The 56908-nt window shown below is 67.0% G+C and carries 54 protein-coding genes (2 of these 54 only partly in view); 29 read left to right on the top strand and 25 right to left on the bottom strand.

What is annotated here, in order from left to right; translation table 11 throughout:
• Together ABZ942_RS09910 and ABZ942_RS09905 are read right to left on the bottom strand one after the other, a co-directional pair.
• A protein-coding gene (locus tag ABZ942_RS09910) for an ABC transporter substrate-binding protein/permease (RefSeq protein WP_357380311.1) crosses the window boundary here: on the bottom strand, positions 1-349 show its 5' portion. It extends 1448 nt beyond the left edge of the window; the window shows 349 of its 1797 coding nt (coding positions 1-349); the start codon lies at positions 347-349; its stop codon lies off the left edge, out of view.
• Positions 350-573: 224 nt separating this feature from the next.
• The gene (locus tag ABZ942_RS09905) at positions 574-1368 is read right to left on the bottom strand and encodes an LLM class F420-dependent oxidoreductase (protein WP_357380310.1); all 795 of its coding nucleotides are present in this window, start codon (positions 1366-1368) and stop codon (positions 574-576) included.
• 301 nt (positions 1369-1669) lie between these two features.
• Here ABZ942_RS09905 and ugpC point away from each other — a divergent pair, with 301 nt between their 5' ends.
• Positions 1670-2755 (top strand): sn-glycerol-3-phosphate ABC transporter ATP-binding protein UgpC, encoded by a 1086-nt coding sequence (gene ugpC / locus ABZ942_RS09900; protein WP_357380309.1) that lies wholly within the window; start codon positions 1670-1672, stop codon positions 2753-2755.
• 66 nt (positions 2756-2821) lie between these two features.
• On the opposite strand, the gene ABZ942_RS09895 is transcribed toward ugpC, so the two are convergent.
• A complete protein-coding gene (locus tag ABZ942_RS09895) occupies positions 2822-3091 on the bottom strand; it encodes a hypothetical protein (protein WP_357380308.1) in 270 nt (89 codons plus the stop codon).
• Between the two features lie 324 nt (positions 3092-3415).
• Between ABZ942_RS09895 and ABZ942_RS09890 the strand changes: the two genes are divergently transcribed.
• A complete protein-coding gene (locus ABZ942_RS09890; RefSeq protein ID WP_357380307.1) occupies positions 3416-3691 on the top strand; it encodes a hypothetical protein in 276 nt (91 codons plus the stop codon).
• Positions 3692-3769: 78 nt separating this feature from the next.
• Here ABZ942_RS09890 and ABZ942_RS09885 read toward each other — a convergent pair whose 3' ends face one another.
• The gene (locus ABZ942_RS09885; protein ID WP_357380306.1) at positions 3770-4279 is read right to left on the bottom strand and encodes a helix-turn-helix domain-containing protein; all 510 of its coding nucleotides are present in this window, start codon (positions 4277-4279) and stop codon (positions 3770-3772) included.
• Positions 4280-4390: 111 nt separating this feature from the next.
• Between ABZ942_RS09885 and ABZ942_RS09880 the strand changes: the two genes are divergently transcribed.
• On the top strand, positions 4391-5560 hold the full coding sequence (locus ABZ942_RS09880) for a thiolase family protein (RefSeq protein WP_357380305.1): 1170 nt from the start codon (positions 4391-4393) through the stop codon (positions 5558-5560).
• 40 nt (positions 5561-5600) lie between these two features.
• Here ABZ942_RS09880 and ABZ942_RS09875 read toward each other — a convergent pair whose 3' ends face one another.
• Both ABZ942_RS09875 and ABZ942_RS09870 read right to left on the bottom strand, forming a co-directional pair.
• Complete coding sequence (locus ABZ942_RS09875) at positions 5601-5939, bottom strand: hypothetical protein (RefSeq protein WP_357380304.1); 339 nt, start codon at positions 5937-5939, stop codon at positions 5601-5603.
• Positions 5940-6369: 430 nt separating this feature from the next.
• Entirely contained in the window at positions 6370-6756 is a 387-nt protein-coding gene (locus ABZ942_RS09870) for a hypothetical protein (protein ID WP_357380303.1), read from the bottom strand.
• Positions 6757-6898: 142 nt separating this feature from the next.
• Here ABZ942_RS09870 and ABZ942_RS09865 point away from each other — a divergent pair, with 142 nt between their 5' ends.
• Entirely contained in the window at positions 6899-7885 is a 987-nt protein-coding gene (locus ABZ942_RS09865) for an o-succinylbenzoate synthase (RefSeq protein ID WP_357380302.1), read from the top strand.
• A gap of 77 nt (positions 7886-7962) precedes the next feature.
• On the opposite strand, the gene ABZ942_RS09860 is transcribed toward ABZ942_RS09865, so the two are convergent.
• Positions 7963-8475, bottom strand: a complete 513-nt coding sequence (locus tag ABZ942_RS09860; RefSeq protein ID WP_357380301.1) for a TIGR04338 family metallohydrolase — start codon at positions 8473-8475, stop codon at positions 7963-7965.
• A gap of 269 nt (positions 8476-8744) precedes the next feature.
• Positions 8745-9611, bottom strand: coding sequence for a DUF2786 domain-containing protein (locus ABZ942_RS09855; protein WP_357380300.1), 867 nt, complete (start codon positions 9609-9611; stop codon positions 8745-8747).
• A 121-nt stretch (positions 9612-9732) separates the two neighbouring features.
• Here ABZ942_RS09855 and ABZ942_RS09850 point away from each other — a divergent pair, with 121 nt between their 5' ends.
• The 6 genes from ABZ942_RS09850 (at position 9733) to ABZ942_RS09825 (ending at position 16572) form a co-directional block, all read left to right on the top strand.
• Positions 9733-11034 carry an ABC transporter substrate-binding protein gene (locus ABZ942_RS09850; RefSeq protein ID WP_357380299.1) on the top strand — a complete coding sequence of 434 codons (1302 nt, stop codon included), beginning with the start codon at positions 9733-9735 and terminating at the stop codon, positions 11032-11034.
• A gap of 136 nt (positions 11035-11170) precedes the next feature.
• A complete protein-coding gene (locus ABZ942_RS09845; protein ID WP_357380390.1) occupies positions 11171-12103 on the top strand; it encodes a sugar ABC transporter permease in 933 nt (310 codons plus the stop codon).
• On the top strand, positions 12103-12981 hold the full coding sequence (locus ABZ942_RS09840; RefSeq protein ID WP_357380298.1) for a carbohydrate ABC transporter permease: 879 nt from the start codon (positions 12103-12105) through the stop codon (positions 12979-12981). The genes ABZ942_RS09845 and ABZ942_RS09840 overlap by 1 nt, the downstream gene beginning before the upstream one ends.
• Positions 12982-13236: 255 nt before the next feature.
• The gene (locus tag ABZ942_RS09835; protein WP_357380297.1) at positions 13237-15489 is read left to right on the top strand and encodes a transglycosylase domain-containing protein; all 2253 of its coding nucleotides are present in this window, start codon (positions 13237-13239) and stop codon (positions 15487-15489) included.
• Positions 15490-15677: 188 nt separating this feature from the next.
• Positions 15678-16136, top strand: coding sequence for a GyrI-like domain-containing protein (locus ABZ942_RS09830; RefSeq protein WP_357380296.1), 459 nt, complete (start codon positions 15678-15680; stop codon positions 16134-16136).
• A gap of 10 nt (positions 16137-16146) precedes the next feature.
• A complete protein-coding gene (locus ABZ942_RS09825; RefSeq protein ID WP_357380295.1) occupies positions 16147-16572 on the top strand; it encodes a GyrI-like domain-containing protein in 426 nt (141 codons plus the stop codon).
• Positions 16573-16681: 109 nt separating this feature from the next.
• Here ABZ942_RS09825 and ABZ942_RS09820 read toward each other — a convergent pair whose 3' ends face one another.
• Both ABZ942_RS09820 and ABZ942_RS09815 read right to left on the bottom strand, forming a co-directional pair.
• Positions 16682-17779, bottom strand: a complete 1098-nt coding sequence (locus ABZ942_RS09820; protein ID WP_357380294.1) for an inositol-3-phosphate synthase — start codon at positions 17777-17779, stop codon at positions 16682-16684.
• Complete coding sequence (locus ABZ942_RS09815) at positions 17772-18329, bottom strand: PadR family transcriptional regulator (RefSeq protein ID WP_107653374.1); 558 nt, start codon at positions 18327-18329, stop codon at positions 17772-17774. Before ABZ942_RS09815 ends, ABZ942_RS09820 begins: the two co-directional genes overlap by 8 nt.
• Before the next feature lie 170 nt (positions 18330-18499).
• Between ABZ942_RS09815 and ABZ942_RS09810 the strand changes: the two genes are divergently transcribed.
• The 3 genes from ABZ942_RS09810 (at position 18500) to ABZ942_RS09800 (ending at position 23711) form a co-directional block, all read left to right on the top strand.
• Positions 18500-18910 carry a DUF5318 domain-containing protein gene (locus ABZ942_RS09810; protein ID WP_191093751.1) on the top strand — a complete coding sequence of 137 codons (411 nt, stop codon included), beginning with the start codon at positions 18500-18502 and terminating at the stop codon, positions 18908-18910.
• A 673-nt stretch (positions 18911-19583) separates the two neighbouring features.
• Complete coding sequence (locus ABZ942_RS09805) at positions 19584-21758, top strand: transglycosylase domain-containing protein (protein ID WP_357380389.1); 2175 nt, start codon at positions 19584-19586, stop codon at positions 21756-21758.
• Between the two features lie 159 nt (positions 21759-21917).
• The gene (locus ABZ942_RS09800; protein WP_357380388.1) at positions 21918-23711 is read left to right on the top strand and encodes a glycosyltransferase 87 family protein; all 1794 of its coding nucleotides are present in this window, start codon (positions 21918-21920) and stop codon (positions 23709-23711) included.
• On the opposite strand, the gene ABZ942_RS09795 is transcribed toward ABZ942_RS09800, so the two are convergent.
• Both ABZ942_RS09795 and ABZ942_RS09790 read right to left on the bottom strand, forming a co-directional pair.
• Positions 23693-25321, bottom strand: coding sequence for a TerD family protein (locus ABZ942_RS09795; protein ID WP_357380293.1), 1629 nt, complete (start codon positions 25319-25321; stop codon positions 23693-23695). The genes ABZ942_RS09800 and ABZ942_RS09795 overlap by 19 nt on opposite strands.
• A 30-nt stretch (positions 25322-25351) precedes the next feature.
• Positions 25352-26779: a TerD family protein gene (locus tag ABZ942_RS09790; RefSeq protein WP_357380292.1), complete on the bottom strand. Its 1428-nt coding sequence runs from the start codon at positions 26777-26779 to the stop codon at positions 25352-25354.
• 184 nt (positions 26780-26963) lie between these two features.
• Here ABZ942_RS09790 and ABZ942_RS09785 point away from each other — a divergent pair, with 184 nt between their 5' ends.
• From ABZ942_RS09785 to ABZ942_RS09770, 4 genes are all read left to right on the top strand, one after another.
• Entirely contained in the window at positions 26964-27587 is a 624-nt protein-coding gene (locus tag ABZ942_RS09785) for an AIM24 family protein (protein ID WP_357380291.1), read from the top strand.
• Between the two features lie 10 nt (positions 27588-27597).
• Positions 27598-28293: an AIM24 family protein gene (locus ABZ942_RS09780; RefSeq protein ID WP_357380290.1), complete on the top strand. Its 696-nt coding sequence runs from the start codon at positions 27598-27600 to the stop codon at positions 28291-28293.
• Positions 28294-28295: 2 nt separating this feature from the next.
• Positions 28296-29060, top strand: coding sequence for an AIM24 family protein (locus ABZ942_RS09775; RefSeq protein WP_357380289.1), 765 nt, complete (start codon positions 28296-28298; stop codon positions 29058-29060).
• 108 nt (positions 29061-29168) lie between these two features.
• Positions 29169-29951, top strand: coding sequence for a hypothetical protein (locus tag ABZ942_RS09770; RefSeq protein WP_357380288.1), 783 nt, complete (start codon positions 29169-29171; stop codon positions 29949-29951).
• Here the strand turns inward: ABZ942_RS09770 and ABZ942_RS09765 are convergent, their stop codons facing one another.
• Both ABZ942_RS09765 and ABZ942_RS09760 read right to left on the bottom strand, forming a co-directional pair.
• The gene (locus tag ABZ942_RS09765) at positions 29952-30878 is read right to left on the bottom strand and encodes an NAD-dependent epimerase/dehydratase family protein (RefSeq protein ID WP_357380287.1); all 927 of its coding nucleotides are present in this window, start codon (positions 30876-30878) and stop codon (positions 29952-29954) included.
• Positions 30875-31672, bottom strand: a complete 798-nt coding sequence (locus tag ABZ942_RS09760) for an MBL fold metallo-hydrolase (protein ID WP_357380286.1) — start codon at positions 31670-31672, stop codon at positions 30875-30877. The genes ABZ942_RS09765 and ABZ942_RS09760 overlap by 4 nt, the downstream gene beginning before the upstream one ends.
• A 46-nt stretch (positions 31673-31718) precedes the next feature.
• Here ABZ942_RS09760 and ABZ942_RS09755 point away from each other — a divergent pair, with 46 nt between their 5' ends.
• Positions 31719-32141: a MerR family transcriptional regulator gene (locus ABZ942_RS09755; RefSeq protein WP_357380285.1), complete on the top strand. Its 423-nt coding sequence runs from the start codon at positions 31719-31721 to the stop codon at positions 32139-32141.
• Here the strand turns inward: ABZ942_RS09755 and ABZ942_RS09750 are convergent.
• From ABZ942_RS09750 to ABZ942_RS09735, 4 genes are read right to left on the bottom strand one after another with little or no spacing between them, the layout of a single operon-like run.
• Positions 32138-32986 carry an HAD family hydrolase gene (locus tag ABZ942_RS09750; RefSeq protein WP_357380284.1) on the bottom strand — a complete coding sequence of 283 codons (849 nt, stop codon included), beginning with the start codon at positions 32984-32986 and terminating at the stop codon, positions 32138-32140. The two genes, ABZ942_RS09755 and ABZ942_RS09750, sit on opposite strands and share 4 nt — an antisense overlap.
• Entirely contained in the window at positions 32983-35481 is a 2499-nt protein-coding gene (locus tag ABZ942_RS09745) for a phosphoribosyltransferase (RefSeq protein ID WP_357380283.1), read from the bottom strand. Before ABZ942_RS09745 ends, ABZ942_RS09750 begins: the two co-directional genes overlap by 4 nt.
• Positions 35478-36692 carry an HpcH/HpaI aldolase/citrate lyase family protein gene (locus ABZ942_RS09740; protein ID WP_357380282.1) on the bottom strand — a complete coding sequence of 405 codons (1215 nt, stop codon included), beginning with the start codon at positions 36690-36692 and terminating at the stop codon, positions 35478-35480. The genes ABZ942_RS09745 and ABZ942_RS09740 overlap by 4 nt, the downstream gene beginning before the upstream one ends.
• A 13-nt stretch (positions 36693-36705) precedes the next feature.
• Positions 36706-37923 carry a hypothetical protein gene (locus tag ABZ942_RS09735; protein ID WP_357380281.1) on the bottom strand — a complete coding sequence of 406 codons (1218 nt, stop codon included), beginning with the start codon at positions 37921-37923 and terminating at the stop codon, positions 36706-36708.
• A 145-nt stretch (positions 37924-38068) separates the two neighbouring features.
• Between ABZ942_RS09735 and ABZ942_RS09730 the strand changes: the two genes are divergently transcribed.
• The 3 genes from ABZ942_RS09730 (at position 38069) to ABZ942_RS09720 (ending at position 40692) form a co-directional block, all read left to right on the top strand.
• Positions 38069-38644, top strand: coding sequence for a TerD family protein (locus tag ABZ942_RS09730; RefSeq protein WP_357380280.1), 576 nt, complete (start codon positions 38069-38071; stop codon positions 38642-38644).
• 218 nt (positions 38645-38862) lie between these two features.
• Positions 38863-39963 carry a DUF475 domain-containing protein gene (locus ABZ942_RS09725; RefSeq protein WP_357380279.1) on the top strand — a complete coding sequence of 367 codons (1101 nt, stop codon included), beginning with the start codon at positions 38863-38865 and terminating at the stop codon, positions 39961-39963.
• Between the two features lie 105 nt (positions 39964-40068).
• A complete protein-coding gene (locus ABZ942_RS09720) occupies positions 40069-40692 on the top strand; it encodes a Tellurium resistance (RefSeq protein ID WP_357380278.1) in 624 nt (207 codons plus the stop codon).
• A gap of 1 nt (position 40693) precedes the next feature.
• Here ABZ942_RS09720 and ABZ942_RS09715 read toward each other — a convergent pair whose 3' ends face one another.
• Positions 40694-41593, bottom strand: coding sequence for an EamA family transporter (locus tag ABZ942_RS09715; protein WP_357380277.1), 900 nt, complete (start codon positions 41591-41593; stop codon positions 40694-40696).
• An 83-nt stretch (positions 41594-41676) separates the two neighbouring features.
• On the opposite strand from ABZ942_RS09715, the gene ABZ942_RS09710 reads away from it, so the two are divergent.
• A complete protein-coding gene (locus tag ABZ942_RS09710; protein WP_357380276.1) occupies positions 41677-42207 on the top strand; it encodes a CGNR zinc finger domain-containing protein in 531 nt (176 codons plus the stop codon).
• A 114-nt stretch (positions 42208-42321) separates the two neighbouring features.
• Positions 42322-43038 (top strand): alpha/beta hydrolase, encoded by a 717-nt coding sequence (locus tag ABZ942_RS09705; protein ID WP_357380275.1) that lies wholly within the window; start codon positions 42322-42324, stop codon positions 43036-43038.
• Between the two features lie 8 nt (positions 43039-43046).
• Here the strand turns inward: ABZ942_RS09705 and ABZ942_RS09700 are convergent, their stop codons facing one another.
• The 5 genes from ABZ942_RS09700 to ABZ942_RS09680 form a co-directional block, all read right to left on the bottom strand.
• On the bottom strand, positions 43047-46682 hold the full coding sequence (locus ABZ942_RS09700; protein WP_357380274.1) for a BTAD domain-containing putative transcriptional regulator: 3636 nt from the start codon (positions 46680-46682) through the stop codon (positions 43047-43049).
• Between the two features lie 292 nt (positions 46683-46974).
• A complete protein-coding gene (locus ABZ942_RS09695; protein WP_357380273.1) occupies positions 46975-47652 on the bottom strand; it encodes a response regulator transcription factor in 678 nt (225 codons plus the stop codon).
• Positions 47619-48749: a histidine kinase gene (locus ABZ942_RS09690; RefSeq protein ID WP_357380272.1), complete on the bottom strand. Its 1131-nt coding sequence runs from the start codon at positions 48747-48749 to the stop codon at positions 47619-47621. Before ABZ942_RS09690 ends, ABZ942_RS09695 begins: the two co-directional genes overlap by 34 nt.
• A gap of 4 nt (positions 48750-48753) precedes the next feature.
• A complete protein-coding gene (locus ABZ942_RS09685) occupies positions 48754-49251 on the bottom strand; it encodes a hypothetical protein (protein ID WP_357380271.1) in 498 nt (165 codons plus the stop codon).
• 73 nt (positions 49252-49324) lie between these two features.
• The gene (locus ABZ942_RS09680) at positions 49325-50710 is read right to left on the bottom strand and encodes a hypothetical protein (protein WP_357380270.1); all 1386 of its coding nucleotides are present in this window, start codon (positions 50708-50710) and stop codon (positions 49325-49327) included.
• Positions 50711-50880: 170 nt separating this feature from the next.
• Here ABZ942_RS09680 and rpsF point away from each other — a divergent pair, with 170 nt between their 5' ends.
• The 5 genes from rpsF to ABZ942_RS09655 all read left to right on the top strand — a co-directional run bounded on the left by rpsF (position 50881) and on the right by ABZ942_RS09655 (position 55896).
• Positions 50881-51168, top strand: a complete 288-nt coding sequence (gene rpsF, locus ABZ942_RS09675; RefSeq protein ID WP_150400327.1) for a 30S ribosomal protein S6 — start codon at positions 50881-50883, stop codon at positions 51166-51168.
• Positions 51169-51257: 89 nt separating this feature from the next.
• On the top strand, positions 51258-51800 hold the full coding sequence (locus tag ABZ942_RS09670) for a single-stranded DNA-binding protein (protein WP_107653390.1): 543 nt from the start codon (positions 51258-51260) through the stop codon (positions 51798-51800).
• A gap of 60 nt (positions 51801-51860) precedes the next feature.
• On the top strand, positions 51861-52112 hold the full coding sequence (gene rpsR, locus ABZ942_RS09665) for a 30S ribosomal protein S18 (RefSeq protein ID WP_014989074.1): 252 nt from the start codon (positions 51861-51863) through the stop codon (positions 52110-52112).
• Positions 52113-52129: 17 nt separating this feature from the next.
• Positions 52130-52582 carry a 50S ribosomal protein L9 gene (rplI, locus tag ABZ942_RS09660; RefSeq protein ID WP_357380269.1) on the top strand — a complete coding sequence of 151 codons (453 nt, stop codon included), beginning with the start codon at positions 52130-52132 and terminating at the stop codon, positions 52580-52582.
• 656 nt (positions 52583-53238) lie between these two features.
• Positions 53239-55896: a replicative DNA helicase gene (locus ABZ942_RS09655; RefSeq protein ID WP_357380268.1), complete on the top strand. Its 2658-nt coding sequence runs from the start codon at positions 53239-53241 to the stop codon at positions 55894-55896.
• 155 nt (positions 55897-56051) lie between these two features.
• Here ABZ942_RS09655 and ABZ942_RS09650 read toward each other — a convergent pair whose 3' ends face one another.
• The gene (locus ABZ942_RS09650; RefSeq protein ID WP_357380267.1) at positions 56052-56426 is read right to left on the bottom strand and encodes a MerR family transcriptional regulator; all 375 of its coding nucleotides are present in this window, start codon (positions 56424-56426) and stop codon (positions 56052-56054) included.
• A gap of 69 nt (positions 56427-56495) precedes the next feature.
• On the opposite strand from ABZ942_RS09650, the gene ABZ942_RS09645 reads away from it, so the two are divergent.
• Positions 56496-56908, top strand: the 5' portion of a protein-coding gene (locus ABZ942_RS09645) for an SDR family oxidoreductase (RefSeq protein ID WP_357380387.1). Its footprint extends 307 nt past the window's final position; only the first 413 of its 720 coding nucleotides appear in the window; it begins with the start codon at positions 56496-56498; the stop codon falls past the right edge of the window.

The raw sequence follows: 56908 nt of genomic DNA, 5'->3' as shown, positions 1-56908 counted from the left end.
CGTTGTCGAAGCCGGTGAAGGCGCCCTTGCCGTTCACGCAGATACTCGGCGGCGCGTCCGACAGCGTGCCGACGCTCAGCTTGCCCGGCGTGATCAGCCCGAGCTTCGAGGTGTCGATCGAGGACACCGGCGCGGTGCTCGCCGTCGTGTATTTGTCCGCGCCCGCGGTCTGCGCGGAGGCCAGGTTGGTCGGCGCGGCCGACGCCGCACTCACCCCCGGCGGGGAACACAGGTTGCGCTCCGAGGACGCATCATCGGAGCCGGAACCACACGCCGTGGCCGCGAGACCGACAGCAAGCAATATCACGGCGATCAACGCACGAGACCGCACAGCGGGCAGACCAGCCATGATGAGCAACCCTAGCCGCGTCCAAGTGTTAACTCGCAGCTACCCCGCCGCCGACGTTGCGTCACCTGGAATGCGACAAGTCGGACCAGCGGCGACAGAGTTCGGATCAGCGTGATCCGAATTCGGCGTCACGGGGGGCGGCCCCAGTCGGCAATCCGAGTCAGGCCGGATCCGGCATCACATTGCAGGTGCGCGCCGCCTCGCCGCGAGCCAGCAAAGCACGGCTAGGCGAGCCCGCTGACCTGCTCGGGATTCACCTCGTCGCGCCAGCGGATCGCTCGCTCGACCTCGCTCAGGTCGTAGCCCGGGCCGCTGACACCGATGGTGAACAGCGAAACACCGGCCTCGACGAGAGCCGACGCCTTCTCGATGCCCGGCCACTGCACCGAGCGCTCGATCCGCGACTCGTCGGTGCCGACGGCGGCGCAATGCTCGGCGAGCACCTTGTTCTTGCGCGCGAGCGAGTCGAGGTCGGCGAACGTGTGCCACATGTGCGCGTACTCGGCGACCAGGCGCAGCGTCTTCTTCTCGCCACCGCCGCCGATCAGAATCGGGATCTCGCGGGTCGGCTGCGGGTTCAGCTTCTTCAGGCGGGCGCTGAGCCGAGCCATGTTCTCCTTCAGCAGCGCGAGCCTGGTGCCCGGCGTGCCGAATTCGTAGCCGTATTCGTCGTAGTCCTTCTCGAACCAACCCGCGCCGAGGCCGAGGATGAGGCGGCCCTCGCTGATGTGGTCCACCGTGCGCGCCATGTCGGCGAGCAGGTCCGGGTTGCGGTAGCCGCCACCGGTGACCAGCGCGCCGATCTCCACCCGCTCGGTCTGCTCGGCGAAGGCGCCGAGCATGGTCCAGCATTCGAAGTGGGCGCCGTCGGGATCGCCGCTGAGCGGGTAGAAGTGGTCCCAGTTGAAGACGACGTCGACACCCGCGTCCTCGGCCCGCAGTACGGCGTCGCGAATCAGTCCGTACTCGGGCGCGTGCTGCGGCTGCAGTTGAACTCCGATACGAACCGCTCGGGTCATGCCTGCGCCTCGCTACCGCTCGGCTCCGGCATACCCGGAGGGGCTGTGTCCATGATTCGCTCGCTCATGCCTCGCTCCTCGTCGCTCGGATTGGTTCCCCCGATCGAGGCTACCGGCGCGGACGGTATCCGGCCGGGCCTCTCGACAAACCGATTCGCAGCCGAACGCCGTTGCGCCATCCGCACTTCGCGCGCGAACTCGAGCATTTCGAGCGTGAATCGAGCAGATCTAGTAATGTCGCCGGTCAACCCTTACTCGGATCGTCCGGCACGTTCCTGCCGGGATGGGATGTGATTTTGTCATGGCCACAGTGACCTTCGATGGCGCTACTCGCCTCTACCCTGGCTCCACCAAACCCGCTGTCGACCAGTTGAATCTGGAAATCGAAGACGGCGAATTCCTGGTTCTCGTCGGCCCGTCGGGCTGCGGTAAATCGACCTCGCTGCGCATGCTCGCCGGCCTGGAGGAGGTCAGCGACGGGCGCATCCTGATCGGCGCCAAGGATGTGACGCACGCCGAGCCCAAGGAACGCGATATCGCGATGGTGTTCCAGAACTACGCGCTCTATCCGCACATGACCGTCGCGGAGAACATGGGCTTCGCGCTGAAGCTCGCCAAGGTCGCCAAGGCGGAGACGCAGAAGCGGGTGCTCGAGGCGGCGCAGCTGCTCGACCTGGAGCCGTACCTGGATCGCAAGCCGAAGGCGTTGTCCGGCGGTCAGCGTCAGCGCGTCGCGATGGGCCGGGCGATCGTGCGCCAGCCGCACGTGTTCCTGATGGACGAGCCGCTGTCCAACCTGGACGCGAAGCTGCGCGTGCAGACCCGCACCCAGATCGCGCAGCTGCAGCGCAGGCTCGGCACCACCACCGTGTACGTCACGCACGACCAGGTCGAGGCGATGACCATGGGCGATCGCGTCGCGGTGCTCAAAGATGGTCTGCTGCAGCAGTGCGCGACGCCGCGTGACCTGTACCAGGACCCGGTCAACGTGTTCGTCGCAGGCTTCATGGGCTCGCCCGCGATGAACCTGTTCACGCTTCCGGTGTCCGACGGCTCCGTCTCGCTCGGCGGCCACGTGCTGCCGCTGCCGCGCTCGGTCATCGACGCGGCCGAGGGTTCGGTGTCGGTCGGCATCCGCCCCGAGCATTTCGAGCTCGGCAACGGTGCCGGCTCCGGCATCGAGATGGAGGTCGACGTGGTCGAGGAGCTCGGCTCCGACGCCTACATCTACGGCCGCACCACCTCCGAAGGCAACGCCATCGGCGAAACCATTGTGGCGCGGGCGGATTGGCGTAACCCGCCCGCCAAGGGCACCCGGGTCAGTCTCTCCACCGACCCGCAGCACACCTACTTCTTCTCCGCCAAGGACGGCCGCCGACTGCACTGAGCCCGCTCAGTCAGCACCAGCCACCGAGCCCGGTCCGCAACGGACCGGGCTCGGTCATTTCCGGAGTCAGCGCGCCAACCACCCGGCAAAGCACCGGGTCAGCAACGGCATGATCACCCACACCATCGCCCCCACCGCCACCGGCAGAATGCACGCCAGCCGCAACGGCGTCGGCAGCGGTTCCACCAGCGGAGCCGTCACCGTCACCAGCACGGTGAGCATCGGGTAGAGACCAATCAGCGTCAGCACCCAGAACTTCCATTTCGCCGGATGCGCATCGGCCGTCCCTACGTTCTCCGCCAACTCCCCCTGCGCAATTTCCTTCGTACCAACCACTTTCCGCTCCCAACCTCCGCGCTCGCGGTAAATCCGCCGTCACACAGAAGACGAAGCAGCCCCCACACCTGTGACATCACGAGCTGCGATGAGCTTGCCTTGCACCGCTCGACGCTAGAGCGACGCATATCCGGCGGGGCCTCAGCACCGAATACGTTGAGGACAGCAACCACGGGGAGAGCGATTTCATGGGGCGAGTAGACGTCCACTGCGCTTGAAAACGAAGAACCCCCGCGACCTAGCTGCCGCGGGGGAAACTCCATGTGTTTACGAGGGACCTTGTCCTCGTATCTGCAACCAAATGATAGCGGGGGGGATCGAGGTATGCCAAAGCACGCGACCATCGTCGCCGTCAACAAACACCTACATCCCGTTCGGCTGGCTACCTACTCCAAGCGCTGCGGAAACGATCCCTTCAAGGCACTCGAACTCTACAAATGGAATCTCCAGCTGTCCGCTGCCTTCCAGCAGGTCCTCGCCATCGCCGAAGTCGCGCTCCGCAATGCGATCGATGATCAACTGCGGACTTGGAACGCCACTCAGCCACACCACACCCAACCTGGTGTCACTGCTCGGCGCGATCAGCCCAGAGGTTCGTGACTGGTGTTCGGGGCTCAGCCGAGTTGTCGAACTTCGACGTCAATGCCCGACCAAACTCTGACCAGCAGCATGACCGTTTCAGCGCTTGGCTTTGCGGGTGCGGCGGGCGTGCAGGTAGTCGTCGTTGACGCGGATGCCTAGTTCTTCGAGGGTTAATTCGTGGCCGGAGTCGCTGCGGACTTGGACGCGGACAGGGGAGCCGGTGGCTTCTTCGACGAGGAGGAGTGGGGGTGGGCCGGGTTGGAGGTAGGTGTCGCCCCATTGCATGAGGGCCAGGACCACGGGGAGTAGGTCGCGGCCCTTGGGGGTGAGGATGTATTCGTGGCGGGTGCGTTTGCCCTGCTCCTGGTAGGGCTGCTTGGTGAGCAGGCCCGCTTCGGTGAGTTTGCGGAGTTGGGTGGCGGCCGCGGCGTCGGTGATGCCGACGCGTTGGGCGAAGCCGTCGAAGCGGGTGGTGCCGTAGTAGGCCTCGCGCAGGATGAGCACGGTCGAGCGGGTGCCGACGAGCTCGATCGCCTTGGCGATCGAGCAATCCGTGGTCTGCCACGAGCTCAGATCGGCCAACGGTCCTTCCATCACTGCTGCCATGACCAACATCATACCCCGGCTGACTTGTCTCGACTATCGTCAGGTGTAACCTGACTATGTGTTGATAGAGCCAGGCAAGGCCGCCCGGTTCTCGGTCCGAAAGGAAGCACGATGAGAGACGCGGTAATTGTCGAAGCGGTACGCACCCCGATCGGCAAGGGCAAGCCGAACGGCGCGCTGCATGACGTGAACGCGGTGGATCTGCTCGCACACAGCCTGCGCGAAGTGGTCGATCGCAGCGGCATCGATCCGGTGCTGATCGACGACGTGATCGGCGGCATCGTCACCCAGGTCGGCGAGCAGGGCGCCAATATGACCCGGCGCGCGGCGCTGGCCGCCGGGTATCCCGAATCCGTCCCCGCGACCACGGTGGATCGGCAGTGCGGCAGTAGCCAGCAGGCGATCCACTTCGCCGCCCAGGGCGTGATCTCCGGGGCCTACGACATCGTCGTGGCCGCCGGTGTCGAATCGATGGGGCGGATCCCCATGGGCGCCAACCTGATCGGGTCCGAGGATGTCTCCGGCGTCGGCTTCGCCGCCCGCTATCCGGAAGGCCTGGTGCCGCAAGGGATCAGCGCCGAACTGATCGCCGCCAAGTGGGGCCTGACCCGCACCCAGCTCGACGAGTTCGCGCTCGGCAGCCACGAAAAGGCCGCGCTGGCAACGAAGAACGGCCTGTTCGCCAACGAGCTCGCGCCGATCAACGGACTGAGCACCGACGAGGGTATCCGGGTGGGCAGCACCCTCGACTCTCTCGCCAAGCTGCGCCCCGCCTTCTACGACGAGGCGATGTCCGCCCGGTTCCCGCAGATCGGCTGGGAGGTCACCGCCGCGACCGCGAGCCAGGTCAGCGACGGTAGCGCCGCGGTGCTGATCATGACGAGCGAACGCGCGAAGGAACTCGGGCTGAAGCCACTGGCCCGGCTGCACAGCTTCGCCGTCGTCGGCGACGACCCGCTGCTGATGCTCACCGCGGTGATCCCGGCGACCCGAAAGGTGTTGCAGCGCGCGGGACTCCAGATCTCCGACATCGATCTGTTCGAGGTGAACGAGGCCTTCTCGCCGGTCGTGCTCGCCTGGGCCCAGGAGACCGGTGCGGACCTGGCCAAGGTGAACGTCAACGGCGGCGCCATCGCCATCGGCCACCCGCTCGGCGCCTCCGGCTCCCGCCTGGCCACCACCCTTGTGCACGCCATGCAGGACCGCGGCGCCCGCTACGGCCTGCAAACCATGTGTGAGGCAGGCGGTTTGTCGAACGCCATGATTCTCGAACGCCTCTGACCCGAACCGACCCGGCGCCCATCGCGAGGTGGGCGCCGCGTCAGATCGACGCCAGCACCACCGCGATCAGAAGCCCGGCCACCCACGATTCGATGATCAACGGCACCGCGATCAACGGCGTCCACCCGATCGGCCTGCGCGCCCGCACCTTCCGCACCATCACCGTGACCGCCCAGATCACCGACCCCACAATCCCTCCCCAGCCCACAACCTGCGCCACCGGCAGGTACCGCCACGCCCCACCATCCGCGTCATCGTGCGCCACCACCTCGTACAACGGCACGAACGACGCGATGAACCAAGCGAAGGCGACCGTGATCAACGAACCGAGTACCGCGCGCACAAGGTCCGGCAACCGCTGCGGTCGTTCCCACGCCATACCCCAGGATGACCCGCGCGGACCTACCCCGCAGCCCGCGCACGAAGTCTCTTGCCGCGCACAACTCTGCCGACCATCTCATTCGCAGCGCCACAATTCATGCGCAGCACCCTTGATCAGCGACACGCACGCTGTCTCGCGTCGTGCACACGTTGCTGACGGTGCCACGCGTGGCAGGTGCGAGCACGCGCACGGAATTGCTCGCCGCGCACGAAATTGCTGACGATTCCACGCGCGGCGGCACAATTCGTGCGCGGCACGGTTGATCAGCGACGCGCACGCTGCGTCGCGCTGCGCAAGTTGCTGACCGCTCCACACGCAGGGCGGCACAATTCGTGCGCGGCCGGTGCGAGCGCGCATGAGATTGCTCGCCGCGCACGAGTTTGCTGACGATTCCATGCGTGGCGGCACAATTCGTGCGCGGGACGGGTCAGGACCCTGTGTAGACCTGGGAGGCCAGGGCTACGCCGCCCGCGAAGGAGGCGACGATGAGGAGTGCGGCCAGGATCGGCCAGTACCACATGTGCCAGCGTTTCAGTCCGGCCACGATGATCATCACGAGGGAGCCGACCAGGGCGAGGGCGGTGCCGCCCCAGGAGACGATGAAGGCGGCGCCGAGGTAGCTGTCGTTGCAGTTGTTCGTGCCGCACGCGTCGGCGGCGAAGGCGAAGAAGCAGGTGGCGTAGGCGGCGAGCAGGCCGAGCAGTGCGGCGCAGGAGTACAGCACGATGGTGAGGACCAGGTCCCAGGTCCGCTGTTGGGGCTGCTGCGATTGCGGCTGTTGCCACTGCTGCTGCGTTGTCGGGTAGTAGGTCATGGACTCAGCATCGCGGCCGAGCGGCGCGCGCAGGACCGCAAAACTACTCAGACCGTATGGGGAGAATTCGGCAAACGGCTGGTCAGGTGACCGTTGCCGAGTCGAAGTCCGAACCTGGCAGCGCCCGTTAAGCTGGGCGACGATGACCGATCACGTTGTTGAGAGCATCGTCTACGCGATCCCGATGCGCACCCGATTCCGTGGCATCACCGTGCGCGAGGGGATGCTGATCCGGGGTCCGCTCGGGTGGGGCGACTTCTGTCCGTTCACCGAATACGACGATCGGGAGGCGGCCGGGTGGCTGGCCACCGCGCTCGAGCAGGTGACGGTGGGCTGGCCGGAGCCGGTGCGCGATCGGATTCCGATCAACTGCACGGTGCCTGCGGTCGATCCGGAGCGAGCGCACGCGATTGTCGCGGGGTCGGGGTGTGGCACCGCGAAGGTGAAGATCGCCGATCATCCCGATTCGCTCGCCGAGGATCTCGCCAGGGTCGAGGCGGTGCGGGACGCGCTCGGACCGAGCGGGGCTGTTCGGGTGGACGCCAACGCGGTGTGGGATGTGCAGACCGCCGTCGCGCACATCATCCGAATCGATAAGGCCGCAGGCGGTTTGGAGTACGTCGAACAGCCCTGCCGGACCATCGAGGAACTGGCCGCGGTTCGCCGTCGCGTCGACGTCCGAATCGCCGCCGACGAGTCCATCCGCCGCGCCGAGGACCCGCTGCGGGTAGCCGTCGCGGGTGCCGCCGACATCGCGGTGCTGAAATGCACTCCGCTGGGCGGAGTTCGCCGCGCACTCCGCGTGGCCGAAGCCGCCGGGCTCCCCTGCGTGGTCTCCTCGGCGCTGGAAACCAGCGTCGGCCTGGCCGCGCAACTCGCCCTCGCCGGAACGCTTCCCGAACTCGACTTCGCCTGCGGGCTGGGCACATTGTCGCTGCTCACCGGTGACCTGGTGACCGATTCCCTGCGCCCTGTCGACGGGTACCTGCCCGTGCCGAGAACCCCACCCCAACCCGATCCTGCCCTTGCCGACCAGTACCGGCAGCGTGACTCGGACCGGACCGCATGGTGGGAAGACCGGCTGGCGCGCGTCCTGCGACTGGTCGAGGCACCACCGAAGTCGGCCTGAGCGGACATTTTTCGTCACTGTCACACCGAAATGGCCGCTACAGCTCCGATATTGACCGCGTAGATCGGTCCGGTGCACTACCCGAGCCGCACACCACACCCCAATAGTGTCGCGCGCAACACCAGCGCCGCCTCCGGGCCGATGATGCCGTCGACCAATTCCAGGTAGCGGGTGCAGAATTCGGGGCCGTGCGGTGCGACCGAGCCGGGATTCGGCTCGAGATGATGCGCCATTTCGTGCAGCACCACGAGTTCGCGCAGCGCCCACGCGGTGCCGCCGGTGTGCAGTGGCACGGCGAGGACGGCATCGGCGGCTTCGTAGTGGGCGGCGGTCGCGCCGGCGCGCGAGCGGACTCGGACCGACGTGCCCGCGCGATCCCATTGGGCCCGAACCCAATTGAGCGCCAGCACCTTGTCGGCATAACTCTGCACGGAGTCCACGGAGGCAAAGCGTCGTTCGATCGGCAGCGTGATGTGCGAACCGTACAGCTCGACGGTGCGACTGCCGTGCTCGTCGGCACGATCGAACATCCCACGCACCAACTGCTCGGCGTCGTACACCTTGGCGCGCTGCGTATCTCGCACGCTCACAACTCCCCCTTGCCGGCACCCGGCTCCATCACGCGCGCAATGTGCCTCGGGTTCGCCCACTGACGCTCGCTCACGACTCCCCCTGTTCAACGCTCGACTCCGCCATACGCGAACGCGCACAGTGACTTCGGTTCGTCCGCTGACGCACGCTCACGAGCATCGTCCACGAACGGCGCGTACGCGACCGTAGTCAGCGCTCGCCCGCGCGCCCGTGGCGAGACACGCCGAAGCCCCGCCTCGACCGGTCCGGTACGGGAAGCACGGAGCGCTCACGCCGACCCGTTGTTCGAACCGCGAGCTTTCCGCGTCGTCAATTGCCCACGCGCCGCACCGAGTTCGGGCGAGGTGCCGAGCCGAGCCGCCTTACCCGCACGATCGCCCGCGCGTCGCGCCGCCGCCGAATGTCCGGCCGAAGCCTGCGGCCCGCGCCAGGTCCCGCGCGCTTCGGAGGTGCTGGTGTAGAAGTCGGTGAGCTCGATCTCCTTGTTGCGCAACGCGAGCGCGGTGCTTGCTCCGGCAGTGTCGCCGGGCACCACCTCGGCTTCGACCTCCGCCTTCACCGCGGCCAGCCGCTGGCCGATCCGCGCGGCGAACGCCATCTGGAAGTTCAACCGCGCCGTGACACCGGCGACCGGGGCCTGCACCCGTCGTTGCACCTTGCGTCCCCAGCGCTTCTCGGTGACCACCTTCTCCACCGTCGCCGAGCGGTACTGCCCGGACTTGATGTACTGATCCGACGCCCGCACCATCTGCACGAGCAGACTGGCGTACAGCGCCTCGCAGGTGTCGATATCGGAATCGAAACCGTAGGCGTACACCTGGGTCGAGGTGCGAGCGACATCGCAGCGCACATCGTTGGCATGCGCGATGGCGACGAACAGTTGGACGTAGGTGCGCAATCCGCGCTTGCCCGGCTCGCCGATCGGGATGATCCGCTGAATCGGCGTCGGCCTGCGCTCACGTCCCGCGATGTGCGCACGCGCCACCGTCAGATCGATGGACGATCTGGTCGCCAGCCGCTGGGCCGCGGCGAGAAACGCCTCGGCCTCGTGCTCGTTATCGGTCGATTCGGCCTGGCGCAGCAGCCCACCGATGCGGGTCAGCATCCGCTCGGGAACCGGGTTCGGCGATGTCATCACACGCCAGAGTAGCGAGGACTTCCCGCCACAATCCCGCGAGTCACTCTCACACCATGTATCTTGCGTTGTGCAACCGGCAGGGTGTGCTAATGCTCACGATCGACTTGGAGTGTCCGCGATGGCTGTGAATAAGGTGTCGTCCCTACGAGCGTCGCTCGTACCGAAGGCCGCGCTCGCGGCCGTCTCGGTCGCGCTGCTGACGGCGACGTTCACCAGCTCCTGCTCCAGCGACAGCGGCGGGAGTCCGACGAGCCAGAACCTCAGCGGGCGTGGGCCGATCACCTACGTCGAGGGCAAGGACACCACCGAGACCGGTGCGGTCAAGCAGCTCATCGAGCGCTGGAACGCGTCGCACCCGGACGAGCAGGTGACGTTCAAGGAACAGTCGAACGACGCCTCGCAGCAGTACGACGACCTGGTCGAGCACATGCGGTCCAAGCAGTCCACCTACGACGTCGTCGCCCTGGATGTGCCGTGGACCGCCGAGTTCGCCGCGAAGGGCTGGATCCAGCCGCTGAAGGATTCCTTCGCCATCGACACCTCCGCGCTGCTCTCCCCGCCGGTCGCCAGCGCCACCTACAACAACACGCTGTACGCCGCGCCCCGAAACACCAACGGCGGCCTGCTGTTCTACCGCAAGGACCTGGTGCCGAACCCGCCCAAGACCTGGACCGAAATGATGGCCCAGTGCCCGATCGCCAAGGCGCAGAACATCGGCTGCTACGCCGGGCAGTTCGCGCCGTACGAGGGCCTGACCGTGAACGCGGCCGAGGCGATCAACGCCTACGGCGGCAGCTTCGTCGGCGCCGACGGCAAGACCCCGACCGTGAACAGCCCGCAGGCCCGGGCCGGACTCAAGGTCCTCGTCGACGCCTACAAGGACGGCAACATCCCGCAGGAAGCGATCACCTTCAAGGAGCCGGAGAGCAGCAACGCGTTCGCGCAGGGCAAGCTCATGTTCCTGCGTTCCTGGCCGTCCACCTACGGTGACGTCGGCGGCGACGCGTCCTCGGTGAAGGACAAGTTCGGTGTCGCCCCGCTGCCCGGCGAGAACGGCGTCGGCGCGTCCACCCTCGGCGGCTACAACGCGGCGATCAGCTCGTACTCCAAGAACAAGGCCACCGCGCTGGACTTCCTGCGCTTCCTGATCAGCGAGGACGCCCAGCACATCGTCGCCTCGGGCGCGCTGCCCTCGGTGCGCGCCTCGATGTACGACGACCCGGCGCTGATCGCGAAGATGCCGTACCTGCCCGCGCTCAAGGATTCCATCGCCAGCGCGGTGCCGCGTCCGGTCACGCCGTTCTACCCCGCGGTGTCGAAAGCCATCCAGGACAACGCTTATGCTGCGCTGAAGCAGTCCAAGTCCGTCGACGACGCGATCACCGGAATGCAGAAGGGCATCGAGACCGCGGGATCGTAGGCGGATAGCGCAACGGACCCGACGAGACCCGTAGGAGAGAGAAACGGTGTCGGATCCTTCGGGAGCGGCCAGCACTGTGCCGAGTGACGAGTTCCTGCCACGCAAGCGTGGCCTCGGCGAGACCCTGGCTTTGGAAATGCGGCGCTCCGGCAAAGCCTGGCTGTTCGTCACGCCGGTGCTGCTGGCGCTGGCCGTAGTCATCGGCTACCCGGTGATCCGGGCGCTGTGGATGTCGTTCCAGCAGGATTCGGGTCTCGACCCGGCGACGGGCATGTTCGTCGAGGGCGGCAGCGCGGGCTTCTCGAACTACACGCACTGGCTGCTGCAGCAGTGTCAGGCGGGCGGTGAGACGGTCAGCTGCCCGACCGGCACCCTCGGTTCGCAGTTCTGGCTGGCGATCGGCGTCACGCTGTTCTTCACCGTGATCACGGTGACGCTGGAGGCCACCCTCGGCCTCGGCTTCGCCATGGTGATGGGCAAGACGTTCAAGGGACGCGCGCTGCTGCGCGCCGCGGTGCTGATTCCGTGGGCCATCCCGACCGCGGTGACGGCGCGGTTGTGGGAGTTCATGTTCCAGTACGACGGGGTGGTGAACCGGGTACTCGGCACGCACATCCTGTGGACGTCCGACGCGTGGCCCGCACGGTTCGCGGTGATCGCGGCCGACGTGTGGAAGACGACACCGTTCATGGCGCTGCTGCTGCTGGCCGGTCTGCAGGTGATCCCGGCCGACGTGTACGAGGCGGCCAGGGTCGACGGCGCCTCGGCCTGGCAGCGGTTCACCCAGATCACGCTGCCGCTGCTCAAGCCGGCCCTGCTGGTCGCGGTGCTGTTCCGGACGATGGACGCGCTGCGCATGTACGACCTGCCCGCGATCATGACGCTCAGCAACCCGTCCACCCGAGTGATCTCCATCCTGGTGGTCGATCAGGTCCGGCAGGGTCCGAACAGCGCGGCCGCACTGTCGACGATCACCTTCCTGATGATCTTCGCGGTGGCCTTCGTACTGGTGAAGGTGTTGGGTGCCAACGCAGTCCGCACTCAGGAAGAACAGCGGGAGGCGCACTGATGTCGGTTCGGACTGCTGAAAAGCCTGCCGCACAAGCCGTTTCGTGGACGCAGCGGCTTCGGTCGGTACGGCTGTACGTCGGTGTGGCCATCGTGCTTGTGTGGGGACTCGGGCCGTTCTACTGGATGACCGTCACCGCGTTCCGCGATCCCGACTACACCTTCGACAGCACGCCCTGGCCGACGCACCTCACCTTCGAGAACTTCCGCAACGCGTTCGACACCAGTCGCGGCAACAACTTCGGCAAGGCGCTGGCCAACAGCGTGATCATCGGCTCGGCCACCACCGTTGTCGCGCTGGTGCTCGGTGTGATGGCCGCATACGCCTTGGCGCGACTCACCTTCCGTGGCAAGTACCTGGTGTCCGGGCTGATCCTGAGCGCGTCGATGTTCCCGGTGGTCGTGCTGGTCACGCCGTTGTTCCAGCTGTTCACCAATATCGGCTGGATCGGCAAGTACCAGGCGATGATCATCCCGAACATCTCGTTCGTGCTGCCGATGACCGTCTACATCCTGGCCTCGTTCTTCGCCGAGCTCCCGTGGGAACTCGAGGAGGCCGCGCGGATCGACGGCGCCACCAAGCTGCAGGCGTTCCGGCTGGTGATGCTGCCGCTGGCGGCGCCTGCGGTCTTCACCACCGCGATCCTCGCGTTCATCGCCGCGGTCAACGAATACCTGTTGGCCCGACTGCTTTCCAGCGGCAGCACCGAACCGGTGACCGTCGCGGTCGCCCGCTTCTCCGGCAACGACCCGCTGGTCGAGCCCTACGCCGCGATCATGGCCGCGGGCGTGATGGTGTCGATCCCGCTGGTCATCATGGTGCTGCTGTTCCAGCGTCGCATCATCTCCGGCCTCACCGCGGGTGGCGTCAAGAGCTAGAAACACCGCTCAGCGCACGTTTTTCCGGCAATAGCTGGAATTGCGATGTGCCGCATCGGCCCGGTGATAGCATCGCGGGTCACCCACGGCGCGAGTAAAGTCGTGCCCGTGGGGCCCATTTCCGATCGTTGTTCGTGCAGGTGAGTTTCGGCCGACGCTCCGGGAGGAGATGATCGTGAGCGAGCGCCAGCGAGTGAACCGAGAACACAGTGCGCCCGAGCGCACGACGGTGCCGACCGCTAGCGAGGCGCTGTCGTGAGTTCGCTCGGTAAGCGGCGACGCGGTGCGAGAGCCAAACCTGAAGCGGCGCCCTATACGTCGATCGCCGGTTTCAATGAGCTCGACACCTCGCCACCGCGAAAACGACACGCTCGCTCGGCGCGAGAGCGCAAGCCCCCGCGGCCGACGCCCGATCCGCATCGTCCACTGCGCACCCGAGGGGAACGCTTCCGGCGCTTGGTGCTCGCCCTGTTCATCATCTTCGGCGCGGTGCCCGCACTGTTGTTCGTACTCGTCTACTGGAGCGCCGAGATCCCCGATCCGGATTCGGTACAGACCAATCAGATCGCCACGGTCCTCGCCTCCGACGGCAGTACCGTGATCGCCAAAGTCGTACCGCCCAACGGCAATCGGAGCCCGATCCCGCTGACCGAGGTGCCGCAGCCGGTGCGCGACGCGATGCTGTCCGCGGAGGACCGTAACTTCTACACCAACCCCGGCTACTCGACCTCCGGCTTCCTGCGCGCCGCCCGCGACAACCTGCTCGGCCGGGACAACGCGGGCGGCGGTTCCACCATCACCCAGCAGTACGTGAAGAACGCCTTCCTCGGCTCCGAGCGCACGCTCACCAGGAAAATGCGGGAGCTGGTCATCTCGGCCAAGATGGCGCGGGAGTGGAGCAAGGACGACATCCTCGCCGCTTACCTCAACACCATCTATTACGGCCGCGGCTCCTACGGCATCGCCGCGGCGAGCAAGGCCTACTTCAACAAGCCGGTGAACCAGCTGACCCTGGCCGAGGGCGCGGTGCTGGCCGCGCTCGTGCGCACGCCGTCGATCCTCGACCCGGAAACGCATCTGCCCGACCTGACCGCGCGCTGGAAGTACGTGCTCGACGGCATGGTCGAAATGGGCGTCCTCTCGCCGGGCAACCGGGACGCCACGGTGTTCCCGGCGATCATCCCGCTCAACGAGATCCCCGACGACAACGTGGCCCGCGGCCCCGAGGGCCTGATCCGCGCCCAGGTGATCCGCGAACTGCGATCCTCCGGCATCAGCGAACACGAGCTGGACACCGGCGCCCTGCAGATCACCACCACGATCGACGCGAAGGCGCAGCAGTCCGTGCTGGACACGGTGCGCGACCGGCTCGGCGGGCAGCCGCCCGAACTGCGCGCCGCGATCGTGTCGATCGACCCGCGGTCCGGCGCGGTGCGCGCCTACTTCGGCGGCACCGACGGCATCGGCTACGACTACGCTCAGGCGCCGCTACAGACCGGTTCGGCGTTCAAGCCCTTCGCGGTGGTCGCCGCGCAGCAGCAGAGCATTCCGCTGAACCGCATGCTGGACAGCTCCCCGGTCACCGACCGCGGCACCAAGATCACCAATGTGGACGGTGAGTCGTGCGGCCGGTGCACCATGGCCGAGGCGCTGAAGCGCTCGCTCAACACCAGCTTCTACCGGCTGACGATGTCGATGTTCGACGGACCCAAGGCCATCGCCGACGCGGCGCACGCGGCGGGCATTCCGGAGCAGATCCCGGGTGTCGCGGGCAAAACGCTGACCGAGGACGGCGGGCGCCCGCTGAACGGAATTGTGCTGGGCCAGTATCTTGTTCGGCCGATCGACATGGCCTCCGCGTACGGGACGATCGGCGCGTCCGGCGTCTATCACCAACCCTATTTCGTGCAGCGCGTGGTGACCGGCGACGGACGGGTGCTGCTCGACCGTGGTGCGCCCGAGCAGCGCACCGGCAAGCAGCTGCCCGACGGCCAGCAGCGCATCCCCAAGGCGATCGCCGACAACACCACCCAGGCGATGACGCCGATCGCCGCGTACTCCAACGGACACGCCCTCTCCGGTGGCCGGCCGTCCGCGGCGAAGACCGGCACCACCCAGCTCGGCGAGTCCAAGCAGAACAAGGACGCCTGGATGATCGGCTTCACCCCCTCGCTGTCCACCGCGGTCTGGATCGGCACCGAACAGTCCCAGCCGATCCGCACGGCCCGCGGCACCGACATCTACGGGTCCGGCCTGCCCGCCGACATCTGGAAGCAGGTGATGGACGGCGCCCTCGACGGCACCCCGGTCGAACAGTTCCCCGCCGCGGCCGGCGCCGCCGCAGCGAGCACGCCGCCGTCGGCGAGCAAGCCGTCCGGCGGCACCTACGACATCCTGAACCCGCCGCCCGGCCCGCCGCGGGAGCCGGTGATCATCATCCCGCCCGCGCCACCAACACCTAAGGAAGTGGAAATTTTTCCCGGACTGACCATCCCGGTGCCGGGATAGCGACGATGCTGTGACCTTCCCGCACCCAGGGGAACGGATGACATGGCAGCATCGTTTGCCAGAGTGAGAGCGAACAGCGAGTGTGTCGGACAAGGCCGACGCCGACGCCGCGGGATCGATGCGGAAGGATATGCGCTCGAGCGACGACGCCGCCAATTGGAGACAGACGAGACATAGGGGCTACGCCGGTGGATTTCAATGTCGTTGACCAACCCGAGACGCTGGTGGCGGGAACAGTACTTCGCAGCCCAGCGCTCGCGGTCGAAGGACCGCGCCGCGCGAAAGTCGAAGAGGCGTGGAAGCGTAACCTGGCCCGCCAGCTGCCCGGGCCGCCGACGACCGCGTATGTCGACCACGCGCCGGAAATCAATTCCTACCTGACCCACATCGTCGGCTACCGCTGTCGCGGCGTGGACGACTTATTGCCCGGTGATGTGCTGGCCCGGGTGCCCGCGGGCCGATTCGCCCGATTCATCGCCAGCGGCGACAACCTCGGCGACACCATCGTGCACATTTGGCGCTCGGTATGGGACGCCGAGGCCGCGGGCCGATTCGTACGTGCCTATACCGGGGATTGGGAGCATTATCCCGACGCGCGCACGGCCGAAGTCTTCGTAGCGCTGGCAGACGATCAAGTCGACGGGTAGGAACAACACTGTGGACTTCGAGATTGTCACGTTGGACGAGAGCCTGGTCGCCGGACTGACCGTTCCGCTCGCCGGACGCGAGGTGACCGCGCGCGACCTCGACCTGGTGAACTTCACCTGGGACCGCTACCTGGCGCGGGAGAAGAGCGTGCCGCGGGTGGCCGCCTACATCGGCCAGAACGACCACGCCGTCGCCGTGCTCGGCTACGAGGTGGCCTCGATGGACGAGATGGACGCGGGCGACGTGCTCACCCGCGTCCCACAGGGCCGCTACGCCAAGTTCGTCGTCTCCGACAAGCCCTACGACCTGTTGCGCACCGCGTGGGCTCAGGTTCGCAAGGCGGAGAGCGCCGGAACCATCACCCGCTCCCACACCGCGGAGATCGAGCGCTACACCGGACCGACCTCGGTCGAGGTCTACGTCTCGCTGGACTGAGTAACACCCCGAACAGCAAGGTGCCCGGAGGTTTTCACCTCCGGGCACCTTTCCAGCCCCGCACAGCGCGAGTTTTGCGAGCGCCGTTCGTGGCCACGCGGCCAATAACTCAAGCGCCGATGATGAACGCCTCGAGCTGCGTGCGGGCGACGTCGTCGGCCAGCTGCTTGGGCGGGGACTTCATCAGGTAGGCCGAGGCCGGGATGACCGGTCCGCCGATGCCGCGGTCCTTGGCGATCTTCGCCGCGCGGACCGCGTCGATGATGATGCCCGCCGAGTTCGGCGAGTCCCACACCTCGAGCTTGTACTCCAGGCTCAGCGGCACGTCGCCGAACGCGCGGCCCTCGAGCCGGACGTAGGCCCACTTGCGGTCGTCCAGCCAGCCGACGTGGTCGGACGGGCCGATGTGCACGTCCTTGGCGCCCATTTCCTTCTTCAGGTTGCTGGTGACGGCCTGGGTCTTGGAGATCTTCTTCGACTCCAGGCGCTCGCGCTCCAGCATGTTCTTGAAGTCCATGTTGCCGCCGACGTTCAGCTGCATGGTGCGGTCGAGCTGCACACCGCGGTCCTCGAACAGCTTGGCCATCACGCGGTGCGTGATGGTCGCGCCGACCTGGCTCTTGATGTCGTCACCGACGATGGGAACGCCTGCCTTGGTGAACTTCTCGGCCCACACCGGGTCGGAGGCGATGAACACCGGCAGCGCGTTGACGAAGGCGACGTTCGCGTCGATGGCGCACTGTGCGTAGAACTTGTCCGCCTCCTCCGAACCCACCGGCAGGTAGGAGACGAGGACGTCGACGTTGTTGTCCTTCAGCACCTTGACCACGTCGACCGGCTCGGCCTCGGACAGGTCGATGGTCTCGGCGTAGTACTTGCCGATGCCGTCGAGCGTCGGACCGCGTTGCACGACAACGTCGCTCGGCGGCACGTCGGAGATCTTGATGGTGTTGTTCTCGCTGGCGAAGATGGCCTCGGCGAGGTCGAAACCGACCTTCTTCGCGTCGACGTCGAACGCGGCGACGAACTTCACGTCCCGGACGTGGTACTTGCCGAACTTGACGTGCATGAGTCCGGGCACGGTCGCGGTCTCATCCGCGTCCTTGTAGTACTGCACACCCTGGACCAGCGAGGAAGCGCAGTTGCCCACGCCTACGATGGCGACGCGAACTTCTGTGGCGTTGTCAGCCTTCTTGTCATCACTCATGGCCGATATTTCCCTCTTTCTGTGGTGCCGCCTTCGTCGATTGCTCCGCCGCAATCAACTCGTTGAGCCAGCGCACTTCGCGCTCGCTTGATTCGAGTCCGAGCTGGTGGAGCTGCCGGGTGTAGCGATCGAGTGACCCGCTGGCCTTCTTGATCGCCTCCCGGAGTCCTTCTCGGCGCTCCTCGACCTGGCGTCGCCTGCCCTCCAGAATCCGCATCCGCGCGGTCGCGGGGGTGCGGCTGAAGAAGGCGAGATGAACGCCGAAGCCGTCGTCGGTGTAGTTCTGCGGTCCGGTATCGGCGAGCAGTTCGCTGAACCGCTCGCGGCCCGCCGGAGTCAGTTGGTAGACGCGGCGGGCTCGGCGCGTGACCACGCCCGCCGGAATCTCCTCGGCGATCAACCCGTCCGACTGCATGCGGCGCAGCGTGGGATAGAGCGACCCGTAGGAGAAGGCCCGAAACGCGCCGAGCAGGCCGGTGAGCCGCTTGCGCAACTCGTAGCCGTGCATGGGCGATTCGAGGAGCAGCCCGAGAATTGCCAGCTCGAGCACCGGGCTTCACCTCCCTGACTGTGTACAGACCTAACCGATGGATGCGACTCCACACTATATCGGGCCGATATAACTGTGCACAGTCCTGGTCGATATAAACACGGATCTACCGGGCATCTCATACCCCTGAGCCAGGGCGGCCCCTCGGCAACACCGCTACTCTGGTTCTCGTGCGAATCCAGCGGCAGGTGGTCGACTACGCCCTACGGCGTCGGTCGTTGCTGGCTGACGTGTATGCGGGCCGCGTCGATGTCGCCTCGGTATGTGATGCGAATCCCTACCTGCTGCGTGCGGCGAAGTTCCACGGTCGGGGGAGCGAGGTCACATGCCCGATCTGCCGGAAAGAACAACTCACGCTTGTATCTTGGGTCTACGGCGACGGTCTCGGACCGGTGGCGGGCTCGGCCCGTACACCGGAGGAGCTGACCCGCCTCGCCGAGACTCGTGAAGAGTTCTCGGTCCATGTCGTCGAGGTATGCCGCAGCTGCAGCTGGAATCATCTGGTGCAGTCCTACGTCCTCGGTACCACGCCGGCGCCAACGCGGCGTCGCACCGGGACCCGGCGCACCGCAGCCGAATGAAGTGCCTGGTCATCTGCCCGTCGGATGACTCGCGGAGCCACCATGTGTCCGCTGCGGTCGAGATGACCGCCCCGAGCCATCCGCAACGTTACGAGTTATGGAGATCTTGTCAGTGAATTCGCCCTACGAGACTTCCCCCTACGGCGATGAACCGCACGGCGGCCGTCCTCCACGGAGTTCACAGCCTGGTCCCAATCCGTATCAGAATCCGCGCCCCGGCCCGCCGCCCGGCCCTGGCCCTCGGCCCGGCCCGCCGCCCGCGCAGCGCCCCGCCCCCTACCCGGGGGAGCTTCGTGGCCCGCAGCCGCAGCGTCGTCCCGGTCCGCCCCCGCCGCAGCAACGGCCGCCGCAGGGACGACCGAACCCGGCCCCGCCGCCCGGCGCCGGGGCCACCCAGAAGATCGAGCGAAACTCACTGACCGACGCGGTCTCCGAGCGCAACCGCCGTGGCGGCCCGCCCACCGGGCCGCGGCCGACCGCCGACCGGGCCCGCCGCGTCGGTGACCCGGGCAACGGCACCGGCGAACGCAGGCAGACCGCGGGTGGACCGCCGTCCGGCCCGCCCCCGCGCCGCAACGGTGGCAGCGGCGGCGACGGCTCCGGCCCGGGTAAGCGCAAGCCGGGCGCGAAGAAGAAGTCGCCGTGGCGGATCGTGCGCCGGGTCATCTACGTGATGATGGCCATGGCCATCCTGATACCCAGTGGTGTTTTCCTCATCGCGTACACGACTGTTTCGGTACCCCAGCCCGGTGACCTCAAAACCAATCAGGTCGCGACCATCCTCGCCTCCGACGGCGAATCGGTGATCAGCAAAGTCGTTCCGCCGGAAGGCAACCGGACCGACGTCACGATCGAGCAGATCCCGGCGCACGTGCGCAACGCGGTGATCGCGGCCGAGGACCGGGACTTCTACTCCAACCCCGGCTTCTCGATCTCCGGCTTCGCCCGCGCCGCCAGGGACAACGTGCTCGGCAAGGAAAGCGCCGGTGGTGGTTCCACCATCACCCAGCAGTACGTGAAGAACGCATTGGTCGGCGACGAACGCTCGCTGACCCGAAAGCTGCACGAGCTGGTCATCTCGGCCAAGATGGCGCGCCAGTGGAGCAAGGACGACATCCTGGCCGCGTACCTGAACACCATCTACTTCGGTCGCGGCGCCTACGGCATCGACGCCGCCGCCAAGGCCTACTTCGAGAAGCCGGTGACGGAGCTGACCCCCGCCGAGGGCGCGGTGCTCGCCGCCACCATCCAGCAGCCGTCCGGCCTGGATCCGGAGAAGAACCCGGAGGGTGCGAAGACGCGCTGGAACTATGTGCTCGATGGCATGGTGTCCGGTGGCAACCTGCCCGCCGCCGAACGGCAGGGCATGCAGTATCCGCGAGTGGCCCCGGTGTCGACGACCAAGGACAAGACCCTGGACACGGGTCCGGAGGGCTTGATCAAGACGCAGGTGATCAAGGAGCTGACCGCCGAGGGCATCAGCGAGCAGCAGATGAACACCGCGGGCCTGTCGATCACCACGACGATCGATCCGAAGGCGCAGAAGGCGGCCGTCGACGCGGCGCAGAAGAAGATGCAGGGCGAGCCGGAAAAGCTGCGTGCCGCAGTCGTTTCGGTGGATCCGAAGACCGGTGGCGTGAAGGCCTACTACGGCGGTGAGGACGGCCAGGGCTGGGATTACGCCAATGCCGGTCTGCAGCCGGGCTCGTCGTTCAAGGTGTTCGGTCTGGCGGCGAATCTCGAACAGGGCGTTCCGCTTTCGCAGCTGTACGACAGCTCGCCGGTCACCGTCAACGGCATCAAGATCACCAATGTCGAGGGTGAAGGGTGCGGTAATTGCACCATCGCCGAGGCACTCAAGCGGTCGCTGAACACCAGCTTCTACCGCATGGAAGTCGACATGGGCAACGGTCCGCAGAAGATCGCCGACATGGCGCACAAGCTCGGCATCCCGGAGAACATTCCCGGTGTCGGCAAGTCGCTCACCGAACCGGACGGCAACGGCCCGAACAACGGTATCGTGCTCGGCCAGTACGACTCTCGTCCGCTCGACATGGCCTCGGCCTACGCCACTTTGGCGGCCTCCGGCATCTATCACAAACCGCATTTCGTGCAGAAGGTCGTCGCTGCCGACGGCACGGTGGTGCTCGATCGCGGTGAGGTGGCCGGCGAGAAGCGGGTCGACGCCGCGGTGGCCGACAACGTCACCGACGCGATGAAGCCCATCGCGGCCTGGTCGCGTAACCACAATCTGGCGGGCGGCCGCGAGTCGGCCACCAAGACCGGCACCGCCCAGCTCGGCGACACCCTCGACAACAAGGACGCCTGGATGGTCGGGTACACGCCGTCCCTGTCGACCGCGGTCTGGGTCGGCGCCGTCGACAGCACCGCGCTGCGTAACTACCAGGGCGGCATGATCTACGGTTCCGGTCTGCCGTCCGACATCTGGAAGGCCACCATGGACGGTGCGCTGGAAGGCACGAAGAACGAGACCTTCCCGAAGCCGGCGCCGATCAAGGGACAGGCCGGTGTGCCCGCGTGGTCGGCCCCGTTCACCCCGCCGTCCACCACCGAGGCGCCGCCGCTGATCCCGCCGATCATGCTGCCGCCGCAGATCGACACCCCGTTCGGCCCGATCCAGATCCCCGGTGCCCAGCCGCGCCCGCAGGCGCAGCAGCAACCGCAACAGCAGCAACAGCGCGAGGACGGCCCGACGCCGCTGCCCGGCCAGCCGATGGCGACCGACGGCGCGTCGCCGAGCACGACCGGTTCACCGCGGCCGGGTAACAACGGGTACAGCAATCAGGGTGACAGCACCGGAGCCGCACCGACCGCCCGCAGCAGATAGCCCGGCCCTGCGGCACCTCGGCCGAGGTGCCGCAGGGTGCGCGTACCGTCCCCACTCAGCCGGGTGGGGACGACGCGATCCGAACCCATAGCCGAACTCAAGGTAGCGTCGGGTGCCGTGACCGATCAGGAACTGGTGGACCAGCGAACGAACGGGAGCGTGCCGCAATCGGGTGGGGCGTCTTCCGGTGGCGCGCACTACATCGCCCCCGGCCCGCTCGCGCCGGATCTGCGGTCGGCCGACGCCCGAGATCGGCCCAGCCGCAACGATTCGCTGACCGCGCAGCTGTCCACCGTCATCGGGGGGCCGGTCGGTGAGCACGCGCTGATCGGGCGGGCGCGGTTCTGGACGCCGATGCGGGTGCTGCTGGCGTTCACCGTGGTATTCCTCGCGTTCGGCTGGTTCGGCAAGGCCGGCTGCATTCAGCAGACCAGCACCGCGGACGGATCGCTCACGCTCGACTGGAACAACGGCCGCCAATACGTGGCGATGTGCTACTCGGACACCGTGCCGCTGTACGGCGCGGAGCGGTTGAACGAGGGCGCCTTCCCCTACAAGAAGGACTGGACCGAGACGACCCCGGACGGTGGCCGGGAAACCCGGTACATGGAATATCCGGTGTTGTCCGGTCTGTACCAATACCTTTCGATGCGGATCGCCAAGGCCTGGGATGCCGCGCCGCTGCCCGGCGCGCTGCAGGTGGTGATCTACTTCAATGTGGTCGCGTTCGGCCTGGCGCTGGCCTGGCTGGTCACCGTGTGGGCGACCGCGCAGCTGGCCGGGCGTCGGGTGTGGGACGCGGCGCTGGTGGCCTGCTCACCGCTGGTGATCGTGCACATCTTCACCAATTTCGATGCGCTGGCAACGGCTTTGGCCGCGACCGGGCTGCTGGCCTGGGCGCGCAGACGCCCGGCGCTCGCCGGTCTGCTGCTCGGGCTCGGCGGCGCCGCCAAGCTGTATCCGCTGCTGCTGCTCGGCCCGATCGTGGTGCTGTGCCTGCGCGCCGATCCGATGCAGCGGCTGCCGAGCACCCAGCTCGGGCTGCGGCTGCGCGATATCGACAGCTGGTCGACGGCGCGGGACTGGCTCCGCGAAACCCCTTATCGCGTCCACCTACTCGGCACCCGGCCGCTGGGCGCCGCGGCCGTGACGGTCGCGGCCGCGCTGGGCACCTGGGTCGCGGTGAACCTGCCCATCGCCGCGCTGTATCCGGACGGCTGGCGGGAATTCTTCCGGCTCAACACCTCCCGGCACGCCGACCCGGACTCGCTGTACAACGTGATCACCTCGTTCACCGGCTGGACCGGATTCGACGGGACGCTCACCCACGAGCAACAGCCGGTCATTTTGAACGCGGTGTCGCTGCTGGTGTTCGTGGCCGCGTGCGCGGTGATCGGCTACCTCGCGCTCACCGCGCCGCAACGGCCGAGGCTGGCGCAGCTGTGCTTCCTGGTGGTCGCCGCGTTCCTGCTGACGAACAAGGTGTGGAGCCCGCAGTATTCGCTGTGGCTGGTGCCGATCGCCGTGCTCGCGCTGCCGCATCGGCGAATCCTGTTGGCCTGGATGACGATCGACGCGCTGGTCTGGGCGCCGCGGATGTTCTACTACCTCGGCCTGGACAAGAAGGGCCTACCCGAGCAGTGGTTCACCGGCACCGTGGTGCTGCGCGACCTCGCAGTGATCGCGTTGTGCGCCTTGATCGTTCGGCAGATCTATCGCCCCGACGAGGACCTGGTGCGCCGCGACTACGTCGACGACCCGATCGGCGGCGTCTTCGACCGGGCACCGGATCCGTTGCTGCCGTGGCTGCCCGAGTTCTTGCGTCCCCGGGTGGCGCCGACCCGCGAGTGGCGCTCGCAGGCCGGCGATGCCACCCACGTCAGCTCCGGCGACACGGGTAATCACATACGGGTAGCGAACGTCGCGAATCCGATTCAGTGGGTGCGCAGGTAACGCGCGAGCAGCGCCGGTTCCTGGGGCAGCATGTCCAGGTCCAGCTCCCACGGGCTGCCGGTCCACGGATCGAACAGCGGCGTCCCGTCGACGGTCGGCAGGTGCCTGCAGGACTGGGACAGCATCGCCACGGTGCTGTCACCCGAGTCGGATTCGTCGCTGCCGATGATCACCGTGGACAGCCCGATCAGGTCGCCGCGCATGATCAGTGAACCGATCCGCTGCGCGTCCGAACTCTGGTAGCCGTGCGGGAAGTCGGCGGCGACGAGGATCCGGTGCTCCGTCGGCGCACTGCCCATGCCGCTGGTGAAGGCCAATTCCGCCAGTTCGGCCGCCTGCACCAGGGCCTGCAACCGCTCCGAGATCTCGGTGTGGTCGGTGATCGGCGGCCCGTTCAATACCGGCGCGAGCAGGCCGGTGAAGCCGCTGAACGCCCCGGTCAGATCGATGATGTCGACCAGGGTGCGCCGACCGGGCTTCGAGGTGAGCAGCCGCGCGAGCAACGCGCCGATCACCGGCGCGACCGCGCGGGTGGACTCGGTGTCGATCCACAGCGGCCTATTCAACGGCACCGGAACGCAATACGGCACCCGCAGCGTCCCGCGTTCGCGCGCGTACAGCTCGCCGAGCCGGATGCCGTCGCTCGGCGTGATCGGCTTGTCCCAGACCGGTGAATCCCAGGATGCCAGCGCGGGTGGCAGCATCAGGTCGGCGTCGGCGAGCTCGCGGACGAGCTGCGCGCTGTCGCGCTGATGGTTGCTTTCGGCGGTGGCGATCAGGTCGTCGTTGCGCTGTTGCGCGGCCCGGCGCGCGGCATCGGCGGCCGGGGTGTTCCGGGTAGCGGGATCCGAGACGGCGACGGACAATTCGTGATCGAGCCGCTTGGCGGCGTAGTCACGGGCCGAGACCAGCGCGGCGGCCGAGCGAGCGGCGTCCTCGAAAATCATCCACAGGCGTTCCAGGCCGTGCCCGATCTCCAGCGGCGCCGCCTTGGCGTCGCGGGCTTCGCTGGCCATCGGCCCGGCCATGGTGTGCACGCCGGGGCCGGGCTGTTGGGTCGCGCTCGGCTGCGGTGAGTCACCGGTCTGCGCGGCCGAGCCGGTTTGCGCCGCCGGGTCCGCCGGATCGTCCTCGACCTCGACGCCGTGCGCGGTCAGCAGCACGCCGAGGCCACCCGAGTAGCCCTGTCCGACGGCGCGCAGCCGCCAGTCGGTGCCGCGGCGGTACACCTCCAGACAGATCAGTGCCGCCTCGCCGGACGACGGTGTGATCGCGAATTCCGCTGCCACCTGGTTGTTTTCGGACAGCGTTGCGGTCACCGCGCCGAGGCCGCCCGGCCGGGCAGGCACGGCCGGGTCGGCGCTCACCACCAGCAGCACCGCCTTGGCGTCGCCGCGCACCTCGGGCAGCGTGATGGTCACCTGGTCCGCGTCCAGCCGCACCCCCGCGGCGCTGGGCTGGTTGTAGAAGACGAAATCCTCGGCGTCGAAGACCTTGAGGTTCTCCGCCACCACCAGCGCCGAAACATCCAGTGCGGCTTCGGCTTTCGCGCCGAATCGAACGACTTTACCGGTCAGCGGGATATTCTGACCGGCCTTCAGTTGAATCACGTTGTCTGCCTTGCTGTCCGCGTCGCCCGATCAAACGTGCTGCAGAAACCGGCCGAGGTGCGGCACGGCTTCACCGGGGTGCTTGGCCGCGAAGCCTTCGCCGATCGCCTGCAGCTTCCAGTCGTTGCCGACCCGGAACACCTTCGCCATCGCCATCGCGGTGAAGGGCATGCCGCCTGCCAGGGTGTACCTGGCCAATTCGGCGTCGTTGGTGCCATCGACCAAGCGGCAGAACGCATTCTGAATCTGCTCGAAGGTGTGGCCCTTGTAGGAGGTCACGATGAACACCAGGGTGCTCACGTGCGCCGGAATGCGGGTGAGGTCGACCAGGATCACCTCGTCGTCGCCCTCGCCCTCACCGGTGAGGTTGTCGCCCTGGTGCCGGATCGAGCCGTCCTTGGAGGTCAGCTGGCCGTAGTAGGCGACATCCACCGGGTTGTTGTCGGCGAACATGACCACCGACGCGTCGAGATCCACGTCGACGGTGCGGTTGCCGAACATGCCGCGGTTCTTCACCGGATCCCAGCCGAGGCCCATCTTGACGAAGGTCAGCGCCGCGCCGCCCTCCTTGCGCAGGGTGACCCGCTGGCCCTTGGTCAGGCTGACCGGGCGGTCCTTGCTCAGGCTCACCTCGGCGGGCGCCTGCTGCGGCGGAACCGGCTGCCCAGGCGGCGGATAACCACCCTGAGCGGGCGGCGGGTAGCCACCCTGAGCGGGGGGCGGGTAACCACCCTGAGCAGGCGGCGGGTAACCGCCAGGGCCGGGCGGCGGGTAGCCGGGGCCCGGCGGGGGGTAACCGGGTCCGGGCGGCGGGTAGCCACCGGTCGGCGCGCCCTGGGCCGGGTACGCGGGCGCGGTCGGGTAGTTCGGCGCGGGCTGCGTGGGGTAGGCCGGCGGCGGCTGGTAGGCGGGCGGCGGCGCGGGCTGGGCCTGCTGGGTGGGCTGGGCCGGCGAATCATCGACCGTCACACCGTGGTCGGTGACCAGCGCGGCGAAACCACCCGCGTAACCCTGTCCTACGGCGCGCACCTTCCAGCTGCCCTGACGGCGGTACAGCTCGAGCGCGATGACGATCGACTCGGTGCTCAAACCCTCGATCTGGTACTCGAACAACCGATTACCGGTCGCATCCGACACGATCGCGGTGGGCGCGGGGAACCGGCCGAAGTTGCTGGTCGCGTCGTCCAGCGTGATCACCGCGCGGATCTGCGCGATATCGGCGGGCACCGCGTTCAGCGACACCGCAAGCGAGGCGGGCTGCCCGGCGGGTGCGGGCTGCAGGTTGACCCCAGGTCCGCTCGGCTGGTTGAAGAAGACGAAATCCGCGTCGGTACGGACCTTGCCCTGTTCGGTGACCAGTAGTGCGGACAGATCCGCGGGCGCCGTGAGCTGGATGGAGACCACCACGTCGTTCGTGGCCAGCGGACCGTTTTGGCCCTTGGCGAGTGTTGCGGACAAGTTAGACCCTTCGCTTGTCGGTGCGTTCGAATGCCACTCTACGAGAAACGCTCGGGTGACGGTTCCGCTAATCGGGTCGATGAACCCCGACAGTTCTGGGGGCCATCGGTTAATGTGACGACACGCAGTTGGAATGTGGTGGTTTTTCCATGTTCCCGATCGAGACAGCAGGCAGAACACCCTCATGGCGCAACTGTTCGAACAATCCAAGAAGGTGATCGAGGCGCATCTCGCCGGTACCAGTCTCCGCGCGATTTCCGGCTCGATGGTCGCTTACGAGGGCAATGTGCAGTTCAAAGCGGCCGGATTCGGCGGCGGCGACGGCGTGCTCGCCGGGCTCAAGCGCCGTGCGACCGGCGAGAAGCTCTCGCTGATGGAATGTTCCGGCAACGGCCGGGTCTTCTTCGCGGTGAACGGCCAGCACGTGACCGTGGTCGACCTGAACAACGAGACGTTGCAGGTGGAATCCCAGCAGCTGCTCGCGTTCGCCGGAAACCTGCGCACCGATGTGCGCTTCGCTGGGCTGCGCGGGGCCTCGACCGGCGCGGGCTTGTTCACCACCACGGTGACCGGGCAGGGCCAGGTCGCGCTGCTGTCGGCGGGCGGGCCGTTGATCCACCTGGAGGTGGCGCCGCAGTTCCCGCTGGTGGTCGACCCGGACGCGTTCGTCGCGGCGCGCGGCAACCTCAATCATTCCTTCGTCACCGACGTGTCCTGGCGCACGTTCGTCGGCCAAGACGCGGGTGAGGCGTTCTCGCTGCGCTGGGACGGCCAGGGCGTGGTGCTGATCCAGCCGGCGGAACGGTAAGGGCGGGCGGATGTTCGAGAAAGTCAACGGCAAGGTCGTCAAAGTCAATGTCGGGATGGCGGGTGGCGTGGCCGCCCGCACCGGCGCGATGCTGTTCTATACCGGCGATGTTTCCTTTGCGCCGCACCAGATTCCGGGCGGTCAGGGGATGGGTGGCGGCGGTGGGTTGATGCGGGTGGCGGGTCGCATGATGGCGGGCGAGCACGAGCGCACCATGCTCGCGCAGGGCACCGGCGAAGTGCATTACGGATTCGCGGGACTGGAGGTCCACGTGGTCCAGCTGCAGCCAGGGGCGACACTGCGGGTCGAGGCGTCGCGGCTGCTTGCCAATACCGCGGGTTTGCAGAGTTCCATTGTCTCGGTGATGAGTTCGGGTGGCGGTGGTGGTGGCGGACTGATGGGTGCGTTGCGCGGTGCCGCGACCGGTGCGCTGACCGGTCAGGGCATGTTCACCACGCAGCTGTCCGGGCAGGGTTCCGCCGTGCTGCTCGCACACGGCGGATTCCTGGAATTGCGAGTGGGCGGGCCTGATCCGATCGTGGTCGACCCGCAAGCCTTCGTCGCCGCCTACGGCAATGTGCAGACCGAACTGAAGACGGCGCTCAGCTGGCGCGACGCGGTCGGCCGAGGCTCCGGTGAGGCCATGCAATTGCATTGTGTCGGACAGGGTGTCGTGTACGTGCAGGCCTCGGAAGAGAAGTTGTGACCATGCCGGAAATTCTGAATCCGATGAAACTCGGTGCGAGCGATAATCTTCCGGGAAACAGCTACGCCTACTGCATCGATCTGAACAAACCATGGTTCATGCGCAAAGGCGCGATGATCGCCTACTACGGCGAGATGCGATTCCAGATGCTCACCCATGGCCTGCAGGGCGGGCTGTTGCACATGGTGGCGCAACAATTCTCGGCTCCGCTGTTCACCGGCGACTATGTGGTGGCCGAGGGGCACGGAAAGCTGATCATCGGCGACCGCGGCTACGACATCAATTCCTATGACCTCGAGGACAACGGCAACCTCACCATTCGCGCCGCCAACCTGCTCGCGTTCGAGCCCGGTCTGTCGCTGAACCAGTCCATCGTGCCCGGCTTCCTCACCCTGATCGGCACCGGCAAGTTCCTCGCCTCCTCCAACGGTCCGGTCATGTTCGCCGAGCCGCCGCTGCGGGTCGACCCGGAAGCCCTGGTCGGCTGGGCCGACTGCCCCTCCCCCAGCCACCATTACGACCAGCGCTGGGTCTCCAGCTTCCTCGCCGCGGGCGCCGCCCGCTTCGGCGTGAACTCCGGCGAGGAACGCCAATTCGATTTCACCGGCGCGGGCACCGTGCTGATCCAATCCAGTGAAAAGGTGCTCAGCGACGCCATGTTGGTGCGCACCATCGAGGGCCAGATCCAAAGCGGGATCACGCCGAGCGGCCTGCAACGACTTCAGGGCGTCATCGCCCAGCAGCTGGGTGGGCAGCAGGGGCACTGAGCCCTGCGGTCGGACCTGGGAATCCTCCTTCGGGTCATCCGTTCGGCGGACTCAGCGTTCCTCAGGGTGGCGTTAGTTTTCCGGCAGGACTTCTTGCTGGGAGGCGTTATGAGTGTCGGGTTGATATTCGTCATCATTGTCGGCGCGATCGTGTTGATCGTGAAACGGTTCATGGGGGAACCGGTGGATGCGCGGGATACGTTTGTGACGCCGTTGATCCTGGTGGGGATCGGTGTGTACAGCGTGACCAAGGTCGCGGACCTGAGTGGGATCGACATCGTCTGGTTGGTGATCGGCGGGGTGGTCGGCATCGCGTTCGGCGCGGTGCGCGGAACTACCACCGTCCTGTTCGAACGAGACGGGCATCTCTGGCAGCGGTACACCGTGAAAACCCTGGTCATCTGGGGCACTTCGATGGTCGCGGGTTTCGGGATCAGCCTGCTCGGCAGCACCATGGGGATGCATCACGATGCCAAGCCCGTCACCTTGTCGATCGGCATCGGCATGCTCGGCGAGATGCTGACGCTCGGCCTGCGGGCGCTGTCCAGCGGTATTCCGTTCGCGCCGGACAAGAAGGCCGCGGCTCGATCTGCCGCGGATAACCAACGCGGAGCGGACAATCCGTATCTCGACCGCTTCCTGAACAACCTCGGGCACCCCGGGACGGCGCAGCCGCGTGAGCCAGGTCTGCCGGACCGCGACTTCGGGCGCACTCCGCCAGGCGACTGGTCGGATCAGGACCAATACCTGCGCAAGTCTGCGTCCGCCGAGGCACGATACGACCAGCGGGAAGACCAACGCGGCTACCGGGAGCGGCCGCGAACCGATCGCTCGCCAACGCTGCGCGACGGCCTCGACTGGCTCAACCAGGTCCGCGACCGCAGGGCCTGATCATCGGCTGCCCTGCGCCCATCCATCGCCAACAATCGCGTCGATATCGGATGTTATTGCTTCCCAGTGTAATTCGGCGTGCGCCCGGCTGCTGTCGCTGACCAGCCGTGACGGCTCAGGTACGGCAGGGCGATGCTCGACGGAGATGGGCCGGCCGGTTACCCGGCCGGCCGCGGCCACAAGTTCGTTGACGCTGGTGCCGGAACCGCTGCCGATGTTGTATCGACGACACGAACCGGGGTCGGGCATATGCGCGACCGCTGCCGCGAAAGCTGTTGCGGCATCATCGATATGCACATAGTCACGAACGGCGGTACCGTCCCCGTTGATCGCCAGGCAAGGGCTGTCCCCCGCCGCCACCGCCAGTATGCGCGGCACGATCCTGGTCGGATCCAGATCCGCGCCGCCCGCAATGTTGAACAGCCGCAACACCACTGCAGCCAGCTGACCTGTCGCCGCCTGTGCCGCAATCACCGATTCGGCGGCCAGCTTGCTCGCCGCGTACGGATGCGGCGGTTGATCCGGCAGCTCCTCCGACATCGGCTGCCGCTCCGGCATCCCATAGATCGACGCGGTGGACGCGAACACCAGCCTGCCCACCTTCGCCTCGGCCATCGCCCGTAAAAGCGAGACCGTTCCGCCGACATTGACCTCGAAATACCGCAGCGGATCAGCGAAGGATTCGCGAACGCGAGTGAGCCCGGCCAAATGACATACCGCATCGACACCACGAAGAGCTGCGGTCAGTGCCTCGGTCTCGAGCAAGTCGGCGGCCCGAACTGCCACCCCGCGCGGCACCCGCGTCCGCGCGCGATGCACCAGCCCGACTACGTCGTACCCGTCGGCTCGCAGCGCCTCGGCCACAGCTCCGCCGAGATACCCGTTCGCTCCTGTCACCAGTACCCGCACCAAAGCATTGTCGGTCACCGGTAGCTGCTGAACTCCCAGGGATCGTGGGCACTGAACACCGAAACCTCATCACCGTGGTCACGAACCAGTTCGCGCAACCGCGCCTGGGTGCCGATGCGCAGATCATGGTGAACCTCTGAGGTGGTTTGCACGATGTCCATGATCGGGTGTGGATGATGCCGCTGTTCCAGTTCGCGGTGGTAGTAGTAGGCATCGCCGCTGTGCAGCAGCCAGCGATCGCCGTCGCGCACCGCCACTCCGGTATGGCCGGCGGTGTGGCCGCCGAGCGGGATCAACTTGAAGTCGTCGGACAGGCCTTTCAACGGGATCGAGGTGAACCCGAACCAGTCCGCACCGGCTTCGGGCGGGTAGGTGACCCAATGCGGGTCGTGCGCCCAATGCGCTCGGCGATAGCGAAAACTCGGCGCTTCGGCGACCGCGGCCTCGAGTTCGGCGGCAAGCACGTGCACCGCGGCCTGCGGGAAGTCCGGCAATCCGCCGCAGTGGTCCACGTCCAGGTGGGTGAGGATGATGTGGCGGACGTCCGCCGGCGCGTAACCGAGGCGCGCGACCTGGCGGATCGCCGTCTCGTCCTCATCGAGCAACGGCTGCGCCATGGCGACCCAGTCCGCGCCGAGGGTGCCGGCCGGGTCGCGGACATTGCCGAGGCCCATCCCGGTTTCAACGAGAACCATTCCGTCCGAATCGGTTTCGACCAGTAGGCAGTGGTTGACCGCGTGCGCGGGCGCAGGCCCGGCGTAGGTGGCTTCGATCTGCCGCACGGACCCGCAATTCAGGTGGTGAATGTTCATGCCGGGTAGTCTCCAACTTGAAGCGTGCTTCAAGTCAAGGAGAACAATGACCGACACCCTGCTGGACATCGCCGAGGTGGCCGAGGAGTCCGGGCTCGCCCCGTCCGCCCTGCGGTTCTACGAGAAGCGCGGCCTCATCACCCCGGCGGGCCGCAACGGCCTGCGCCGCACCTTCCGCCCCGACGTACTCGGCCGCCTGGCCCTGGTCTCCTGCGCCCGCGGCGCCGGTTTCACCATCGCCGAAATCGCCGGATTCCTGCGCGCCACCCCCAGCGACACCGAACTCCGCGCAGGACTGGCCCGCAAAGCCCTGGAACTCGACAAAGACATCGCCCGCCTCGCCCGCATGCGCGACAGCCTCCGGCACGCCTCGACCTGCACCCACGAGCCGCTCGTCGAATGCCCGGACTTCAAGATGACCTTCGAAGGCCCTGCACCCCAGGCGACTCGGACGCGCAAGCCGACCTAATCAGCCGACGGCGGGGAGCCCTTGATGAACCAGTTGATGATTTCCTCGCCCGCGAGGATGCCGGTGGCGCGGGTGATGGTGAGGTTGGGGTGGGTCCAGTTGAGGTGTTCGAGTTCGCCGTGACGGGGGCGGATGGCGTAGTCGGCGGCGCGCAGCATCTCGGCGTCGAGGGCGCCGTCGCCTGCGGCGAAAGTTGTTGCCTCGGTGTCGAGTTCGCCGGAATCGAGGAGTCGGCGGCGGACCTCCGCGACGGCGTGACTCTTGCAGACGACATCGGGCATCGAATAGATCTTGCGACCCTGCTGGGAGGCGGACCAGCCGCGAGCCCGGCACCAGGCATCCCACTCGGCCAGGAAGCCCGCCGGGACCTCTTTGGGGCGCACGACCAGGTAGCAGAAGAGGTCGTCGGCCTCGCGGAATTTGGTGACCCACGAATCGGCTATCCGGGCACGGAGCTCGGCGGTGACCTCGGAGAGCGTCGCGCCGCCCGCGCGGACCTTGGCGTCGATGTCGATGCGCCAGCGCAGGTCCGGCACGCCGTCGACCAGGATATTGCCGCCATTGCTGGTGATGGCGTAACGCCATGGGGCGCCGGGCAATTGGATGCGGTTGAACTGCTTGATGGTCCGCGTGGTGGTCGGAATGACCGCGGCGGGCTCGGTGAGGGTCTGCATGCGCAGGGCGGCGGCCGTCGTCATGAACGACAGCGGCGCGCCCTCGAGGTGTTCCACGCAGACGGTCGGCACGTCGGTGTGCGCACTGAAAGCGTTGCGCGAGTAGATCATTGTTCGGTCCAGGTCGGTGGCGACCAGCGTATGTCTTCGTAGCCTGGGTAGGTCCATCATGTCTGCACGTCCTTGATCAGTCCCATACACGAATAGGCCAGGTCGGGCACGACCTCGACCGGCACGCCGCGGGCCGCGGCGAGCAGGCGGATATGCGCGTGCTCGGGCGCCTCGGCGTCGCGAACCAGCACCAGCGACGGCATCCGCCGCAACAGCACCCGGGTGGTCTCGCCGACACCGGGCTTCACGAAATTCACACTGGCAATGCCATATTCGGCGCGCACCTGCTCGACCGAGGTCCAGCCGGTCCAGGTCGGCGTGCGATCGCTGCCGAGTACGGCCGCCACCGCCGCGGGCACCCGGTCGCGGACGCCATCGAACGCGGCGCCGACCGTGTCGAGCAGGCGCAGCGAGACATCGTCGGCGGCCAGCTCACGGTAGTACTTGGCCCCGTGGAACTCGCCGGGTCCGATCAACGTGTCGTTCAGCACCGTGCGGGAAACCAGGCCGGACACAGTGGAATTCAGGCAGGCCGAGGCGATCAGGAAGTCGTCGCGCGTGCCATAGGTGCGGACGCAATGCCCGGGATCGGCGAGCACGGCGAGCTCGCTGTTGAACCGGGCCCCGCCTGCCGCGTGATAGGCGTCGAGGGCGTCGGCGAGCTCATGGGTGATGGCGCCCTTGCCGGTCCAGCCGTCCACGAACACGATCGATGCCGGATCATGATGCCGCGCAAGGTAATCCAGCGCGACGGCATCGATACCGCGATCACGCACGATCGACACCGCGTAGTGCGGCACGTCGAGACTCGGCAGATCGGCACCGCGCCCGGACAGCAGCCAGCGCCGCATGAGGATGCCGATCGGCGTACCGGCCCGCGCCAGCGACACCAGCACGATGTCGTCACCGCGTTCGGCCACCACGAGTTCGGCGACGGTCGCCACGGCCAGTGCCAGCCGCTCGGCACTGTCGGCGAGCACCTCGTCGAACAGCGAACGGTAGGCCGCGTCCGGCTGATACTCGATCGGCAGCGACTCCGCGTAGTGCGCGGCACCGGACTGGATGCGGCGTTCCCGCTCGGCCACGTCGGCCTCGAGGTCGACGTCGGACAGATCCTTCAGCAGCCAGGAAACCTCCTCGGCCGCATACGAACCGAACGCGGGACCGTGCAGCGGCTCGGGCAGTTCCGCGACCGCGCTGCGCTCGGCGTGCAGTGTGCGCGGGTCGGCGCCGGGCAGCAACGCGACCAGCACATCGGCGCCGGAGGCGGTCAATACGTCGACGAGTCCGCCGTCGGCGACGAGTTCCTCGGTATCGGCCGGTGGATCGATGACGACCACCAGCACCGGATCACCCGGCACGCCAGCGGAATCCGCACCGTCCGGTTGCCCCGAGAACTCGGCGGCCCAGTGCGCGTTGTACAGGTAACGTGGCTGTTCCTGCCCGGATTCCGGTGCGGTGAAACGAAATCCACGGCGCAGCGGATACCCCGGCTCATCCAGCACATAGGCCGGCGACCGCGTGGTGGTCTGGTATCGAGTGGGCGTACCGGAATCCGCCAACGCCGCCGCCAACCGCAGCGGCAGATACATCAGCTCCTCGTGCGCGAGCACGATCACCGGCCGACCGGCGAACTCCGCCGCGAGCCGCGACCGCAGCACATCGTTCGCGGCGCCGACGGCGGCATCGAATGCCGTGAAGTCCGAACGCAAAACCCCGTGCCTGCCGCCCTCGGGCACCGAGGTCGGCCACGGCAGATCTAGTCGAGTGAACGAGCCACGCTGCGCGGCAACAGGATTCAGTTCAGGTTCCGGCAGCTCCGCGACCGCGTCCACCAGGCCGTCCGGCAACACAGTGTGCCCCGATGCCAAACACACGGTGTCGATGCCGGCGCCCAATTCCGCCGCGGCCTTATCGAAGGCGATGCGATCCGCGGCCGAACGCATGTCCACGAGCGAAGCCAGCACGTAGTGCGAGCGCGGCGAGAACGCGTGCAGCGCACGGATCGCATCGAGTGCGGTGGCACCGGTGGAGATTTCGTCATCGACCAGCACCAGCGGCAGATCGTTGACGAAGATATCGGCAGGCATCGGTTGCAGCTGATGCGAGGTGGCATGCGAGTGCCCCTCCTCGAATCCGGTCAGGGTCTGCGCCTCGGCGACATCGCGCCGCGTCGAGTGCAGGTAACCGACCGCACCGATCCGGGCAGCCACGCAATGCCCGAGTCCCGTTGCGGTTTCGGCGAATCCGAGTACGAGCGCCGCGCGATCGCCGAGCACCGCCCGCACCAGATCGCCCAGCCGATTGCCGCCGTCGAGCACGACCCGCGGATCGGTCGGCAGATGTTTACCGAGCACGGTGGACACCAGCAGATGCGCCCGCTTCGGATTGCGCCGCAGGCCAGGCTGAATCAGCTCCGCGATCGCCAACTCGGCGGGCAGCGCACTGACCGACCGCTGCTCGACCGCGCCGTACGACTCCGCATGCTGCAGCCGGAGACCGAGATTTTTTGTCGCCCAAGGGATTCCGACAATTTCTAGCGCGGCGCCGCTCATACCGTCACCAACGCCGTCAACAAATCCACGAACGAAACTCCCTTATTGGCCACACCGAACACCCGCGCCCGCAACAGCGTCTGCCGCGCCCAACTGCGGTGCGGCCGCATCTCATTCATCTTGTTCCGATATCCAGACGCCGCCACGCCGCCGACATCAACCTGCAGAATGTCCAACGCGTCCGAGTACTCCTCGTGCGTCACCACCGACAGCGCGTGCACCGCCGCCACATGCGACGGATGGATCACCGTCTTGCCCTGGATCCCGTTGGCCCGGTCCAGCGTGATCTCGCGCAGCAACCCGTCCAGGTCGCGGCTCACCAGGTACTGCCGGAACGGCACCGCATCGGATTCCTCGAACGGCGCGGTGCGCAGTAGCGGCCGGAACATCCGCTCGTGATCGGCGAAGTACTCCCAGACCGGCCCGGTGATCACGAACCCGGTCCCGTCCGCGCGCCCGAGGTAGTTCACGATATCGGCGATCACATCGGCGACCACTCGCACGTCGTAGATCGTCAGATCCCGGTCCCGCCGGATACCGAACGTCGAACACATGTCGGTCGCGCCGACCCGCACCGCGAGCACCCGATCCCGGTGCGCGGCCAGCAGCTCGGCGATCCGGGTCAGCTCCTGATCACGCGTCTGCCGGTGCACCAGCCCCGCCGATTCGAGCACCGGCATCCCGTAGATGGGTCGATCCAATCGCTCGACCGCCGCGCTCAACGCCGCCAGATACTGCGGCCCCGTGCTGCTGTCGAACTTGGGGAAGACAAACCCGGTCAACACCGAGGCCCCCGCGCCCAGCTGCTCGACGATCTCGGTGATGGTGTCCGCGTCACGCACCCGGACGAACAGCAATGGATTCGAATCCCCATTGGCGGCAAGCAGATTCAGCGTTTCCACGGTCTGCCGCTTGGCGAACTCGACCTCGTGGTCGGCGACCGCGTCCTCCAGGTCGATCACCATCGAGCACACGCCGCGTTCGGCGCGCTTGCTGATGGTCAATGCCAGGTCCGGCCTGGTGGCCGGCGCGTACAGCGTCGCGCCCAGCGCGACGGCCAGTAATTCTCGATCGGTGTAATCGTCGCCGAACGGCTCCGGTTCTCGGTAGAAAAGATTGCGTGCCTCGGGGCCGTGCAGCTGCCGGAAGTGGCGCAGCGGCATTCGCTTCCGCAGGGAAATTTCCCGCTGGACGGCGATGCCTGCGGTCATCGTTATCCCACCCTCATTCTCGTCGTGGTCCTGCTTGTTTTCTCATTCGATCCACTACCCCGGCTATGAAGTCGGTGATGGTATCCAGCTCCGCCACATAGGCCCAGTAGTCGGGGTGGCGCCCCGTCAGTGTCTCGCTGATTCGATCGATCCGGGCGGCCTGTGCGTCGAGCACAGAGCCCCATTCGGTGACGAGCCCGCGACTCACCGCGAGCATTTGGGCGTCCCGCAGCCGAAATCGTACGGCCTTGGCTTTCTCTTGCGGGTCGGACCTGACCGCCCGCAACGTGGCGAGCCGCTTGGTGACCGCGTCGACCTGGTGTTCGGCCTCCGTGAGATACCCGCGGGCGGATGTGGTCAGATCAAGTGCAATCTCCGGGTTGTTCTCCGCCGCTGCCGCACGCGCCCGGCCAAGGGCAGCATCCGCGGCGTCGATGGCTCGCTGGCTTTCCCGCTCATTGTCAGCTAAATCCGCGGAACTCGCAGCGTTGAATTCGCGCAGCAGCCCCGAGTAGGCCGGTGCCAGCCCCTCGGCCCTGGTCCGGGCGGCGGCCAACCGGGTGGTCACCGAGGAGATCGCGGTCTTCGCGGCGGCGGCCCGAGATGGGGCCTGCGCCAACGCATCCGCCAATCGCTTCGTTTCCGCCTCCAGCCGGTTCGCGGCCTCGCGCACCACCGCCGCCGACGCGCCCGAACCGGCCGCCTCCAATGTGATGAGAGCCTCATCCACGGCGGCGGCGTGTTCGCGCACCGAGGGGTAGTTCGCGTACTCGGATTCGGCCGCCTGCCCACGCACGCCGGCCGCCGCGATCTTCACCTGCTGGGCCAGTTGCGGCACGGTGCCGAGCACCGCGACCGCATGCTCGAGTTGTGCCTGATTGCCGCGGTAGAACTCGTCGACGGCGCGGGCCGCGTCGGTCAGTTGTCTGGTCACTGTCTCGGCCTGCTGCGGGCCCTGCGGTACCGCGGTTCCGTCGCGTTCGGCCTGCTCGAGCTGCTCGGTCAGCGCCACATACGCACCGGCTGCGTCGTAGCAACGACTCCGCACCGGCTCCCAGGCCACCGCCGTCCGGCGGTCCGGGAACACCTGCTCGGCCGCGTGCACCGCCGCCTCCGCCGCGCTCTGGCGCTTGTCCATGTCGAGGAACGCCGAGGCCAGCGCCTGTCGCGCCGACCCGATCCATTCGTTGTTCCCGGCGGACCGAAACCATCCGCGCCTGCGACCTACCACGCCCCGATCTTAGAGATCTCCCGTGTTCACCGGGGGTTCTGTGGGTTCCTACGCAAGTTCGCGGAAACCTACTACTGTCGTAAGGCGTACCCGGCGATTCGGACATGCTGGGAACCAATGACGGACTATTGAAAGGGAATCCCGCATGGGTGTCAGTTTGTCCAAGGGCGGCAATGTCTCGCTGACCAAGGCGGCGCCTAACCTGACCGCCGTCGCCGTCGGCCTAGGGTGGGATGTGCGGACCACCACCGGTACCGACTTCGACCTGGACGCCAGCGCGATCGCGACCGGCGCGGACAAGAAGGTGCTTTCGGACCAGCACTTCGTGTTCTTCAACAACCTGAAGTCGCCGGAAGGCGCCATCGAGCACGCGGGTGACAACACCACCGGCGAGGGCGAGGGCGACGACGAGATCATCAACGTCGACCTGGCCAACACCCCGCCGACCATCGAGAGCATCTTCTTCCCGGTCTCCATCTACGATGCCGAGACCAGGCAGCAGTCGTTCGGTCAGGTGCGCAACGCCTACATCCGCGTTGTCGACCGCAGCAACAACAACGAGCTCGCCCGCTACGACCTCACCGAGGACGCGTCGACCGAGACCGCCATGGTGTTCGGCGAGCTGTACCGCAACGGCGCCGAGTGGAAGTTCCGCGCGATCGGCCAGGGCTACGCGTCCGGCCTCGCCGGTATCGCCCGCGACTACGGCGTGAACGTCTAAGAAACACTGTGCCGTTCGGAGGGGGCCCGGCGACGGGCCCCCTCGTCATGCGCCCGGGCCAACCGGGACGACCCTGGAACGCACCGCCTCGGCGGTCGGTGAAGACCGTTGGACATCCGGCGGTTCAGCGGCCACGCTGGTAACAGCGGCGCCAGATCGGTTTCATAAACGAGCGCTCGGACGGGATGTCCGGCCGACGCAAACGAAAGGTCCCCCGCGTGGTCCTGCGCATTTTCGGCATGTCAATCATCGTGACGGTGCTGTCGCTCGCCGCCGCGCTGCTCTACGGAGGACCGACCGCGCTGGCGCTGGCCGCGATCCTCGGCATCCTCGAGGTGTCACTGTCCTTCGACAATGCCGTCATCAACGCAACGGTGCTGGAGCGGATGAGCGCGTTCTGGCAGCGCATCTTCCTCACCGTCGGCGTGCTGATCGCGGTGTTCGGCATGCGCCTGGTGTTCCCGCTGGCGATCGTCTGGGTCACCGCGGGCCTGAACCCGGTGAAGGCCTTCGACTTGGCGCTGAACCCGCCCGCCGACGGCGCCGCGCACTTCGCCAACGGCGACCCGAGCTATGAGACGCTGCTCACCGACGCGCATCCGCAGATCGCCGCGTTCGGTGGCATGTTCCTGCTGCTGCTGTTCTTGAACTTCATCTTCGAAGAGCGCGACATCACCTGGCTGTCCTGGCTGGAGCGCCCGCTCGCCAAGCTCGGCAAGCTCGACATGTTCTCGGTGGTCGTCGCGGCCGTCGTGTTGGTCCTCACCGCGGAACTGATCGCGGCCGACGATGATCGCGCCACCGTCCTCGTCTCCGGCCTGCTCGGCATGGTCGTCTATATCGTCGTCGACGGTCTCGGCTCGATGTTCCACACCGAGGAGCACTCCGAAGGCGGCCCGTCCGAGCTGGTCAAGGCGACGGGTAAGGCCGGGTTCTTCCTGTTCCTCTATCTCGAGGTGCTCGACGCGTCGTTCTCCTTCGACGGCGTGATCGGCGCGTTCGCCATCACCTCCGACCCGATCATCATCGCGCTCGGCCTCGGCCTGATCGGCGCCATGTTCGTCCGCTCGATCACCGTCTACCTGGTGCGCAAGGGCACGCTGTCGGAGTACGTGTACCTGGAGCACGGCGCGCACTGGGCGATCGGCGCGCTGGCGATCATCCTGTTCGTCTCGATCGGCGTGCACATCAACGAGATCATCACCGGCCTGGTCGGCGTCGCATTCATCGGTGCGGCGTTCATTACCAGCGTCATTCGCAACCGGCGTGAAGACGACGAAAAAGTGGACAGCGAACGAGAGCCCACCCCGGTAGGCTGATTTCGGCAAGCAAGCCGAAGACTCGTGCGGCAGCGGCCACTCCCTCGGGAGGACCGCTGCCGCTCTCATATCTGTCATGCACTCCGTCCGAGGGGGATCACGCCGATGGCGAACGACAGCAACGCCGGTGGGGTCAACCTGTCGAAGGTGACCCTGTCGAAGGCGACGCCGAGCATCAACCTCACCAAACCCGGTGAGCAGCAAGGGACCATGCGGGTCAACCTGAACTGGTCCACCGGGTCGAAGGGTTTCTTCCGCCGGGCCAAGCCGGTCGATCTCGACCTCGGCTGTCTCTACGAACTGGCCAACGGCACCAAGGGCGTCGTGCAGGCGATCGGCAACAACTTCGGCACGCTCGACGCCGAGCCGTACATCAAGCTCGACGGCGACGACCGCACCGGCACCGCGACCGGCGGCGAGAACATGCACATCAATCTCGCTCGGCCCGAACTGTTCCGGCGCGTGCTGATCTTCGCCTTCATCTATGAGGGCGTGCCGAACTGGGGCGCCGCCGACGGTGTGGTCACCCTGTTCCCGACCGCGGGCCCGCAGATCAAGGTCCGCCTCGACTCCCCCGTGGACGGTGCCCGCTCCTGCGCCATCGCGCTGCTGCAGAACCAGGGCAGTGGCATCACCGTGCACCGGGAGGTGCACTACATCAACGGCGCGCAGAAAGAGATCGACGAGGCCTACCGCTGGGGCATGAACTGGCACAGCGCCCGCAAGTAGCTCAGCGCGCCGCGACCGCGAGGCGTGGCTCGGGTGTCGGCGCCGCCGACGGTTTGCGCGAGGCGAAGACCAGGCCGATCAGACCTACCGCAAGACCGGCAACGGTCAACGGCCGCAACGGTTGATCGATCAGCAGCCAGGCGAGCAGCGCGGTCACCGCGGGGGTGGCGAAGAACAGCCTGCCGACCCTGGTGGCGTCCCAACGCTGGAGCATCGAGTTCAGCAACAGGAACGCGACCATCGAGTTCACCAACACCATCCAGGTGAGTGATCCGGCGAACCTGGTCACATCCGTCACGTGCAGCTGACCGGTCAGCCAGGCCAGCACCCCGGCGACGGGCGCGCTCACGACCACATGCACCGCGGTGGACGCCCGGGAATCGACCTCGGGCACGAAGCGCTTCTGATACACCGTGCCGATGCTCAGGCCGAGCAACCCGATCACGCACAGCAGCAAGCCGATTCGGGAAAAGTTCGACTGATCCATGACCGCCATCGCGACGCCGATACCGCCGATGCCGAAGCCGAACCACTGCCGGGCCGTGACGGTCTCGCCCAGCACCCCGGCGAACAACGCGATGACCACCGGATTCAAGCCCTGCACCAGCGCGATGACCGCGCCGGACACGTGCTCGCCCATCGCCGTGTAGAACGCACCGAACTGCACCGCCTGCATCAGCAACCCGGCGACCGCGACGTGGCGCCACTGACGGCCGCGCGGCCAGGTCGCACGCACAACGAAGGCATAGCCGATGAGCAGGACTCCCGCGATCGCGTAGCGCGCGAACAACACCATCATCGGCGGCGCGGCACCGACGCCGACGATCCCGGCGATGAACGCACTGCTCCACAGCACGACGAACAGCGGCTGCGCGGCCACCGACATGAACTGAGCCTTCACGAACCCTCCTGAGCTAACCGCCTTAGATGGTTACCACCGTGGCAGCTCGCCACGTAACCTGTCAAGGTGGTTACTATGAGAGGGTGTTCACCTTCGTCAGCGGCAACCTCGCCCTGGATTTCGCGGGCACGGTCAAGGCCAGGACCGGCTCGTTCGACGACGCCCTCGACGCGCCCGCGGCCCTGGCCGACTGGCTGGTCGCCGCCGAGTTGCTCGACCACGCCCCCGACTGCGACGCGGCGACCCTCGACCGCGCCGTGCGCTTGCGTGAGGCCGCGTACCGCATGGCCGTCGCCGTGTCCCTCGGCGAACCGCTCGCCGAGGCCGACCGCCACATCGTGAACGACTGCGCCGCAGGCGAACTCCCCGCGATCAGCCTGCGACCCGACGGCGCCATCACCCGAACCGGCACTCCCGCAGCTGCACTCACCGCCGTCGCCCGCTCCGCGATCGAACTCCTCGGCGGCTCGGCCACGATCAAGGAATGCGGCCGCCCCGAGTGCACCCGCCTCTATGTCGACACATCCCGCGGCGGCACCCGTCGCTGGTGCGATATGACGATCTGCGGCAACCGCGTCAAGAGCGCGGCCTTCCGCGCCCGGCACGCCGAATGAGGCGCTGACCAGCGCGTTCGGTGGACATTCAGTCCACGTTCAGTCGGCTCCCGATGCTGTAGGAGATCGATCGCCCACCTGTTCCGGCGATCCGACGCGAACTGGAGGATGCCGATGACCACCCCGAATGTGCTGCTCGTGCACGGCGCCTGGGCCGATGGGTCCTGCTGGAACAAGGTGATCGAGCGACTGCTCGACCGGGGCTTCGGCACCGTGGTGGCCAGCCAGCTGCCGCTGCGCGGCTTCGCCGACGACGTCGCCGCCGTCACCCGCGACCTGAACGCGCTGACCGGACCGACAATCCTGGTCGGTCACTCCTACGGTGGCGCGGTGATCAGCCAGGCCGGTTCGGGCCGGGCCGACGTCACCGGGCTGGTGTTCGTGGCCGCGTACGCCCCCACCGCGGGCCAGTCCGCGTTCCAGATCAACCAGGAATTCGGGCTGGACCTGCCCAGCGGCGCGGATCTGGTGAACATCGGCGCCGCGGACACCCCGGACCTGATCATCGCCCGCGACCGCTACCACGTCGACTTCGCCGCCGACGCCGACCCGCGCGAGGCCACGCTGCTCGCCGCCACCCAGAAGCCGACTTCCGTACTCTCCCTTGCTGGTTCGGGCTCGGCGACACCCGCGTGGGAAACGCTGCGGGACAACACCTGGTACCAGATCTCGGAATTGGACGCGATGATCCACCCGGACCTGGAGACCAAGATGGCGTATCAGGTGGCCACCGAGGACCACATCGTGTCGCTGGCCACCGGTCACGCGTCGATGATCACCGAGCCGGACGCGATCGCCGACCTCATCGCGCGAGCCGCCGCCGGCCAGTGAGGGTGCCGTCAGCCGGTGGTCACGCCATCGGCTGACGGAATGGCCGCCGCCGCGCCGAGCAGATCCCCGATCAGTTCGAGATACCTTGTGGCGCCGATGGTTTCGGCATGCGAGCGAGCTTCCCAGCGCAGCTCGCCCGCGCGCTCGATGGCACCGTCGTCGTGACAGACCGCAGCCAGCTCCAGCAGCGCCGGGATCAGCTCCACCGGCGAGTCATAGCGGCGCAATTGGGCGACGGCCTGGTCGAGCAGCTCCGCGTCCACACCGCCCGGGGCGGCCGAAGCCATTGCGCGCAAAGCCCTTCCGATGGTGCCGGGGGTATCCCACTGCCTGGCCAGTTCGAGTTCCACGGCGGCGAGTTCGCGGGCCTGTTCGTGCTCACCGAGCCGCACGAGTTCCATGGCCGCCGAGCTGCGCCACGGGATGTGGGCCGGGTTGCGGATGCCGACCGCGGCGACGCGGCGTCCACAGTCGAGGTAATGCGCGATCGCCTGGCGGGAATCGCCGCGAGCGGCACAGAGCATGCCCTTGACATGAATGACCACGGTCCACTCCCAGGTTTCGGGGTTGGCGTGGTCGGTCACGCTGTCGAGCCACTGCTCGGCCTCGGCCAGTCGGCCCAGCCCGAGCAGGGCATGCGCGTACTGGGCGACCAATGCCAGTGGCGGACGGATGGATTCGTCGCCGAGGGTGCCGACGGTCGGTGCGACCTCGCGCAGCGCTTGCCGGTAATCACCGCAGCGCAGCAGCACTTCCGAGCGCAGGATGAGGCGGTAGACGTCGATGGTGCCGAAGTGGTGATCCCTGCGCTGTTCGCTGAGTTGCCTGGCCAGCGCGAGGTCGCCGGACCACATGGACAGATGCGCGAGCAACCCGATCAGCTGCTGCGGCAACACCTCCCAGCCGCGGGCCGGATCGGGTCCGGCCGGGAAACGGGCGAGCGTCTCGCGCGCCGAGTGCCGGACGCTGAAGGCGTCGTCCCAGGTGAGCACCGCCGTGGTGATCTGGTCGGTCGACGCGGTGGCACGTAGCTCGGCGATGAAGTCGGACCACGTCGTCGAGGTCAGCCCGGCGACCGCCCAGGACGCAGCTCGAATGTTCTTGGCTGCCAGCGGGTCTCGTTCCTCGGTCTCGGCGAGCACCGCGCCGATCAGCGCCATCGCCGCACCGGCCTGCCAGCGCGTCGACATCGTCCAGGCCAGCGGGATGAGCGCCGTCGGCGCGACGCGGCGGTCGCGCTGGCTGTGCAGCGCTTCCTCCAGGTGGGCGCGGGCCGCAGCCGGGTTGGTCCACAACTCGAGCTGGCCGAGGCGAACCAGGATGTCGTCGCGGCCTTCGGGTGTGGTGATCCGCAAGGCCGCCGCCAGTTGTCGTACGGCGTCGGCGATCAGGCCGTTGCGCAGGCCTTCCTCGGCCGCGTCCAGCAGCACTACCGTCCACCGGGAGTACCGCTCCCCGACCAGGTCACGCAGGTAGGCCGCGACCTGCCTGGCCGAGTATCCGGCGCTGCGGGCCTGCTCGGCGGCGGCGATCCGGATCCGATCCGTGTCGTCGCGGCCACCGAGCCAGCGAATCGTGTTGCCGATCAAGGGATGCCGGAACACCGGCGGTTCGACCGAGGCCAAAATGCCGGTGGCGGCGAGTAGTTCGCAGCGGTGGCGCACCACGCAGGCCGGTTCGGCACAGGCCGCGGCGAGCACCTCGATGGTCGGTGCGACATCCTGCAGCACGGCAAGCGCGCGGAGCATAGCCACCCCGCCCGGCGAATACCGGTCGAGCAGCCGGTGGATCGAGCGCGAATAGCAGCCCTCCGGTAGATATTCCGGAATGCGGCCGTGATCGCGGAGTGCGGCGAGGTCGGTGATCAGCGCGTCGGCCAGCAACGGAACGTTGCCCGACGCCCGCTGGATATCGGCGGCCAGACCCGGCGGGCAGACGGCGCCGGTGCGTCGTTCGTATAGTCCCTCGATCGCGGCGACGCTGAGTCCGCTCGGCCGCAATACCGCGACCGCTACCGGCTCCAGCCGCGCGTGCAGGGCGAGAATCGCCGGCTTCCAAGAGCGTTCGTCCAGCGTCAGCACGATGAGCACTCGCATACCGCGCAGTCGCGGTGCCAGCGCGGTCAGTACGCGCGCGGAGTGCTCGTCCAGCTGTTCCGCTCCGTCTACCAGGACAACGAGCCGTCCCGCTGCCGTGTCCTGAATCAGTTTGGCGGACAACGCTTCTACTACCTGAGTGTCGGTGGCCTGCGGCGATATCGCAGTGCCGAGCAGTTCCGCGACCAGGCCGAGCGGCGGTGTGCCGTCACATGACGGCAGCAGGTCCATCCTCCGTGCACCGGGGACGCGGCGGGCGACCTCGTCCAGCAGTTGCGTCTTTCCGAAGCCGGGGCGTCCCGAGATCACCACCAGCCCACCGTTGCCCGCGGCCGCGCGCTCCGTCCACGCCGTGATCCTGGTCAACTCCTGGTCGCGCTCGAAGACGACAGGCGCTGCCGAATCCGGTGCCGAATCCGGTGCCGGCTTCGGCGCCGGCCACAGCGCTCCCACCATTGCCAGGCGGTGTTCGGCTCCGTTCGAGATCGCCGCCCCCGGAAGTTCTTGTACAACAGCCTTTTCCGACGAATCGGCGCGCGAGCGCGACTCGACCGCGGCCGTCGTCCGCCGAACCGCGGGTGTTGGGTCAGCTGCCGAGTCGGCCGCCGTTCCGCCGTCGGACGCATCGCCGGTCGGGCCTGACATTTGAGCAGCCGGAGTCCGAGTCTCACGAACCACTGATCCGTCTACCAGCACTCCGGCAGCGATGGTTCGGGTTGCCGACGCGAGCGCGGTAATAGGTCTAGACGGTCGCACAACGCTCTCACCCGCCAATATCTGCTTGTGCAGCGAGCGAAGCTCTCCGCCCGGCTCCACGCCCAGCTGATCCACCAGCAGCTTCCGAGTCTCGCGGTAGACATCCAACGCTTCGGACTGGCGACCGTGGGAGTACAGCGCACGCATCAGCACTGCCCGCGGGCGTTCGCGCAGTGGATGTTCCGCGGTCAGCATGCGCAGACGATCAATCACCTCATCGGAACGACCAAGTGCGACAACGACATCGAGACTGTCCTCGACCACGGCGAGCCGCCGCTCGGCCAGCCCGGCCCGCTGTCGTTGCGCGAAGGGCCCGGGCAGCCCGGCCAGCGGTTCACCGGAATACAGCGCAAGTGCCTGCGCGTACCGGCCTTCGGCGCGCGCCCAATCGCCCGCTTCACGCGCCCGAGCCGCCTCGCCGACCAGCCGATCGAAAACGCCGACATCGGTCTGCTCGTCCTCGATCCGCAGTTGATATCCGCCATGCCCGGACAGCAGCACAGCAGGCGGTGTTCGTGGCTTACGGTCCGGTTCGAGCACCCGGCGCAACGCCGACACGTAGGTCTGGATCACGCCGACGCCACTGGCCGGCGGCACCCCGTCGTACAAGGCGGCGAGCAGACTCGACGCCGACACCCACTGCCGCCGCCGGAACGCCAGCACACACAGCACCGCCCGCCGCTGTGGCGGACCGAGCGGGAGAACCTGTCCGGCAAGGTGCGCTTCCACCCCGTTGAGCAGCGTCAACCGCAGCACATCGGGCACGAGCATGCTCGTGTCCGCGTGATCCATCCGTTCGCCACCGCCTCGATGTGTCGCCCAACCCCGCATCAGGGTAAGCGGACCGGCGTCCAGTCAGCACGACGGATCCGCAGCGCATTTCTCGGCCCGCACCCAGGCGACCTTGTCCGACCGTCACCCGGCCTCTTCCTGAGCTGGACATTCAGCAATCCATGGGCAATCGGCAACCATGCCCCGCCCCCTAGGGCAGTGACGCACCTCGCAGAGCAAAACCAAGAGACGAAGCGACCGCAAGCCGGTGCAGTCCAGGCACGATCATCTATTACGTGGCAATCGACTCGGGCTAGCTCAGGCCGAGCCGGTGGGCCTGGGCGATCGCCTGCGGGCGGTCGCGGACGTGGAGCTTCGCGAACAGTGAGTTGATGTGGCTTTTGACGGTGCTGACGCCGATGAACAGCTCCTTGGCGATCTCGGAGTTGTTGTGCCCCTTGGCCATCAACCTCAGCACATCGAGTTCCCTTGCACTGAGCCCCAATTCGGCCGCATCGACGGAATCAGACGGAGCGGCCGCCACGGACGACAGCGAGGCGACGAGGCGCTGGCCGACCTCCGCGGCGAAGGTGGCCTGTCCACCGGCGACCGAGCGGATGGCCGTGGCGATCTCGCGGCGGCCCGCGTCCTTGGTCAAATACCCACGCGCACCGGCACGCAACGCGCCCGCGATCGATTCGTCGTCGGCGTAGGTGGTCAGCACCAACACCGCGGTTTCGGGGTGATCCGCGGTGATCGCGGCGGTGGCCGCGACACCGTCCAGGATCGGCATCCGCAAATCCATCAGCACGACATCGGGCGCGAGACGGCTCACCAGCTCGACCGCTTCGGCGCCGTCACGGGCCTCGCCGACCACCTCGATATCCGGCAGCAGCGAGAGCACGGTGGTCAGCCCCTCCCGCACGATGGTCTGATCGTCCGCGACGACCACCGTGATCACCGGCGCGGCACCGTCATTCGCACTGTCCACCGGTCACCCGCCTTTCCCGCCTCGACCGTGCCGCCCAGTGCGCCGATCCGCTCGCGCATACCGAGCAGGCCCGCGCCCATCCCCGAGGCCGACAGTAGCCCGATCCGGTCGGACAGCGGATTCGACGCGACCAGCTCCACCTGCTCCGCGCCGACCCGCAGCCGCAACTCGACCTCCACGCCCGGCGCGTGCTTGCGGGCATTGGTCAGCGACTCCTGCACACCGCGCAACAGCGCCACATTCACCTGCTCGCCGAGGTGCTGGGTGTCACCGTCCAAGCGCACGTTCACCCGGCCGCCCGCCCCACGATGTTCGGCTACCAGAACATCGAATTCTGTTGGTAGATAAATTCTTTCGGCCCGAAGCGCGCCGACGACCTGGCGCGCGTCGGCGAGCCCCGACGCCGCCAGCTCCCGCGAAGCGCGAACCTTGTCGGCCGCCCGTTCCATCTCGCCCGCCTCCAACAGCGCGTCGGCCGCATCGAGCTGCAGCACCAGCCCGCCCAGGGTGTGCGCGAGCACGTCGTGCACCTCGCGGGCGATCCGCCCACGCTCGGCCAGCGCGGCGGCGCGGTCCCGCTCCGCACGAATCTCCCGGCTCTGCTCCACCAGCAGCCGATTCTGTTCGGCGGTGACCCGAAACTGCCTGCGGCTCAGGCCGAGCAGCGCCACCAACAGCACACCGGCCAGCGTCCCCAGGTAGGCACTCGGCGTGTGGTCCGCCGCCACCGACGACGCGCCCACCACGATCAGCTCCGTACCAATGATCAACGCCCCGAACAGGATCGAGTGCTGCACCAGGGCGAAACCGGCGAACGCGGCGACGAGCAACGGAATCAACGAGGCGCCCGCCTGTGCAACCGTCAGACCACCGAACACCGCCATCACGGCGATCGAGGCTCTACTCAGCCACGGCCTGCCCCCGGGATCCGCCGCCCACACCAGCAGCGCGAGTCCGGCCAGACCGATCATGACCAGGACCGGAACCCCTTGCCGCGGGAGCTGGTCGTCGCGGAGTAGAGCACCCATGGTGATGACCCCGGTCAGGCGCAACAGCCTGCTCGGGGTCGTCGGTGCGGTATCCGCGCGGGGCGGCATTCGCTCAGTCTGCCCGAACCATCGCGCGCGGACCGGTCAGCCGGTCCGCCCGCGTCGCGATGACCAGCATGCGGCCGAGCCGGTTCACCGCGAGCAGCGCGATGATCGCGCCCACCGAGACCACCGCCGACGCGCCGATGTCGACCGCGACCACGTCCACCCCGACGCGCACCGCGATCAGCACCACCCACAGCGCGGAGGCGACGATGCCGGTGCGCACCATCAGTTGCCCGTCCTGCCGACTGAACTTCGACAGCACACCCATCAGCGCGCCGACCGCCAGCCCGAGCACACCCTCGAAGACCAGCAGCGCGATATCCACGGTGTGCACTGCAGGGGCGTTGTCCGAGGACGCGAAGAGCAGCACTCCGACGATGCCGAGAACCAGCGGCCCGCGCCACATTCGGGCCGGGTCGAACGGCCGCCACTGATTCTGTCGGTAGATGATCCAGCCGAGTATCGCGATTACCAGTACGGCGGTGAGCAAGTTGTTCGAGGTCATGCCCGTAAGACTCCGCGAATCGCCGACTGCCCGGCACCACCCGGGGGTGGAACGGCGGGTGGAATCCGCCGGACTACCCGACCGGGATCAACTCACCCGGCGCAAACCTCGGCACCTGCGGCGACACCGGCGGCCGGCCGCGCGGCAGCGCACGCAGAAACAGGAAGAACAACGCGACCAACAGCACCGCCCTGCCCCACACCCCGAACTGCACGACCTTCTCCATCTGCTCCGCAGGCCGGCCCGTGCCGAGCGCGTAGAAGTACCGGAACACGCCGATCCCGAGCGCCGCGTCGGCGACCAGGTACGCGCCGATCGCCGTCCACGGCACCTCGAGTAGCACCAGGAACGGCACCAGCCACAGCGTGTACTGCGGCGAATGCACCTTGTGGAACAACAGGAATCCACACAGCATCGCGCCGCTCACCCCGACCCACGGGAACACCCCCGTCGCGAGGTAGCGCTTCCAGCCCAGCCACATGGCGAGCGCGAACGCGGCCAGCACCAGCACGGGCGAGGCGACCGACACGACCTGCTGGAACAGCGCCTCGCTCGGGGCATCCGCGCCGAACAGCGGCCGAAGTCCCCAGTACCAAATGGAATTCGTGGTGATGTCGGCCTGCCGCAGCTGCTGGAAGGTGATCGACGCGCGCCAGCCCTCGTACCCGGCCAGCGCGAACGGCAGGTTCACCGCGATCACCGTGCCGATGGCCGCGCCCGCCGTCAGCAGCGCGCCGCGCACGTCCATCCGCCGTTCGCCCGGACCGCGTTCGACGCCGCCGGTGAGCACGTACGCCAGCAGCGGCAGCACGAAAATTCCCGGATAGAGCTTCAGGCAGAACCCGAGGCCGAGCAGGATCGCGGCCAGAATTCCCCTGGTGCGCAACGAGTATCGGGTCAAGGTGGCGACCACATAGACCGCGGCGACGGCCGTGAAAACCACCGGCAGTTCCCAGTTGTGGAAGGCGTAGAGCACCAGCGGCGGCCCCGCCGCCCACAGCAGCGCCGCGCGGCCCGCCAGCCTGGCCAGCATCCACGCGGTCAGCAGCGCGAACGGCGCGAGCAACAGTGCGGAGTGCCGCAGGAAGTCTGCGTCGTTGTGCGCGCCCAGCGCGCCGAGCCACATCAAAGTGCCGCTGAGCACCGGGTATTCGACCGCCCCACCGACCAGCGTGCCGTCGTCGGTGATGCCGCCGTGCACGTACGGGAAGACGTGCTCGTTGATATCGCGGCCGAGCCAGAGGAACTGGATATCGGAGTAACAGACATCCTCATCCTTGGTGGTATCGAATACCGAGCTGCGCCCGTCCGCGCTGAACGGCGCACCCGCACACCGCGCCTTGTTCGCATACCCGAGCACGAGCGTGAGCCCGCACAGCACCAGCACCACCGCCGCCAGCGCCGCGCGACGGCCGACGCGGCGCGCGATCAGGTCGCTGCTGGCGAGTCCGGTCGGCATGTGGACCACCCTAAGCGGCGAGATACGTCAATGCCCCCGTTCCCTCGCCGATGAGATCGATTTCAATGGTCAGAGGGTGTTCATGTAGCCTTGTCGGGTTGCTGACGCAACGACCCTCCTGCCACGGAGAGCCCGTGGCCGTTTCCTAGTCCACAGGAGGTGATTGGTCCGTGCGTCATTACGAAGTGATGGTTATCCTCGATCCCAGTCTGGACGAGCGCACCGTAGCCCCGTCTCTCGAGACGATGCTCACCGTGGTTCGTACCGAAGGCGGCAAGGTCGACAAGGTCGATATCTGGGGCCGCCGCAGGCTTGCCTACGAGATCGCCAAGCAGGCCGAGGGCATCTACGCGGTGGTCGATCTGACCGCGGAGCCCGCGACCGTGAGCGAACTCGACCGCCAGCTCGGCCTGAACGAGTCGGTGTTGCGCACCAAGGTTCTGCGCCACGACAAGTAGTCCCGCAACCCTCGATTGCGTCGGTGTCTGTCTCTAGGCTCTAGCGCAACTAGCGAGACGCGGACTGCAACCCGAGCAGGAGGAACCACATGGCAGGCGACACGGTCATCACCGTCATCGGAAACTTGACGGCCGACCCCGAGCTTCGATTCACGCCCGCGGGAGCGGCGGTGGCCAATTTCACCGTTGCGTCAACTCCCCGGATGTTCGACCGCAATTCGAACGAATGGAAAGACGGCGAAGCGCTTTTCCTGCGCTGCAATATCTGGCGCGAGGCTGCGGAAAATGTCGCCGAAAGCCTGACCCGGGGTTCCCGGGTCATCGTGAGTGGGCGGCTGAAGCAGCGCTCCTACGAAACCGCTCAGGGTGAGAAGCGCACCGTCGTCGAGCTCGAGGTCGATGAAGTCGGCCCCTCGTTGAAGTACGCCACCGCGAAGGTCAACAAGACCAGTCGCGGCGGCGGTGGCGGCGGCGGCTTCGGGTCCGGTGGTTCCGGTGGTGGCGGTAACTCCGCCCCGGCCGGTGGTGGCGGTGGACGTTCCGGCGGTGCCGAGGACGATCCCTGGGGCAGCGCGCCCGCGGCAGGCTCCTTCGGGGGCGGCGGCCGCGTAGATGACGAACCGCCGTTCTGATAACGGCAACTCATAGGTCTGCCTTTGCGCGGACCATCACTGATTACGGAGTAAAAGACCATGCCTAAAGCGCCAGCGCGCGAAAAGGTGCTCAAGAAGAAGGCTTGCGCATTCTGCAAAGAGGCCAAGTCCGGAATCGTCAACATCGACTACAAGGACACGGCACTGCTGCGTAAGTACGTCAGCGACCGCGGCAAGATCCGCGCCCGCCGCGTCACCGGCAACTGCGTGCAGCACCAGCGTGACATCGCGGTTGCCGTCAAGAACTCGCGTGAGGTGGCCCTGCTTCCTTACGTGTCGACGGCTCGCTGAGTAAGGGAGGCACGCAAATGAAGTTGATTCTGACTGCAGACGTGGACAACCTCGGTGCGCCCGGCGACACCGTCGAGGTCAAGGACGGCTACGGCCGTAACTTCCTGCTGCCGCGCGGACTGGCCATCGTCGCCAGCCGTGGGGCCGAGAAGCAGGTCGCGGGCATCCGCCGGGCCCAGGACGCGCGCAAGGTGCGCGACCTGGATCACGCCAACGAACTGAAGCAGGCCATCGAGAACCTCGATGCCGTCGCGCTCTCGGTGAAGACGGCGGGCACCGGCAAGCTGTTCGGCTCGGTGACCCAGGCGGATGTCGCCTCGGCCATCAAGTCGGCCGGCGGGCCCGTGGTCGACAAGCGCAGCATCGAACTGCCGAAGTCGCACATCAAGTCGACCGGCAAGCACAGCGTCGTGGTGCACCTGCACCCGGACGTGGTGGCCAAGTTCGACCTCACGGTCGCTGCCAGCTGATATAGCACCGCTTCGTAGACCACTCCCGTGTTCGGCGCGGGAGTGGTCTTCGGCTGTGCGACGCTGCCCACTTTTCTGAGTAACCAATTGTTTGCCCTCTGGGCAGCCCTGCCATACGGAACATTCTCGGCAAATCACTGCTGGTCACCGGGGTTCCCGGTGACGGGCCTGTGGATTACTCAGGAAACCGACCGGTGGCAATGTGATTCAGCTCATAACCGTTACCCGTGCCGTTAACTCAACACGCCCGGCTGTTCAACTTGGCCGACACGCCGCGACTTTATTCATCCACACGTGGATAGATCAGGAAATCGATATCTATCTGCGGGTTTTCGTGGGATGACCTGGGTTTTCCCCAAGTAGTACACAGGGGGTGCACACAGTTAGGTGAACAGTCCCCAACTTATCCACAGGTGTGTGCACAGTACGGTTTGTTGACCGCCCTCAGGTCGCCTAGGTTCGTCGCTACGACGTGAAACAAGCGGCCCCGAACGTCCGGATCCATCGATATCGCAACGGTAGCTGGAACTCGCAGGTGGCACCAACCATCGCGCGGGTGGCAACCGCTGCCCTGCGGCAGACGTGTCGGAGCCCGAGAGTGGGACCAGTCATCAATAGGGTGAGCCCGGTAGGTGGAGAGAGGACGGTCGAGTCTCATGGCAGTCGTCGATGACCGAGGGCACGCGAACTATCCGCCCGAGCCGCCCGGCGAGGACTTCGGGCGCCAGCCACCGCACGACATGGCGGCCGAGCAGTCCGTGCTCGGCGGCATGCTGCTGAGCAAGGACGCGATCGCCGACGTCATCGAGGTGATGCGGCCCGGCGACTTCTACCGCCCCGCCCACCAGCTCATCTACGACACCATCCTCGACCTCTACGGTCGCGGCGAACCCGCCGACCCGGTGACCGTCTCGGCCGGCCTGGACCGCCGCGGCGAACTCAAGCGCATCGGCGGACCGCCCTACCTCGTCACGCTCACCCAGACCGTCCCCACCGCGGCCAACGCCAGCTTCTACGCCGAGATCGTCGCCGAAAAGGCCATCCTGCGCCGCCTCGTCGAGGCAGGCACCCGGATCGTCCAGTACGGCTACGCCGGTGCCGACGGCCAGGATGTCGCCGAGGTCGTCGACCGCGCCCAAGCCGAGATCTACGAGGTCACCGAGCGCCGCACCACCGAAGACTTCCTCCCCCTCGAGGAACTCCTGCAGCCCACGATGGACGAGATCGACTCCATCGCCAGCCGCGGCGGCATCTCCCTCGGCGTCCCCACCGGCTTCACCGAACTGGACGAACTCACCAACGGCCTCCACCCCGGCCAGATGATCATCGTCGCGGCCCGCCCTGGTGTTGGAAAATCCACGCTGGGCATGGATTTCATGCGCAGTTGCTCGATCAAGCACGGCCTGCCGAGCGTCATCTTCTCGCTGGAGATGAGTCGTACGGAAATTGTCATGCGTCTGTTGTCGGCCGAGGCGAAGATCAAGCTCGGTGATATGCGCTCCGGGCGGATGAGTGATGACGACTGGACGAAACTGGCGCGGCGGATGAGTGAGATCAGCGAGGCGCCACTGTTTGTCGACGACTCGCCGAACTTGACCATGATGGAGATTCGCGCGAAGGCGCGACGGCTCAAACAGCGCAATGACCTGAAACTTGTTGTGGTGGACTACCTGCAGCTGATGAGCTCGGGTAAGAAGGTCGAATCCCGGCAGCAGGAAGTCTCGGACTTCTCACGAAGCCTGAAGCTGCTCGCCAAGGAACTCGAAGTGCCGGTGATCGCGATCAGCCAGCTGAACCGTGGTCCCGAACAACGAACCGACAAGCGACCCATGGTCTCCGACCTTCGCGAATCGGGTTGTCTGCCTGCGGCTACCCGCATCCTCCGTGCCGACACCGGTGGCGAGACCACCCTCGGTGAGCTCCTCACCAGCGGGGAACAGCCGCTGGTGTGGTCGCTGGACGATCGTATGCGGATGGTCGCTCGCCCGATGGTCAAGGTGTTCCCCAGCGGGCGCAAAGAAGTATTCCGGCTGCGCCTCGCCTCCGGACGTGAGGTCGAAGCCACCGGCAACCACCGCTTCCTGACCGTCGACGGCTGGATCCCGCTGGAGAAGCTGGCCATTGACGATCGCCTGGCTACCCCGCGCGTCGTCCCCGAGCCGGTGCACACCACGCGGATGGCGGATGCCGAGGTTGTCCTGTTGGCGCACATGATCGGTGATGGTTCCTGTGTCAAGCGCCAACCGATCCGCTACGCCAGCATCGACGAGGAGAACCTCGCCGCTGTCACCGCGGCGGCCACTCATTTCGGTGTCACCGCCGCACGCGACGACTATCCGGCGGCGCGGGTGACAACGCTACGGTTGCGTGCCCCCGAACGCCTCACCCACGGCAAGCGCAATCCGATCGCCGCATGGCTCGATGAACTGGGCCTGTTCGGCTTACGCAGCTACGAAAAGTTCGTCCCCCAACCCGTTTTCGCACTGCCCAACGACCAGGTCGCACTGTTCCTCCACCACCTCTGGGCGACGGACGGCTCGGTGCGTTGGGACGCCAAGGGCAATCAAGCGCGCGTCTACTATGCCTCGACCAGCCGCCGACTCGTCGATGACGTAGCGCAACTACTGCTTCGCCTCGGCGTGCACGGACGAATCAAGCGGGTCGACAAGACCGGCTACCGCCCCTGCTGGCACCTCATGGTCGATGGCTCGGACAACCAGACCATCTTCCTCCGCGACATCGGGGTGCACGGCGCCCGCGGCAAGGCCGCGGCAGCGGCACTGGCCGAGCTGGAACCGGTGGTGCGCAACACCAACGTCGACACCGTGCCCAAGGAAGTCTGGACCAAGGTCCGCGGCTTGCTGTCCACCAAACACCTGACGCACCGCGAGTTCTCGGCAGCAATGGGCTCACGCTTCTGCGGCTCGACCATGTGGAAATGCTCCCCCAGCCGGTCCCGTCTCGCCCGCGTCGCGGCGGTCCTCGACGACGCCGAAATCGATATGCTCGCCACCAACGACGTCTTCTGGGACAAGATCGTCGAGATCACCAGCCTCGGCGAACAGGACGTCTACGACGGCACCGTTCCAGGCACACATAACTTTGTGGCTCAAGGAATTTCAGCTCACAACTCCCTCGAGCAGGACGCGGACATGGTCATCCTGCTGCACCGCCCGGACGCCATCGAACGCGACGACCCGCGCGGCGGCGAAGCCGACCTCATCGTCGGCAAGCACCGTAACGGCCCGACCGCCACCATCACCGTCGCACACCAGCTGCACTTGAGCCGGTTCGTGGATATGGCCCGCGGCTAGAGGCGGTTTGCAGGTCTCTGTCAATTGGCCACGGTTTTGAGATTCCACGCCCCTGCTGGCGGATGCCTTCGCCAGTTGCGTTCAGCGGCAGGAGGATTCGGGCGGTGAGCTCGGGGGGTCAGCCGAGGCCGACCTGCCACGCGATTCGGGACCCCTCAGGTCAGCCCGCTGCCGACAGCTTGCACTTCGGTGCGTTGGTCGGCGGCCGCGATCAGGTCGTCGAGACGGTGCAGAGCGTTGGTCATGGTGACGATGTGGCTGGCGAGGCGGCCGCGCTCGGCGAGTAGTTCGTCGCGTTGGGTGGGGGTGGTGTGGCCGGTGTCGATGCAGGGCAACAGCTTTGCGATCGTGCGGCTACCGAGCCCGGCCGCGTAGAACAGTTGGAAGATACGGACCCGCTCGACCGCTTCCTCGGTATAGACGCGCTGACCGGAGGCGGTGCGCTCAGGGATGAGTAGTTTCTGTTCCTCGTAGTACCGCAGGGCGCGCACGCTGACGCCGGCGCGGTGGGCGAGTTCTCCGATTCGCATGCGATGTGCCGTCTTTCACGCTGGATCGGCTTGCCTCTCACGCCGACGTCAGGTTTTAGCGTAGCGGTCATGGAACTCGAGAACTCGATCGCACTGGTGACCGGCGCCAATCGTGGCATCGGCCGACGCTTCGTCACTGAATTGCAGAGCCGGGGTGCAGCGAAGATCTATGCGGCAGCCCGCAATCCGGAAGATGTGGATCTGCCCGGGGTGGTACCGATCCGGTTGGATGTCACCGACGATGCATCCGTCACGGCCGCGGCGACAGCGGCCGGTGACGTGACCCTGTTGATCAACAACGCCGGTATGTCGACGTTCGCGAAACTGGTGTACGGCGCGATGCCCGATATCCGGCAGGAGATGGAGACCAACTACTTCGGCACCTTGCGCATGGTCCGCGCCTTCGCGCCGGTGCTGGCCGCGAACGGCGGTGGCGCGGTGCTCAATGTGCTGTCGGTGATGGCCTGGATGGCCTATGAACA

This window comes from Nocardia sp. NPDC046473 (assembly GCF_040645995.1).
Taxonomy (GTDB): Bacteria; Actinomycetota; Actinomycetes; order Mycobacteriales; family Mycobacteriaceae; genus Nocardia.
This window is presented reverse-complemented; position numbering and strand designations above follow the sequence as displayed.

Bases quoted from the DNA above. Each gene is read 5' to 3' on its own strand.
- ABZ942_RS09700 (WP_357380274.1), bottom strand. From the start codon at position 46,682: ATGGATCACGCGGACACGAGCATGCTCGTGCCCGATGTGCTGCGGTTG.
- ABZ942_RS09870 (WP_357380303.1), bottom strand. From the start codon at position 6,756: ATGACCTACTACCCGACAACGCAGCAGCAGTGGCAACAGCCGCAATCG.
- ABZ942_RS09755 (WP_357380285.1), top strand. From the start codon at position 31,719: ATGACCGACACCCTGCTGGACATCGCCGAGGTGGCCGAGGAGTCCGGG.
- ABZ942_RS09655 (WP_357380268.1), top strand. From the start codon at position 53,239: ATGGCAGTCGTCGATGACCGAGGGCACGCGAACTATCCGCCCGAGCCG.
- ABZ942_RS09740 (WP_357380282.1), bottom strand. From the start codon at position 36,692: ATGACCGCAGGCATCGCCGTCCAGCGGGAAATTTCCCTGCGGAAGCGA.
- ABZ942_RS09730 (WP_357380280.1), top strand. From the start codon at position 38,069: ATGGGTGTCAGTTTGTCCAAGGGCGGCAATGTCTCGCTGACCAAGGCG.
- ABZ942_RS09905 (WP_357380310.1), bottom strand. From the start codon at position 1,368: ATGACCCGAGCGGTTCGTATCGGAGTTCAACTGCAGCCGCAGCACGCG.
- ABZ942_RS09805 (WP_357380389.1), top strand. From the start codon at position 19,584: ATGATGGCCATGGCCATCCTGATACCCAGTGGTGTTTTCCTCATCGCG.
- ABZ942_RS09785 (WP_357380291.1), top strand. From the start codon at position 26,964: ATGGCGCAACTGTTCGAACAATCCAAGAAGGTGATCGAGGCGCATCTC.
- ABZ942_RS09820 (WP_357380294.1), bottom strand. From the start codon at position 17,779: ATGAGTGATGACAAGAAGGCTGACAACGCCACAGAAGTTCGCGTCGCC.
- ABZ942_RS09855 (WP_357380300.1), bottom strand. From the start codon at position 9,611: ATGACATCGCCGAACCCGGTTCCCGAGCGGATGCTGACCCGCATCGGT.
- ABZ942_RS09680 (WP_357380270.1), bottom strand. From the start codon at position 50,710: ATGCCGACCGGACTCGCCAGCAGCGACCTGATCGCGCGCCGCGTCGGC.
- ABZ942_RS09745 (WP_357380283.1), bottom strand. From the start codon at position 35,481: ATGAGCGGCGCCGCGCTAGAAATTGTCGGAATCCCTTGGGCGACAAAA.
- ABZ942_RS09685 (WP_357380271.1), bottom strand. From the start codon at position 49,251: ATGACCTCGAACAACTTGCTCACCGCCGTACTGGTAATCGCGATACTC.
- rpsR (WP_014989074.1), top strand. From the start codon at position 51,861: ATGCCTAAAGCGCCAGCGCGCGAAAAGGTGCTCAAGAAGAAGGCTTGC.
- ABZ942_RS09690 (WP_357380272.1), bottom strand. From the start codon at position 48,749: ATGCCGCCCCGCGCGGATACCGCACCGACGACCCCGAGCAGGCTGTTG.
- ABZ942_RS09705 (WP_357380275.1), top strand. From the start codon at position 42,322: ATGACCACCCCGAATGTGCTGCTCGTGCACGGCGCCTGGGCCGATGGG.
- ABZ942_RS09670 (WP_107653390.1), top strand. From the start codon at position 51,258: ATGGCAGGCGACACGGTCATCACCGTCATCGGAAACTTGACGGCCGAC.
- ABZ942_RS09885 (WP_357380306.1), bottom strand. From the start codon at position 4,279: ATGGCAGCAGTGATGGAAGGACCGTTGGCCGATCTGAGCTCGTGGCAG.
- ABZ942_RS09775 (WP_357380289.1), top strand. From the start codon at position 28,296: ATGCCGGAAATTCTGAATCCGATGAAACTCGGTGCGAGCGATAATCTT.
- ABZ942_RS09750 (WP_357380284.1), bottom strand. From the start codon at position 32,986: ATGATGGACCTACCCAGGCTACGAAGACATACGCTGGTCGCCACCGAC.
- ugpC (WP_357380309.1), top strand. From the start codon at position 1,670: ATGGCCACAGTGACCTTCGATGGCGCTACTCGCCTCTACCCTGGCTCC.
- ABZ942_RS09780 (WP_357380290.1), top strand. From the start codon at position 27,598: ATGTTCGAGAAAGTCAACGGCAAGGTCGTCAAAGTCAATGTCGGGATG.
- ABZ942_RS09840 (WP_357380298.1), top strand. From the start codon at position 12,103: ATGTCGGTTCGGACTGCTGAAAAGCCTGCCGCACAAGCCGTTTCGTGG.
- ABZ942_RS09850 (WP_357380299.1), top strand. From the start codon at position 9,733: ATGGCTGTGAATAAGGTGTCGTCCCTACGAGCGTCGCTCGTACCGAAG.
- ABZ942_RS09890 (WP_357380307.1), top strand. From the start codon at position 3,416: ATGCCAAAGCACGCGACCATCGTCGCCGTCAACAAACACCTACATCCC.
- rplI (WP_357380269.1), top strand. From the start codon at position 52,130: ATGAAGTTGATTCTGACTGCAGACGTGGACAACCTCGGTGCGCCCGGC.
- ABZ942_RS09720 (WP_357380278.1), top strand. From the start codon at position 40,069: ATGGCGAACGACAGCAACGCCGGTGGGGTCAACCTGTCGAAGGTGACC.
- ABZ942_RS09845 (WP_357380390.1), top strand. From the start codon at position 11,171: ATGCGGCGCTCCGGCAAAGCCTGGCTGTTCGTCACGCCGGTGCTGCTG.
- ABZ942_RS09865 (WP_357380302.1), top strand. From the start codon at position 6,899: ATGACCGATCACGTTGTTGAGAGCATCGTCTACGCGATCCCGATGCGC.
- ABZ942_RS09880 (WP_357380305.1), top strand. From the start codon at position 4,391: ATGAGAGACGCGGTAATTGTCGAAGCGGTACGCACCCCGATCGGCAAG.
- ABZ942_RS09760 (WP_357380286.1), bottom strand. From the start codon at position 31,672: ATGAACATTCACCACCTGAATTGCGGGTCCGTGCGGCAGATCGAAGCC.
- ABZ942_RS09770 (WP_357380288.1), top strand. From the start codon at position 29,169: ATGAGTGTCGGGTTGATATTCGTCATCATTGTCGGCGCGATCGTGTTG.
- ABZ942_RS09650 (WP_357380267.1), bottom strand. From the start codon at position 56,426: ATGCGAATCGGAGAACTCGCCCACCGCGCCGGCGTCAGCGTGCGCGCC.
- ABZ942_RS09875 (WP_357380304.1), bottom strand. From the start codon at position 5,939: ATGGCGTGGGAACGACCGCAGCGGTTGCCGGACCTTGTGCGCGCGGTA.